The sequence below is a fragment of the Bacillus sp. FSL W7-1085 genome (genome assembly GCF_038595035.1).
Taxonomy (GTDB): Bacteria; Bacillota; Bacilli; order Bacillales; family Bacillaceae; genus Bacillus; species Bacillus altitudinis.
Genome location: NZ_CP152000.1, coordinates 1,110,687 through 1,166,618, shown reverse-complemented (window position 1 = coordinate 1,166,618; position 55,932 = coordinate 1,110,687). Strand labels below are relative to the sequence as shown.

General features: G+C 40.6%; 65 protein-coding genes, 1 riboswitch and 1 other annotated feature (2 of these 67 running past the window's edge). Of the genes, 17 read left to right on the top strand and 48 right to left on the bottom strand.

The window, feature by feature from the left end; genetic code table 11:
• Positions 1-363 carry the final stretch of an ATP-dependent helicase gene (locus MKY11_RS05860; protein ID WP_342501933.1) on the top strand. 1,947 nt of this gene lie to the left of the window's left edge, so only the last 363 of its 2,310 coding nucleotides appear in the window; the start codon falls outside the window, past its left edge; the stop codon is at positions 361-363.
• A gap of 16 nt (positions 364-379) precedes the next feature.
• On the opposite strand, the gene MKY11_RS05855 is transcribed toward MKY11_RS05860, so the two are convergent.
• The 5 genes from MKY11_RS05855 to MKY11_RS05835 form a co-directional block, all read right to left on the bottom strand.
• Positions 380-637: a stage VI sporulation protein F gene (locus MKY11_RS05855; protein ID WP_008348417.1), complete on the bottom strand. Its 258-nt coding sequence runs from the start codon at positions 635-637 to the stop codon at positions 380-382.
• Between the two features lie 136 nt (positions 638-773).
• Complete coding sequence (locus MKY11_RS05850; protein ID WP_008348419.1) at positions 774-911, bottom strand: YjcZ family sporulation protein; 138 nt, start codon at positions 909-911, stop codon at positions 774-776.
• A gap of 84 nt (positions 912-995) precedes the next feature.
• Positions 996-1,217: a hypothetical protein gene (locus MKY11_RS05845; RefSeq protein WP_008348420.1), complete on the bottom strand. Its 222-nt coding sequence runs from the start codon at positions 1,215-1,217 to the stop codon at positions 996-998.
• Between the two features lie 84 nt (positions 1,218-1,301).
• Positions 1,302-1,430: a hypothetical protein gene (locus tag MKY11_RS05840; protein ID WP_008348422.1), complete on the bottom strand. Its 129-nt coding sequence runs from the start codon at positions 1,428-1,430 to the stop codon at positions 1,302-1,304.
• A gap of 71 nt (positions 1,431-1,501) precedes the next feature.
• Positions 1,502-1,852, bottom strand: a complete 351-nt coding sequence (locus tag MKY11_RS05835) for a DUF1360 domain-containing protein (protein ID WP_025207166.1) — start codon at positions 1,850-1,852, stop codon at positions 1,502-1,504.
• A 177-nt stretch (positions 1,853-2,029) separates the two neighbouring features.
• On the opposite strand from MKY11_RS05835, the gene MKY11_RS05830 reads away from it, so the two are divergent.
• The 5 genes from MKY11_RS05830 to MKY11_RS05810 all read left to right on the top strand — a co-directional run bounded on the left by MKY11_RS05830 (position 2,030) and on the right by MKY11_RS05810 (position 4,665).
• The gene (locus MKY11_RS05830; protein ID WP_041092031.1) at positions 2,030-2,416 is read left to right on the top strand and encodes a spore coat protein; all 387 of its coding nucleotides are present in this window, start codon (positions 2,030-2,032) and stop codon (positions 2,414-2,416) included.
• A gap of 44 nt (positions 2,417-2,460) precedes the next feature.
• Positions 2,461-2,796 carry a hypothetical protein gene (locus tag MKY11_RS05825; protein ID WP_035392394.1) on the top strand — a complete coding sequence of 112 codons (336 nt, stop codon included), beginning with the start codon at positions 2,461-2,463 and terminating at the stop codon, positions 2,794-2,796.
• A gap of 88 nt (positions 2,797-2,884) precedes the next feature.
• Complete coding sequence (locus MKY11_RS05820; protein ID WP_008348431.1) at positions 2,885-3,370, top strand: spore coat protein; 486 nt, start codon at positions 2,885-2,887, stop codon at positions 3,368-3,370.
• Between the two features lie 147 nt (positions 3,371-3,517).
• On the top strand, positions 3,518-4,009 hold the full coding sequence (locus tag MKY11_RS05815; protein ID WP_144666782.1) for a CotY/CotZ family spore coat protein: 492 nt from the start codon (positions 3,518-3,520) through the stop codon (positions 4,007-4,009).
• 212 nt (positions 4,010-4,221) lie between these two features.
• Positions 4,222-4,665 carry a CotY/CotZ family spore coat protein gene (locus MKY11_RS05810; RefSeq protein WP_008348434.1) on the top strand — a complete coding sequence of 148 codons (444 nt, stop codon included), beginning with the start codon at positions 4,222-4,224 and terminating at the stop codon, positions 4,663-4,665.
• A gap of 37 nt (positions 4,666-4,702) precedes the next feature.
• Here the strand turns inward: MKY11_RS05810 and MKY11_RS05805 are convergent, their stop codons facing one another.
• The 10 genes from MKY11_RS05805 to MKY11_RS05760 all read right to left on the bottom strand — a co-directional run bounded on the left by MKY11_RS05805 (position 4,703) and on the right by MKY11_RS05760 (position 13,611).
• Positions 4,703-5,278, bottom strand: a complete 576-nt coding sequence (locus MKY11_RS05805; RefSeq protein ID WP_024720134.1) for a CotO family spore coat protein — start codon at positions 5,276-5,278, stop codon at positions 4,703-4,705.
• Positions 5,279-5,391: 113 nt separating this feature from the next.
• On the bottom strand, positions 5,392-6,168 hold the full coding sequence (gene fabI / locus MKY11_RS05800; RefSeq protein ID WP_003211867.1) for an enoyl-ACP reductase FabI: 777 nt from the start codon (positions 6,166-6,168) through the stop codon (positions 5,392-5,394).
• Between the two features lie 149 nt (positions 6,169-6,317).
• Entirely contained in the window at positions 6,318-7,124 is an 807-nt protein-coding gene (gene thiD, locus MKY11_RS05795) for a bifunctional hydroxymethylpyrimidine kinase/phosphomethylpyrimidine kinase (RefSeq protein ID WP_326112583.1), read from the bottom strand.
• Positions 7,125-7,141: 17 nt separating this feature from the next.
• Positions 7,142-8,155 (bottom strand): thiazole biosynthesis adenylyltransferase ThiF, encoded by a 1,014-nt coding sequence (locus tag MKY11_RS05790; RefSeq protein ID WP_024720132.1) that lies wholly within the window; start codon positions 8,153-8,155, stop codon positions 7,142-7,144.
• The gene (locus MKY11_RS05785) at positions 8,152-8,919 is read right to left on the bottom strand and encodes a thiazole synthase (protein WP_007498979.1); all 768 of its coding nucleotides are present in this window, start codon (positions 8,917-8,919) and stop codon (positions 8,152-8,154) included. Before MKY11_RS05785 ends, MKY11_RS05790 begins: the two co-directional genes overlap by 4 nt.
• 4 nt (positions 8,920-8,923) lie before the next feature.
• Entirely contained in the window at positions 8,924-9,127 is a 204-nt protein-coding gene (gene thiS, locus MKY11_RS05780; RefSeq protein ID WP_017367025.1) for a sulfur carrier protein ThiS, read from the bottom strand.
• Positions 9,124-10,236 carry a glycine oxidase ThiO gene (thiO, locus tag MKY11_RS05775; protein ID WP_050827160.1) on the bottom strand — a complete coding sequence of 371 codons (1,113 nt, stop codon included), beginning with the start codon at positions 10,234-10,236 and terminating at the stop codon, positions 9,124-9,126. Before thiO ends, thiS begins: the two co-directional genes overlap by 4 nt.
• Positions 10,220-10,837, bottom strand: coding sequence for a thiazole tautomerase TenI (gene tenI / locus MKY11_RS05770; RefSeq protein WP_342501932.1), 618 nt, complete (start codon positions 10,835-10,837; stop codon positions 10,220-10,222). The genes thiO and tenI overlap by 17 nt, the downstream gene beginning before the upstream one ends.
• Positions 10,812-11,522, bottom strand: coding sequence for a thiaminase II (gene tenA, locus MKY11_RS05765; protein ID WP_017367022.1), 711 nt, complete (start codon positions 11,520-11,522; stop codon positions 10,812-10,814). The genes tenI and tenA overlap by 26 nt, the downstream gene beginning before the upstream one ends.
• 78 nt (positions 11,523-11,600) lie before the next feature.
• A riboswitch (TPP riboswitch) is annotated at positions 11,601-11,710 on the bottom strand.
• Positions 11,711-11,763: 53 nt separating this feature from the next.
• Complete coding sequence (locus MKY11_RS05760) at positions 11,764-13,611, bottom strand: monovalent cation:proton antiporter family protein (RefSeq protein WP_274660968.1); 1,848 nt, start codon at positions 13,609-13,611, stop codon at positions 11,764-11,766.
• A gap of 160 nt (positions 13,612-13,771) precedes the next feature.
• Here MKY11_RS05760 and prpE point away from each other — a divergent pair, with 160 nt between their 5' ends.
• Positions 13,772-14,515, top strand: a complete 744-nt coding sequence (prpE, locus tag MKY11_RS05755) for a bis(5'-nucleosyl)-tetraphosphatase PrpE (protein ID WP_274660969.1) — start codon at positions 13,772-13,774, stop codon at positions 14,513-14,515.
• Positions 14,516-14,555: 40 nt separating this feature from the next.
• Here the strand turns inward: prpE and MKY11_RS05750 are convergent, their stop codons facing one another.
• From MKY11_RS05750 to MKY11_RS05735, 4 genes are all read right to left on the bottom strand, one after another.
• Positions 14,556-15,449: an RluA family pseudouridine synthase gene (locus MKY11_RS05750; protein WP_274660995.1), complete on the bottom strand. Its 894-nt coding sequence runs from the start codon at positions 15,447-15,449 to the stop codon at positions 14,556-14,558.
• A gap of 17 nt (positions 15,450-15,466) precedes the next feature.
• Entirely contained in the window at positions 15,467-16,267 is an 801-nt protein-coding gene (locus MKY11_RS05745) for an NAD kinase (protein ID WP_008355343.1), read from the bottom strand.
• 65 nt (positions 16,268-16,332) lie between these two features.
• The gene (locus MKY11_RS05740) at positions 16,333-16,962 is read right to left on the bottom strand and encodes a GTP pyrophosphokinase family protein (RefSeq protein WP_008348457.1); all 630 of its coding nucleotides are present in this window, start codon (positions 16,960-16,962) and stop codon (positions 16,333-16,335) included.
• A 33-nt stretch (positions 16,963-16,995) separates the two neighbouring features.
• A complete protein-coding gene (locus tag MKY11_RS05735; RefSeq protein ID WP_008348459.1) occupies positions 16,996-17,361 on the bottom strand; it encodes a hypothetical protein in 366 nt (121 codons plus the stop codon).
• Between the two features lie 217 nt (positions 17,362-17,578).
• Here MKY11_RS05735 and MKY11_RS05730 point away from each other — a divergent pair, with 217 nt between their 5' ends.
• From MKY11_RS05730 to MKY11_RS05710, 5 genes are all read left to right on the top strand, one after another.
• A complete protein-coding gene (locus MKY11_RS05730) occupies positions 17,579-18,154 on the top strand; it encodes a CYTH domain-containing protein (RefSeq protein WP_007498999.1) in 576 nt (191 codons plus the stop codon).
• Between the two features lie 25 nt (positions 18,155-18,179).
• Positions 18,180-18,944, top strand: coding sequence for a lytic transglycosylase domain-containing protein (locus MKY11_RS05725; RefSeq protein WP_008348461.1), 765 nt, complete (start codon positions 18,180-18,182; stop codon positions 18,942-18,944).
• A gap of 277 nt (positions 18,945-19,221) precedes the next feature.
• Positions 19,222-19,620 carry a thiol management oxidoreductase gene (locus MKY11_RS05720; RefSeq protein ID WP_342501931.1) on the top strand — a complete coding sequence of 133 codons (399 nt, stop codon included), beginning with the start codon at positions 19,222-19,224 and terminating at the stop codon, positions 19,618-19,620.
• Entirely contained in the window at positions 19,617-20,528 is a 912-nt protein-coding gene (locus MKY11_RS05715; RefSeq protein WP_007499002.1) for a ClpXP adapter SpxH family protein, read from the top strand. Before MKY11_RS05720 ends, MKY11_RS05715 begins: the two co-directional genes overlap by 4 nt.
• Positions 20,529-20,824: 296 nt before the next feature.
• Positions 20,825-20,998, top strand: a complete 174-nt coding sequence (locus MKY11_RS05710; RefSeq protein ID WP_008348466.1) for a hypothetical protein — start codon at positions 20,825-20,827, stop codon at positions 20,996-20,998.
• A 287-nt stretch (positions 20,999-21,285) separates the two neighbouring features.
• Here MKY11_RS05710 and pepF read toward each other — a convergent pair whose 3' ends face one another.
• The 4 genes from pepF to mecA all read right to left on the bottom strand — a co-directional run bounded on the left by pepF (position 21,286) and on the right by mecA (position 26,920).
• Entirely contained in the window at positions 21,286-23,112 is a 1,827-nt protein-coding gene (gene pepF / locus MKY11_RS05705; RefSeq protein WP_337678309.1) for an oligoendopeptidase F, read from the bottom strand.
• A gap of 214 nt (positions 23,113-23,326) precedes the next feature.
• Positions 23,327-24,487 carry a competence protein CoiA family protein gene (locus MKY11_RS05700; protein ID WP_024720123.1) on the bottom strand — a complete coding sequence of 387 codons (1,161 nt, stop codon included), beginning with the start codon at positions 24,485-24,487 and terminating at the stop codon, positions 23,327-23,329.
• A gap of 161 nt (positions 24,488-24,648) precedes the next feature.
• Positions 24,649-26,169, bottom strand: coding sequence for a cardiolipin synthase (cls, locus tag MKY11_RS05695; RefSeq protein WP_342501930.1), 1,521 nt, complete (start codon positions 26,167-26,169; stop codon positions 24,649-24,651).
• A gap of 85 nt (positions 26,170-26,254) precedes the next feature.
• Entirely contained in the window at positions 26,255-26,920 is a 666-nt protein-coding gene (mecA, locus tag MKY11_RS05690) for an adaptor protein MecA (RefSeq protein WP_008348474.1), read from the bottom strand.
• 264 nt (positions 26,921-27,184) lie between these two features.
• Between mecA and MKY11_RS05685 the strand changes: the two genes are divergently transcribed.
• Entirely contained in the window at positions 27,185-27,850 is a 666-nt protein-coding gene (locus MKY11_RS05685) for a TerC family protein (protein ID WP_007499010.1), read from the top strand.
• 40 nt (positions 27,851-27,890) lie between these two features.
• On the opposite strand, the gene spxA is transcribed toward MKY11_RS05685, so the two are convergent.
• From spxA to MKY11_RS05645, 8 genes are all read right to left on the bottom strand, one after another.
• A complete protein-coding gene (spxA, locus tag MKY11_RS05680; protein WP_003211421.1) occupies positions 27,891-28,286 on the bottom strand; it encodes a transcriptional regulator SpxA in 396 nt (131 codons plus the stop codon).
• Positions 28,287-28,479: 193 nt separating this feature from the next.
• The gene (locus tag MKY11_RS05675; protein WP_024720065.1) at positions 28,480-29,058 is read right to left on the bottom strand and encodes a GNAT family N-acetyltransferase; all 579 of its coding nucleotides are present in this window, start codon (positions 29,056-29,058) and stop codon (positions 28,480-28,482) included.
• 187 nt (positions 29,059-29,245) lie between these two features.
• Positions 29,246-29,482, bottom strand: a complete 237-nt coding sequence (locus MKY11_RS05670) for a hypothetical protein (RefSeq protein ID WP_235123228.1) — start codon at positions 29,480-29,482, stop codon at positions 29,246-29,248.
• 104 nt (positions 29,483-29,586) lie between these two features.
• A complete protein-coding gene (locus MKY11_RS05665) occupies positions 29,587-30,513 on the bottom strand; it encodes an ATP-binding cassette domain-containing protein (RefSeq protein WP_035392432.1) in 927 nt (308 codons plus the stop codon).
• Entirely contained in the window at positions 30,506-31,567 is a 1,062-nt protein-coding gene (locus tag MKY11_RS05660; protein WP_035392433.1) for an ABC transporter ATP-binding protein, read from the bottom strand. The genes MKY11_RS05665 and MKY11_RS05660 overlap by 8 nt, the downstream gene beginning before the upstream one ends.
• Positions 31,568-31,585: 18 nt before the next feature.
• A complete protein-coding gene (gene opp3C, locus MKY11_RS05655) occupies positions 31,586-32,614 on the bottom strand; it encodes an oligopeptide ABC transporter permease (RefSeq protein ID WP_035392435.1) in 1,029 nt (342 codons plus the stop codon).
• On the bottom strand, positions 32,614-33,543 hold the full coding sequence (opp3b, locus tag MKY11_RS05650) for an oligopeptide ABC transporter permease (RefSeq protein ID WP_035392438.1): 930 nt from the start codon (positions 33,541-33,543) through the stop codon (positions 32,614-32,616). Before opp3b ends, opp3C begins: the two co-directional genes overlap by 1 nt.
• A 109-nt stretch (positions 33,544-33,652) precedes the next feature.
• Positions 33,653-35,311, bottom strand: coding sequence for a peptide ABC transporter substrate-binding protein (locus tag MKY11_RS05645; protein WP_050827153.1), 1,659 nt, complete (start codon positions 35,309-35,311; stop codon positions 33,653-33,655).
• Between the two features lie 449 nt (positions 35,312-35,760).
• On the opposite strand from MKY11_RS05645, the gene MKY11_RS05640 reads away from it, so the two are divergent.
• Both MKY11_RS05640 and trpS read left to right on the top strand, forming a co-directional pair.
• Positions 35,761-36,024 (top strand): DUF3899 domain-containing protein, encoded by a 264-nt coding sequence (locus tag MKY11_RS05640; protein WP_342501929.1) that lies wholly within the window; start codon positions 35,761-35,763, stop codon positions 36,022-36,024.
• Between the two features lie 44 nt (positions 36,025-36,068).
• Positions 36,069-36,287: a binding site (T-box leader), on the top strand.
• Positions 36,288-36,340: 53 nt separating this feature from the next.
• A complete protein-coding gene (gene trpS, locus MKY11_RS05635) occupies positions 36,341-37,336 on the top strand; it encodes a tryptophan--tRNA ligase (RefSeq protein WP_008348488.1) in 996 nt (331 codons plus the stop codon).
• Between the two features lie 35 nt (positions 37,337-37,371).
• On the opposite strand, the gene MKY11_RS05630 is transcribed toward trpS, so the two are convergent.
• From MKY11_RS05630 to MKY11_RS05590, 9 genes are all read right to left on the bottom strand, one after another.
• A complete protein-coding gene (locus MKY11_RS05630) occupies positions 37,372-38,124 on the bottom strand; it encodes a YjbA family protein (protein ID WP_025207150.1) in 753 nt (250 codons plus the stop codon).
• Between the two features lie 165 nt (positions 38,125-38,289).
• Positions 38,290-39,189: an oligopeptide ABC transporter permease gene (opp4C, locus tag MKY11_RS05625; protein WP_274660996.1), complete on the bottom strand. Its 900-nt coding sequence runs from the start codon at positions 39,187-39,189 to the stop codon at positions 38,290-38,292.
• Between the two features lie 33 nt (positions 39,190-39,222).
• Complete coding sequence (locus tag MKY11_RS05620) at positions 39,223-40,173, bottom strand: ABC transporter permease (protein ID WP_008348492.1); 951 nt, start codon at positions 40,171-40,173, stop codon at positions 39,223-39,225.
• A gap of 77 nt (positions 40,174-40,250) precedes the next feature.
• A complete protein-coding gene (locus tag MKY11_RS05615) occupies positions 40,251-41,885 on the bottom strand; it encodes a peptide-binding protein (RefSeq protein WP_039167353.1) in 1,635 nt (544 codons plus the stop codon).
• Between the two features lie 86 nt (positions 41,886-41,971).
• Entirely contained in the window at positions 41,972-42,967 is a 996-nt protein-coding gene (locus MKY11_RS05610; protein ID WP_029575386.1) for a dipeptide ABC transporter ATP-binding protein, read from the bottom strand.
• Positions 42,968-42,990: 23 nt separating this feature from the next.
• Positions 42,991-43,971 (bottom strand): ABC transporter ATP-binding protein, encoded by a 981-nt coding sequence (locus MKY11_RS05605; RefSeq protein WP_160757907.1) that lies wholly within the window; start codon positions 43,969-43,971, stop codon positions 42,991-42,993.
• Positions 43,972-44,141: 170 nt separating this feature from the next.
• Complete coding sequence (locus MKY11_RS05600; protein ID WP_056407963.1) at positions 44,142-44,936, bottom strand: DUF2268 domain-containing protein; 795 nt, start codon at positions 44,934-44,936, stop codon at positions 44,142-44,144.
• 77 nt (positions 44,937-45,013) lie between these two features.
• Positions 45,014-46,255 (bottom strand): beta-ketoacyl-ACP synthase II, encoded by a 1,242-nt coding sequence (fabF, locus tag MKY11_RS05595; RefSeq protein WP_008348501.1) that lies wholly within the window; start codon positions 46,253-46,255, stop codon positions 45,014-45,016.
• A gap of 21 nt (positions 46,256-46,276) precedes the next feature.
• A complete protein-coding gene (locus tag MKY11_RS05590) occupies positions 46,277-47,215 on the bottom strand; it encodes a beta-ketoacyl-ACP synthase III (RefSeq protein ID WP_024720058.1) in 939 nt (312 codons plus the stop codon).
• A 169-nt stretch (positions 47,216-47,384) separates the two neighbouring features.
• Between MKY11_RS05590 and MKY11_RS05585 the strand changes: the two genes are divergently transcribed.
• A complete protein-coding gene (locus tag MKY11_RS05585; RefSeq protein WP_008348506.1) occupies positions 47,385-47,618 on the top strand; it encodes a hypothetical protein in 234 nt (77 codons plus the stop codon).
• 11 nt (positions 47,619-47,629) lie between these two features.
• On the opposite strand, the gene MKY11_RS05580 is transcribed toward MKY11_RS05585, so the two are convergent.
• The 4 genes from MKY11_RS05580 to MKY11_RS05565 form a co-directional block, all read right to left on the bottom strand.
• A complete protein-coding gene (locus MKY11_RS05580) occupies positions 47,630-47,827 on the bottom strand; it encodes a ComZ family protein (RefSeq protein WP_024720057.1) in 198 nt (65 codons plus the stop codon).
• Positions 47,828-47,838: 11 nt separating this feature from the next.
• Positions 47,839-48,804: a BMP family ABC transporter substrate-binding protein gene (locus tag MKY11_RS05575; protein ID WP_017360174.1), complete on the bottom strand. Its 966-nt coding sequence runs from the start codon at positions 48,802-48,804 to the stop codon at positions 47,839-47,841.
• Positions 48,805-48,894: 90 nt separating this feature from the next.
• Positions 48,895-49,470 carry a nad binding enzyme gene (locus MKY11_RS05570; protein WP_342501928.1) on the bottom strand — a complete coding sequence of 192 codons (576 nt, stop codon included), beginning with the start codon at positions 49,468-49,470 and terminating at the stop codon, positions 48,895-48,897.
• Between the two features lie 75 nt (positions 49,471-49,545).
• Entirely contained in the window at positions 49,546-50,286 is a 741-nt protein-coding gene (locus MKY11_RS05565) for a hypothetical protein (RefSeq protein ID WP_007499048.1), read from the bottom strand.
• Positions 50,287-50,498: 212 nt separating this feature from the next.
• Between MKY11_RS05565 and MKY11_RS05560 the strand changes: the two genes are divergently transcribed.
• The gene (locus MKY11_RS05560) at positions 50,499-50,693 is read left to right on the top strand and encodes a YjzD family protein (RefSeq protein WP_024720055.1); all 195 of its coding nucleotides are present in this window, start codon (positions 50,499-50,501) and stop codon (positions 50,691-50,693) included.
• Positions 50,694-50,812: 119 nt separating this feature from the next.
• Here MKY11_RS05560 and MKY11_RS05555 read toward each other — a convergent pair whose 3' ends face one another.
• From MKY11_RS05555 to MKY11_RS05540, 4 genes are all read right to left on the bottom strand, one after another.
• Entirely contained in the window at positions 50,813-52,078 is a 1,266-nt protein-coding gene (locus MKY11_RS05555; protein WP_007499050.1) for an MFS transporter, read from the bottom strand.
• A 169-nt stretch (positions 52,079-52,247) separates the two neighbouring features.
• Positions 52,248-52,427, bottom strand: coding sequence for a YjzC family protein (locus tag MKY11_RS05550; protein WP_008348517.1), 180 nt, complete (start codon positions 52,425-52,427; stop codon positions 52,248-52,250).
• A 103-nt stretch (positions 52,428-52,530) separates the two neighbouring features.
• Entirely contained in the window at positions 52,531-53,481 is a 951-nt protein-coding gene (argF, locus tag MKY11_RS05545) for an ornithine carbamoyltransferase (protein ID WP_024720054.1), read from the bottom strand.
• A protein-coding gene (locus MKY11_RS05540; protein ID WP_096881231.1) for a carbamoyl phosphate synthase large subunit crosses the window boundary here: on the bottom strand, positions 53,478-55,932 show its 3' portion. The gene runs 626 nt beyond the window's last position; only the last 2,455 of its 3,081 coding nucleotides appear in the window; the start codon falls outside the window, past its right edge — the gene reads right to left on this strand; its stop codon occupies positions 53,478-53,480. Before MKY11_RS05540 ends, argF begins: the two co-directional genes overlap by 4 nt.

The window sequence follows — 55,932 nt, the reverse complement described above, 5'->3', positions numbered from 1 at the left end:
TTCCTCGCTCATGCCGAACATATGAAATCTGCTGAAAAGGAAAAATCAGATGAACCAGGCGTTCAGCTCATGACGATCCACCGTGCGAAGGGACTAGAATTCCAAACAGTGTACATCACGAGTGTGGTTGATGGGGCGCTCCCTCATGACTTTGCACTTGATGAGCTGAGAAACGGTGATGAAGAAGCCATTGAAGAGGAGCGACGCTTATTATACGTTGCCATGACGAGAGCTGAACAATCCCTTTATCTATCAGTTCCTTCATATAGAAGAGGAAAAACTGCTCATCGTTCCCGCTTTTTGTACCCTCTTTTAAAGAAACATCGTGAAGGTTTTACCCAAAAACAACAGGCCCCCCTTTAAATGGAGAGCCTGTTGTTTATTTTTTGTTGTTCATCATTTTAGCGATTGTATTAAAATCAAGCTTTTCTTTTCCACTTGTAATCGATTGAACGATTTTGTCTTCCATTTCTTTAGGTACACGTTTGTTTGCAAGCTGCGCTACTTTTTTAATGACACCTCGAACGGTATTCTCATCTTTAAAGTTCGCGTTTTGCAAAGAACCTGCAAGCTTAAAGACATCATTCATATTTACACCTGTTTTATTTTCCACACTTTTAAAGAACTTATTATCCATTCCTTTGCCTCCTCTTTGTGGAGTAATCACCTTACTATATGAAAATAGGCGAGATATGTGCCTATCCTGCTGCCTTGTTAGCAAAGAGAAAGGAAAGCAAAAGGCTTCCCTATTGCTTCCCTCACCTTCTTACTGTTTAGTTAAAGAAAGAAGCACCAACGATGATTAGAAGGATGAAAAGCACGACGACAAGAACAAAAGTTGAACCATAACCGCCGCCGTAGCCGCCACCATAACCTCCGCAATAACCGCCACCGTAACCGTAACAACTCATATTTAAGCACCTCCTCTTCTCCCTTACAAAATATGAAAAATACATGAAATGGTTTGGACGATCACATAAAAAAGTGCGGAATTTTTATTTCTGCTGTTTAAAGACGTAATCTGCCTCTCCATGACGGATCATGAATGCTTCTGTTTCTTTCGCAAAAGTATCCATTTTCTCGCCAAATGCTTTTAAGTGCTCTTCAAGATCCTTCGCTTTATTCGCTAAATCCATTTCAGCTTTTTCGTGCGCTTGCTCTTTCCCATCATGGGGTTTAGTGAACAAGGAACCGATTAATTGTTCGAATGCATCCATTCTGGTCACCCCTTCTCTCTTACATATGCATCACCCAAAAAAAGGGCAACAAAAAAACCGGATAAATCCGGCTTTTGTTTTTCCCTATTGAGGTTTCTTTTTCTTCCCGCAGCCGCAGCCAGTCTTCTTGATTTTCTTCGTATATACAGATTGTTGATTTGACTGCGCTGGATACCCTTGAAGCATATGTGACGGTGTTTCAGTTGGTTTCATCGCAACCCTTCCTTTCCTATTCCATGTTAGTATATGCATTTTCTTTAAGCGTGTCTGATCAGAATGCCTGTTTATTTCACAAGCTTCGACACGACTGCTTCAATCAAGCCTGCTGCGGCGGCAATCGCTAATAGTAAATTAAGCCACATGCTGATGACAGGAAAAAATATGTATATCAGTAGTAAAGCAGCAGTGCACCACATACCCGTACACCAATAACAGCTTAACAGCTCTCCTATCCAAGATCGCAGTCCCTTCCCCTTAATGACGATATAGGTCTCGACTTCACCTTGTTCGTTTATCTCTTCTTGCTCTTCATGAAATAGACGGCGAAAGGGGGCTGTAATCGTATCAAACACGATCAATCTCGTCAGCCTAAAGGATGCGAGGGCAAATATAGCAAATGACAAAGCGCCGCTCATGGAACCTCCACCTCCTTCATTCTTCTTTTTCCGTCCTTTCTTTATATATGCAAAAAGAAAGACCACCATGATGAATCGGGTGCAAATAAAATTGGGTTGTACTTTTTCATGCTTTCCGATTCCACCTTGAGCCTCTGCTGCATTAAATAATGTATAGATAAGAAAGGAGTGAAAGTATTGTCTATTGAAGAAAGTGCTGATTTATTATACACACAACTGTTGAACGAATTAATCAGCAATTATGATGATTTCATCGAGATCAAGGATTCCGAAAATGTCACGATTCATAAAACAGATGTAACAGCCGCACTCTCCCTTCAAGCGACCGTAACGACAATCATTACTCTTTTAATTCAAATTCTTGTACCAGATGATGAAGTGGCTGCAAACATCACAGAACAGCTTTTAGCTGCACAACAAGTGACAGTTCAAAAGAAAACAGTGATTCAAATCATCAATTGTTATAACGTCACGATTACATTATCTGATGCATCCATTATGAACTCCGTACAAATTCTCACTCAAACACTGAATGTACTTTTAGTTGAAGCCGGCATTCTTTGACCCTTTCTTTTTCTAACATCACGTATGAAAGAGGTGAAATAATCGTGGCTGAAGAGAACGAAAAAAAGGAGTTTCAAATCAACACTGATGTTGATCCATTAACAAGCCTTCTTGTGAGTGATATTTTAAACAAAAATAATGTCACAGATGATCAGAAAGCAAACCTTTCAGAAGATCAAAGAAGGATGATTTTGAAGCTGGTTCAGGATTTACAAAAGAAAGCAGATGATTTCGTACAGCAGCAGCAGGAGAAAAAGCGTCAGGCAGAGGCAGCAAAACATGCAGAAGAGGTCGAGCCTGAACCACAAGTGCGCCCTAAACGAAATTCACTTCGAGAACGTATCCAGCAGCGTCGTCAAGCGCAGCAAAATAACGATTAAATAAAAATGGGTTGCCTGCTAGGATAAATGCCCGAGACAAAACCAATCATTCCAGCATTTAATAAAGTAAACGGAAGGAGGAAAAGAAATGGATTCTAAACCATACTCTTGGGTCGCTCTAGATCGCAACTGTACACACCACGGCGATTACCATCATAACTACGAAAGAAAAGCAGTTTGTGACGGCCACTATTATGATGATGAAGATGTTTTACAAGACTTTGATCAAGTGAGTGTGACAAAGCAGACATCTGAGGAAGTCATTATCGTTAGAGATTCTTGTGACATTAACGTCTCTTCTGTTGATGCACAGGTTGCAGCATCTATCCAAGCAGCTGTTCAAACAGCGATCATCACCATTACAAACATCTCAATCGCTGATGGTGACCTAGCTGACCGCGTCACGCAAGATCTATTGCAAGCAGCTAGCCACAAACAAACAAATCGCCAGAAACTTGTCATCGAAAACTCTAGAAACGTTACAGTCTCTACAATCGATGCAGACATCTCTATTGCCATCCAAACGCTTACACAGACACTTGTTGCGACGATCGTTGCAATTGGTATCCTCTAATGTACAAAAGCAGAGCGAAAAGCTCTGCTTTTCCTTTTTCTAAAAATACAACAAAGATAAATAGTCATTTACCCACACCAACTAGAGGGCGCATACATATGTTGTTAAGGACTAAAGTCAAATACCTTGTTAAAGGAGCTGAAATCCATGAGCTGCGGAAAACACCATGGCCGACATGATGAAAACTGTGTATGCGATGCGGTTGATAAGATTTTAGCAGAGCAGGAAGCTGTAGAAGATAAATGTCCTACGAGCTGCTACAGTAATTTATTAAGCCCGACAGTTTCTGGAAAAGATACGATTCCGTTTTTACTTTTTGATAAAAAGGGCGGATTGTTCTCTACTTTCGGAAACATTGGAGGATTTGTTGACGATTGCCAATGCTTCGAATCCATTTTCTTCCGGGTTGAAAAATTGCATGACTGCTGTGCCACATTATCTGTATTAAGACCTGTTGATGTACACGGACATACGCTAAGCGTTTGTCACCCTTGCGATCCTGACTTCTTTGGTTTAGAAAAAGCGGACTTTTGTATCGAAGTTGATTTGAACTGTTTCTGCGCGATCCAATGTTTAAATCCAGAACTTGTCGACAGAGTCCTGCCAACAAAAGATAAAAAGCATCATCACCACGGCTAAACCAATCGCCCGCTCATCTAACTTGTCATAAGTCAAATCATCCCCTTCCTCACGAATGACAACCAATCATGCGGAGCAGTCAGCAAAAGGCGGCCGCTTCCGCATTGATTGACATTAGATGCATCAACCGGCGAGACACATAATAAAGCTTATAGATGATGATGACAGTGCTCAAACACTCAAACAAATTTCCTTGTATAGGAGGGTTGAATATGAGCCGCAAACATTCATGGAACTGTGTAGCAGAGGCTGTTGAAAACATAAACGACTTACAAAATGCCGTCGAAGAGGATTGCCCGACCAGCTGTTACAGCAATCTCCTTTCTCCATCACATTCATTAGGTGACACTGTCCCGTTTGTTCTATTTACCTCAAAATCAAAACCATTCGTCGCATTCGGAAACGTCGGAGAAGTAGATGCTGGCCCTTGCTTCAGCACTGCATTTTTCAGAGTCGAACACATCTCTGATCACTGCGCAACACTCAGCTTGCTTATTGCATTTGACAAAGATCGTCATATTTTAGATTTTACAGATAAAGATTCCGTATGTGATGTGTTCCGTTTAGAAAAATCAAAATATTGCATTGAAGTAGACCTTGACTGCTTCTGCGCAATCGAGTGCTTAAATCCAAGACTCATCAACCGTAGCTGCTAACAAAAAAAGTCCCGTTATGGGACTTTTTTTATGTTCATTAAAAACCAAGTGGATGAATAGAAGAAATATCACCAATCGCTAATTCCACTGGATTACCGCCGCCTGCTGTGCGGATGACCACCATATTGTCTTTTCTCTCCATGATGATTCCTCTGTATGTTTTTCCATCGGCTTCAATGAGGCAAAGCGCTCTCGGCATATTATGCGGCAGACTTGTAAGAAAATCGACTTTCTCCTCGATATTCATTTGGCTTAACGGCTTCTTCACTCGTTTTCTTCTTGGTTCTTCTTTTGTTTCATGAAATACGCCTTCTGGCTGTTTTTCTTGTTCTTGTACTGGCTCTCGATTTTGTGAATTATCTTTTTCTTGATTGATCTCCCGCTCTTGCTGTAGCGCAGGCGGCTCTTCTTTTTTCTGCTTTACTTCCTGTGATACAGGTTCTTGCACGCTCTCTTCGATTGCATGCTCTTTGTCGCTTTTTTTGGTTTCTGAAGGTTTTTCTGACTTCTTGCGCTTTCTCACAATATTTTGCATGGCCGGCGCTGATTCATCATAGCTCGGCTGAACAATATACATAAGCGGCTTTTGATTCTCATCACCTTTATTTGACATACTAATCCCTCCCGAATGATTCATTCCTTATATATATGAGAGGACACCCCAAATCAGAAGAAAAATAAAAAACAGCATACCAGTGATTGGTATGCTGCAAATCATTTATTCGTTTAGCGGGCAATGATATGGAAGCCAGAATCAACATGAAGATTCTCACCTGTCATGCCGCGCGATAAATCACTGAATAAGAATAGTGCTGTATCGCCAACTTCTTCAGGAGTCGTTGTACGGCGAAGCGGTGCACGCTCTTCAATATCCTTCAGGATCGTATTAAAGCCGCTGATTCCTTTTGCAGATAACGTACGAATTGGACCAGCAGAAATGCTGTTCACACGGATGCCTTCCGCTCCAAGATCAGCTGCTAAGTATTTCACACTTGCTTCAAGGGCTGCTTTTGCTACACCCATGACATTGTAGTTAGAGACAACGCGCTCTCCGCCTAGGTAAGTAAGTGTGACAATGCTTCCACCTTCTGTCATGAGCGGTCGGGCTGCTTTTGCTACAGCTGTTAGTGAATAGGCACTAATGTTGTGCGCTAAAAGGAAACCTTCACGGTTCGTGTTCAAATATTCACCGACAAGCTCTTCTTTGTTCGCAAATGCAATCGCATGTGCAACACCATGGATGACTTGTACTTTTTCTTTAATCGTTGCAAAACATTTTTCGATTTCTTCATCACTTGTCACATCACAAGGAAGAATAATGGAATCATCACGCTCTAGCGTGCTTGCTAGCTCTTTCACTGATTCTGCCAGACGATCTCCAACATAAGTAAAAATCAAACGAGCTCCTGCTTCGTGAAGTGAACGAGCAATTCCCCAAGCGATGCTTCGTTTATTGGCAACACCCATCACCACAATATTACGGCCTTCTAAAGAAAAGTTCATATGTATTAAAGCCTCCTATTTTTTCAAGACATAGTATTAGTACCTGATCATAATCTTATCACAAATCATGAGATATTGACAATTTCCTCTGAAAGAAAGTTTTTATTTCAGAAAAAAGACCGCCCTCACAATTGAAGACAGTCTTCTTTTTATGCTTTGACTCTGTTTTGCTGATAAGCAAAGTGGTTAGTCGGTCCGTGCCCAGCGCCAATATTCAGAGGAAATTTGATCGCCTCATGGACAAAGGTTTCTGCCGTTTCAAAGGCTTCCTTCATGGAACGACCTTTTGCTATTTCTGCCGTTAATGCCGCTGCAAATGTACAGCCTGTTCCGTGTGTATGTGGTGTATCAATATGTTCATTACTGAGTTCAAAAAAGCTTTTTCCATCGTACAAAAGATCTGTAATGAGGCCGTCTGAAGGGCTATGACCTCCTTTGATCACAACATAGGACGTGCCAAGCTCATAAAGTCGTTCTGCTGCTCTATGGCGATCGTCTTTTGTCTGAATGCGCATGCCTGTCAGCACTTCTGCCTCAGGGAGATTCGGTGTGACTGCATAACTGACAGGTAGTAACTGTGTTTTCATAGCAGAGACCGCATCTTCATTTAATAAAGAAGCGCCTCCTTTGGCAATCATGACTGGATCGACAATTAGTTTCAAATCATATTGCTTCGTCTTTTCAGCAACGACACTGATCATGTCGGCACTCCACAGCATCCCTGTTTTAGCGGCATCTGGCAACAAGTCTTCTGCTACTGCATCAATTTGATTTTCGAGCGCCTCGATAGACAGTGGATAAATACCGTGAACACCAAGTGTGTTTTGTGCTGTAATGGCGGTAATTGCGGACATTCCGTACACACCAAGCTCCTGAAAGGTTTTCAAATCTGCTTGAATACCTGCTCCACCACCAGAATCAGTACCTGCGATGGTTAATGCTTTTTTAATCGTCATGTCATCTCACCCTCTCATTAGCCAATCCATTGATGATAAATCGTTCTCGCTTTCGCAATATCATTTGTCCCATGTACAAGCGCTCTGCCATCTTTGAATAAAACGAGCTTGTACTCATCCTTCTGACACGAAAGCAAATAAGGATTTTCCAGCACATCCATTCCTGCTTTCTTTAGCTGACGTGCTACTTCATGCAGCGCCGGGGGTGCCCCTAGTGCACTGCGAATTTGTACGGTATTTCGTCCACATAATACATCTGCTTTTGCTCTTTGATCATATGAGAGAAATGGATATGTCTTAAGACCGCAGCTTGGACATTGTTTCTTTTTTAAAGACGTAACGGATCGAATATCAGATCGCTCGTTTGTCCATAAATCAAACGATCTTAATACCGGCGTGATGTGGTGTCCTGTTAAAAGCTTCAGTGCATCCGCCACTTGATAGGCCGCAACCTGTTGCACAACTGGACTAATAATTCCTGCTGTATCACATGTCATACCTTGTGCAGGTAAATGCTCAAGCAGGCAGTGTAAACACGGTGTTTCACCAGGAATCACTGTGAATTGAATACCGTAGCTTGCTACACAGGCTCCGTAAAGGAACGGAATTTGATGTTTGACGGCTGCATCGTTCGCAATCATTCTCACCTCAAAATTATCCGCTGCATCCACGATGATGGATGCCCCGCTGACGTACTCATCAATATTTTGAGCGGTCACGTCAATGACGATTCCTCTCACATGAACGTCACTGTTCACCTGCTTGAGCCTTTTCTCAGCAGCCACAGCCTTTGGCAGCCGATCAAGAACATCTTGTTCTGTGTATAGCTGCTGACGCTGCAGGTTGCTCCATTCAATATAATCTCTATCCAAAATGGTGACAGAACCTACGCCGGCACGGACGAGCATTTCAGCACTCGCTGTTCCAAGTGCCCCAGCCCCAATAATGACGGCCTTTGAGGCATGTAGCCGTTTTTGCCCTTCCTCTCCAATAGGCCTAAAAAGCTCTTGGCGTGAATAACGTGTGCTCAAAATGCTGGCATTCCTTCCTGCGGACTGCTGGCTGTTCCATAGTTTTTGAGTGGAATACGGCCTGCCTCGAACCCGAGTCTTCCAGATTCAATCGCCAGCTTCATCGCTTTAGCCATTTTCACAGGGTCCTTTGCGCCAGACACGGCTGTATTCAGTAATACAGCATCAGCGCCCAATTCCATCGCATAAGCAGCATCCTTCGGAGAACCTACACCCGCATCAATAATAACTGGCACCTTTGCCTGTTCGATAATAAACGATAGATTCAGAGGGTTTAAAAGCCCTTGACCTGAACCGATTGGAGAAGCACCTGGCATAATGGCATGGACACCAAGTTCTTCTAATTTCCTTGCCAGCACCACATCATCTGACGTATATGGCAGCACGATAAAACCTTCTTCTAATAACATTTCAGATGCTTTTAACGTTTCGACTGGATCTGGCAGAAGAGACCTTGAACAGCCAATGACTTCTACTTTGATCATGTCACACAGTCCAGAAGCTTTCGCTAAACGGGCAATCCGCACCGCTTCTTCCGCTGTACTTGCCCCGGCAGTATTTGGCAGCAATGTATAGGCTGATAAATCGAGCTGCTCTAAAAAATTGGGCTGTGATGGTTCAAATATGTTCATTCTTCGCACAGCAAAGGTCAAAATTTCAGCTTCTGATACGTTGACCGCCTCTTTTTGAACTTCAAATGATGGATACTTTCCTGTCCCTAGTAATAGTCTTGATGTAAATGTTTTTCCGCCAATGCGCAGCATGGTGTCATCCTCCTCCTACAAAGTGAACGATTTCAATCGTGTCATTTGGTTGAATTTTTACCTGTTGAAAGGCTTCTTTATCTATAATTTCTTGGTTCTTTTCAACGATCACCACTCGGTTTTCAAGTTGATAGGCTGATAGCAGATCAAAAATCGTGCCATTTTCCTTATCGAAATCAACCATTCTTCCATTCAATTGAATTTTCATACGAACAATGCCTCCTTTCGCCCAATACGAAACGCATGAAGCCATTCCTTGTGAACTGACTCGCCTACTATTAAGCCGCGAATGATTTCCCCCGTAATTGGCGCAAGTAAAATGCCATTTCGGTAATGTCCCGTTGCAAAAAGAATACGCTCGTCTTCTGGATGTTTTCCGATATAGGGGTGCCGGTCGCTTGTCGCTGGCCGAAGACCTGCCCAGCATTGATCAATCGGCATCTCTCGAATAGAAGGCATGAGCTGAGATGCTTTGTGAATAACTGCTTCAATACCGCCAAGTGTCGGAACGGCCTGCCAGTCATTCGGTTTCATCGTTGCACCAATCACTAGCTTACCGCTATCCCTTTGAACGATATAACAATGATCATGATAGATGGTGTGTGCAAGCGCTGGACCGTTATTCCAAACAGACACGCATTCTCCTTTTACAGGATAGAGAGAGTGTGATAACCCCAGTTCTTCTAAAAAACGGCCTGACCATACACCACTTGCTACAGTCAGATGATCACATGTGAAGATGCCTTTAGCTGTACTGACTGTCAATGTTTCTTTTCCCCTCTTCACATCGATAACGGGGGTAAACTCCTTCACATCCGCTCCGTGCCGAACAGCCGCCTGCCAAAAAGCCCTGCATACCGCATATGGCTCGACATGTACATCATCTGCTATCAAGCCTGCTCCTACGATGTCATCTGCTATTTGAGGCATACGTTCTTTTACGCTGCTTGCTTCAAGCCATTCAAATGTGGGCAAATGCTGCATCCGGCAAAGCGCTCGCTTTTCTTGTTCTGTAAAAGCCACCTTCATAATCCCGCCCACTGATGTCCGAATATCAATGCCCGATTCACGCTGAAGGTCGACCGTTAATTTTTCATATAAAACCTGACTTTGTCTGCCTACTTGAAAGAAAATATCCTCATCACCTTCTCCTTCAGCGTGAGCACCCAGCATGCCAGCAGCCGCACTCGTCGTTTGCTTCCCGATCTCATTTGCCTCAAATAAGACAATCTGCTTTCCTGCTTTTGCAAGGTGATAAGCGATCGACATCCCTATGATTCCACCACCAATGATTGCAACATCATAATGCTTGTTCATAAGGATTCTCCTTTCGCTTTTTAGAAAATATTTGCGCCATTTTGCGCGGCTGAGGATGAGCAAAAATCCCCGACATGACGGCTATTCCCTTTAAATCAACATGCATCAATTCTGGTAGTCGTTCTGGTGTGATTCCACCAATGACAACGACTGGAATGGACAGCTCAGAAGTCATTCCCTCCACAACCTTTATGCCTCTCGCCTGAAGTCCGGGTTTGCATGCGGTATCATACACATGCCCAAACATGACATACTCTGCCCCGTTCTTCTCTGCTGCTTTGGCTTCTTCTATCGAATGAACCGATACCCCCGCATGGAGGTGAGGAAATTTTTGTCTTAATTCCTTTGGCGAAAAGCTGTGTCCTGGAAGATGAACCTGGTGAATATTGGTCAGCAGCGCAACGTCAACTCGGTCATTTATAATCAGCTTTTCTTTCGGAACACCTTCTGCTAGGAGTTGTTTCACGAGGTGAACCAGCTCACCTGCTGCCTTCGATCGTTCACGAATATGAATAAAGTCTACTTCAGACGCAATGTCTTTTATTTGCTTGATGAGCTCCCTGACAGGAAGCGTATCATTTGTCACTGCATGGAGTTCCATTTGCACCAACCCCATCTAAGCATGCTGTTTGCCACATTTCTTTTTCATACGCCATCTCCCAGAAATGGTATTCGTAATAGCTCGAAATCACGAAATTTTCTTTCATATTAGCCCGCACATGTTCTGGCGCTTTTTCTGCAAGTTCATCAAAACGGTTCACCTGTTCAAAAACAAGCTCTTTAAACCAATCCCCGCCATATGTCAAAATCCATTCTTGATAAATCGGATGGTCAGGTGTTGTTTGTTTCAGTTTTTCTCCTACCTCATAATAAAGCCAGTAGCACGGCAATAATGCGGCTAAAATTTCTTCAAAACGACCGCTTTTCACAGATCGGTACATATGCGAGGTATATGCATAAGCAGTTGGAGAAGGTTTAAAGTTTGCCAGCGCTTCATCAGAGATCTGGAGCAGTTCTGTGAACTTTCTATGCAGTGATAGCTCTGCTTCATACGTACCCTGCGCATGATATGCCATTCTGCCTGTCGTATGTAAGTCCTCACTAATAGCGGCTCCATACGATTGTACTTTTGCAAAATGAGTTAAATAGTACGAATCCTGCATCACATAATAAGTGAAACGATCGAGTGAAAGTGTGCCATCACCAATCCCTTTCACAAAAGGGTGTGTAAAGCTCCCATTCCACCATCTAGCTGCTGCTTCTTTACATTCGTTCGAAAATGTCATGTTCCTCTCCTCCTGTTTTTCCATATAAAAAAACCACTTTCCGCGTGGAAAGTGGTTTGGAATTTGTAAAAAGCATAGTCAAACACCGCACCACTTCCCTACGCAGGTATGAACCTGTTCAGGTAATGAGGGTCTAAAAGTCTACACTTTTATCTCAGCCCTTTTAAAGGACTCCCCTAGTGGATCAAACATATATTGTTGTACCTCTATCTTAATCAGGATTTGTTCATCGGTCAAGGGTTCATTGCAACTCTAATTGGGCTCTAAGTCCTGCCACATACTCCCGGGAGCCAGACACAAGCACGCGGTCACCGCTTCTAAGCGTCGTATCCCCATGCGGTACTAAGCTGTCAATTCCTCTAAAAATACGGACAAACACCAAATCGCCGGTAAAAGGAAATTCCCTCAGCATGACATTATGATACCGATGATTGTTCATTTGAATTTGATACAAAGAAGAATCCTCATTTGTTAACAAGCGAATCGCATCAGGTGCTTCAATCAATGCCCTCAGCACCGTTTTAGATGATAAGAAGTTAGAAAAGGTATCGATCCCTGCTTCCTTTAAAGTCAGCTCGGTTTCCGCTTTGTTAACACTTGCAATGACTTGTTTAGACCCTTCTTCTTTTGCAAATAAAGCAATTTCCTTATTTTTCGTTTCACTGCCTGTAGCCACAACGAGCACATCCTCTTGCCCGATGCCAGCCTGCCTGAGCGTATCATCGTCATATTGTTCAATCGCTTCAACTTCAAAGATGGAGTCAGCAAGCAAGGCTTCTTTATTTTCCTGAAAGACGTGTAAAATACGGATGTCATATTCATCCTGATGCAAATCAAGCGTCACAGGTAACGTCAGCTGATTCGCTCCAATAAACGTCACACGCTTTTTATGATTGGTTTCACGTTCTTGTTTAAATAAGGCCTTAAACCAAACAGGTGTTAAAACACTCGTGAGCACAGCGACTAGAATAAGGGCTCCTGACATTTTATGATCAATGACACCAAGCCGCTCACCAATCGTTGCAGCAGCAATAACTAGGGATAACGTCGAGGTTAATAAAAAACCAGAACCAATGACTTTTTTCATGTCATACCATTTTTTTAAATAAAGAATCGGAACGAGTTTACTAAGCAATAATGCGATAAACAGCAGCGGAATCATGATCATGATGGTTGGATCTTTAAAGAGTGACCATATATTCAGGTCCACACCGACCATCACAAAAAAGATCGGAATTAAAAATCCATAGCCAAACGAGTCCAGCTGCTGTACGAGCTCTTTATTAGGCGAAAGAAGAGACACAAGCACACCTGCTAAAAAAGCCCCAAGAATATTTTCAGCACCGAGTGATTCAGATAAGGCAACTAAGACTATAATGAGAGTAAAGATGGCTCTTGTCCCAATTTGCACCGTTCCTTTTGACATGGACTGAAAAATGGACTTTGTCTTAAATACCCGGCCAAATAAATAAAGAAGAATACCTGCCGCAAATAATAATAAGAGCAACCACATGTTCCCTGTTCCATCGCCATAAATGGAGGAAAACACAGCAAGTAAAATCATTGTCACCAAATCAGCAATGACGGCTACAAGCAAAATGATTTGACCAATATTCGTCTGCATCAACTTTTCCTCTTTTAAGGTAGGAACCACGACACCCAATGAGATGGTGGAAATAATAAGCGTCATTAAAAAGGCATTTTGAATAAATCCTGCAAGGACAAACGCATAAGACAGGATAAAGGACATACAAAATACGCCAACAAAAATAATGGTCGCTGTTTTAAATGTATTCGGTTCTTTTAAACCATTTGGTAGTTCTCGCGCTTTCTTCTTTGATTCAAAAGAAGAAAAATCTATTTCAAGTCCACTTAAAAACATAAGAAAAATAAAACCTAGCATGGATAACGTATCTAGCCATGCGTCGTGTTCAACAACTAGTTGAAGACCGCTTTTTCCAATGATGAGCCCCATGATGATTTCAGCGACAACGACCGGGATGGTCAGCTTAAATCGGTGCAATAAAATGGGGGTGAAAAAGGCTACAATAATAACGACAACGAGTGATGAAACAGATGTATGCTCCATTGGCTAAAGCCTCCTAACATTCATGTTTAATTTTTAAGTTTTACGTTAAAGCATTGATTCTAACAATTGCGCAAATGAAATGAAAGCCATTCGTTATATTTTCTAAAATTCAAACTTCTTTATATCCGATCATTGGATGAAAAAATCAGGAGGAACCTTTATGAAATTCGATATCATCGGCGATATCCACGGCTGCTACGAAGAGCTGCTTACCCTCATACACAAACTAGGATACGAACTCAAACATGGACTACCTGTCCACCCTGATAAGAGAACACTGGCCCTTGTTGGTGATTTAACAGACCGCGGCCCTCGATCAGTTGCCGTCATGCAATTTGTCATACACGCCTATTCTAAGGGCGCAATCCGCTATGTGCCTGGCAACCATTGTTTTAAGCTGTATCGCTATTTGAAAGGAAATCCCGTAAAATTACTGCATGGCATTGAAACAACGGTGAACGAAATCAAAAACCTGTCGCATGATGAACAAACCATTTTATCACGTGAATTTAAACATTTATTTGAAAAGGCACCGCTTTATGATGTACTGATTCCGAATGAACTGATCATTGCACACGCAGCGATGAAGGAAAAGGATATTGGCAAAAAACCGAACAAACAGATGAGGTCTTATCTATTATTTGGAGCAGTCACCGGAGAAACATGGCCAGACGGTCGACCTGTCAGGAAGGACTGGGCAAAGGAATATCACGGAAAACCATGGATTGTGTACGGGCATACACCCGTAAAAGAACCAAGATTTATCGGTAGAACGGTTAACATTGATACAGGCTGCGTCTTTGGCCACAAGCTCTCTGCCCTTAGATATCCAGAGCTTGAGACCGTATCTGTTCCTTCATCTATGCCATATGATGATTCAAGATTTCAGCATTTCACGCAATAAAAAACCCGGTCCACCATGACAGGTGACCGGGTTTACTTGTTTACTGAAGCAATAATGTCATATCATCCGGCAAAGGAGCCGAAAAGGTCATGGACTCCCCTGTTATCGGATGCGGAAAAACAAGGGTTTCACTATGAAGCGCCTGCCTGCCTATTCTCTCGCTTGTTCCACCATATAGCGTATCTCCAACAAGCGGGTGACCAAGGAATTGCATGTGAACACGAATTTGATGAGTTCTTCCCGTTTCAAGGGTAAGGGACACATCAGACATATCTAAATGAGTATGTACCGCCCGCACCGTATAATGTGTTACGGCTTCCTGACCAGATTCATCCACCATTCGTTCAATAATGCTGTCCCCTTTTCGAGCAATTTTTGCTCTAATTGTTCCTTCCTTTTGCGTGATCATGCCATGTGTAATGGCTCTATACGTTCGCTTGACTTCCCCTTTTTTCTGCGCCTTTGATAAAAGGCTGTGTGCAAAGCGATGTTTAGCGACTAACATGACACCAGAAGTATCACGATCAAGACGGTTCACCAAGTGGACAGTCAGTCGAACAGGCTGTTCAGCATAATGGTGAAGCAGTCCATTTGCAATACTATGCTCAGGGTGCTCTCGAGAAGGAATCGATGGGATATACGGCTTTTTATTCAGCACAAGCACGTGCTCGTCCTCAAATAAAATATCAAGCGGAATGGCCGCAGGTTTTAGCCCTTCACTCACTTTCTCCTCGGGAAATAAAATGGTGAGCCTGTCTCCCTCGCGCAGCTCATATCTCACGGTCACATGCTCTCCATTAATCAGAAGGTCACCGCCATCAAATTTAATATCTGTCAGCATTCGTTTTGAAATGCCAAGATCGATTAAATAGTCCTTCAGCAGCCTGCCTTCTTCTTTGGCTGATATGGTTTTGTTTATCTTAAAGTATTCCAGCGAGAACAACCTCTTTCTTATTCTCCTTTGCCGATAAAGGAATCTTGCACCCTTTTCCAAAACGGAAATGGTCTAAATCGGGCAAACCGGACATTCTCGTCTGCCACTCGGCATTGAATGGATTTCACATCTTTATGCAGCAGCGACAAATGATCTATCGTCACCTGAAAATCCACATCATTAATCGGTTTGATCACACACGTATGGTGGTCCGGCAAAATGAGCGGCGAACCGACCGTTCTAAACACTCTGTTGTTAATTGAAGCCATTTCTGCCAGCTGGATCGCCCTAATGGATGGGTGAATAATAGCCCCGCCAAGTGCCTTATTATAGGCTGTACTGCCAGATGGTGTAGACAAACAAAGACCATCTCCTCTGAATGTTTCAAAAAGCTGACCCCTAATCTCAACATCTGCCACAAGTGTACCTTCCATACTTTTAATCGTACATTCATTCATTGCTAAATATTTTTCTTCCCTGCCCCCATCGTTGTACCTGACGATGACTTCAAGAATCGGATATTCCACAATATGATAAGGCGTTTTGGCAATGGCTAACACAAGCTTTTCTATTTCACTCGGGACCCAGTCCGCATAAAAACCAAGATGGCCTGTATGTACGCCGACAAAAGCGGTTTCGTTCAGACGGTTGCTATACCGGTGAAAAGCGTATAAAAGGGTTCCGTCTCCGCCAACTGTAATGACGAGATCGGGTTCCTCTTCATTTAATTCCATTCCAAAATCCAATAAGTAGGTCTGTATTTTATTTTTAAGTGTGTCAGATACAGAATTCCCTTTCGAAGAAACTGCAAATTTCATGAATTCTTCTCCTTTTCCACCTTGCTGCGACGAGAAAGCAGCATCATATTTGATCAATCTTAGGCTCAGCTATCGTTTTTCTTTTTCCGGGAAAATGCCACTTGCGCTTCTTGAATTTCCCCTCTTATTTCAGACATCTCATCATCAAGAAGAGATGCTGCCTCAGAAGCTCTTTGAAGGCGCTGCTTGACCTTCTCCGGGATATTCCCGCTATATTTATAATTCAGAGAATGCTCGATGGTCGCCCAAAAATTCATGGCTAATGTACGGATTTGGATTTCGACGAGGAGCTGCTTCTCTCCATTGATCGTTTGCAGCGGATATAACACAACAAGGTGGTACGAGCGGTATCCGCTTTCTTTATGTTCTGCAATATAGTCGCGTTTATCTACAACCACGAAATCTTTTCGTGACTGGAGCATTTTCTTGACGACTTGTATATCTTCTACAAATTGGCACATAATGCGAAGCCCTGCAATATCCTGCATCGTTTCTATCTCATGCATCGGGATGTTTTTACGCTTTGCCTTTTCCAATATGCTGGCAACGGGTTTCACTCGGCCAGTGACAAATTCTACTGGTGAATGGTCATCCTCAAATTCATACAGTTTTCGAATGCCTTTTAGTTTCACTTTTAATTCTTCGACTGCTTGCTTATATGGTGCGAGGAATTGATCCCATTGTTTTTTGTCCATGAAACTTCCCCCAATTCCAAATACCTAATTATTTCAGAGGAATGTGCTCTTCACTTTCTCTTCCATATCTCCGTAATTGGCATTGTCTTTAATATTGTCGATTAAATAGTTTAATTCCTGATGAAGTTGAATGAGTTCTAGCGTTTGCTCTTCCGCCGCCAAATAGACAGGGATTTCACGATTCATTGCTTCTTTTAATGGAGCCCATGTATGTTCTCCTAAAATAAGATACGTAAAAGACTCCTCAGTCTCAAGTATGTAAACGAACGCAAAGTGATCAGAATCAACAAGCATTTGTCCTGATGCTTTTGCTTTTTGAATTTGCTCATCTGACTGGACCGTCAAGATCAGCCTGTCTTCTTTTAAAGTTGCTTCTGTGATTTCAATTCTGTTTTGCATCATGATCTCCTTTACAACAAAGTACAGCTTTATTTTATCATATCAAGTTCAATATTGATAAACCGAACTTTTTGAGAAAATTTGATTTCTCCATTTCGTTGTTCATTTTGCCTCATTTAGCATCTATATACGTCTCTTTTTAAGGAATAAATAAGAAAAAAAGAAGCTTTTCATGTACAATAATCATATTTCCTCTAAATGAAAGGTTGATGTCAAAATGGCACAGGAAATTGAAATAGAACTAAAACAATTATTAATGAAAGAAGAATTTGAACAGCTAAAAGAATATTTTCAATTAAAGGACGAGGACTTCCACACTCAAACCAACTATTATTTTGATACACCTCAATTTGATATAAAATCCAAATTCGCTGCATTACGAATGAGAGAAAAAGGCGGGCAGTGGGTCCTCACATTAAAGGAACCGCATGAGATCGGCCTTTTGGAAACTCACCAAACGATCGATCCTCCCGCAAGTCTTGAACATTTCCACCTGCCAGAAGGTGAAGTGGCAGACAGATTAGTACACCTTCACATTCAAAAGGATCAAATCGTGTATTTTGGTTCACTGGAAACGTCAAGAGCAGAAAAAATGATTAAAGAAGGCTTAATTGTTTTGGATCACAGCCGATATTTAACAGTAGAGGACTATGAACTTGAATTTGAAGTGAGCGATTTAGACATTGGACAAGCCGCTTTTACAGCATTGCTTCAGCAATTTCAGATCCCACCAAGACACACGAAAAACAAAGTCGTACGTTTTTATGAAGAAAAAATGAAAACAAAAGAATAGATGAATTCCTTGAAGGAGGAACATGATGAACGTCAATCAACTTCAATCCTTTATGCAGCTTCAAGCACTCAAAACGTTACAATCTGATAATGGACAAACACAACTCACAGCTGGACAAGAATCAAGCGCTGAGACTTCATTCCAGTCGCTGTTGCAAGATTTTTTAGGCGGATCAGAATTATCTCGTCTCCCGCTTTCCATTTCTGCTTTCATGGGATCGGACCCATCAACGTCTCCGAACACGCAATATGCACGCATGAATCCATATTTATCTGCGATAGCGGGCAGTGAACAGCTTCAATCTCAGTCTCTTTATGCAAATGACAGCCAATTGAATACCGCAAATGGTATTGGAAACGTCTTAAATAACAGCTACACACCGCCGCTTCAAAAAGCTGTTTCAGGCTCTTCATCAAAAGAGATTAATCAGATCGTCTCACAAATGGCTCAAAAGCACGGAGTTCCAGAAAAGCTGATCCACGCAGTGATCAAGCAAGAATCCGGTTATCGCACGAATGCAGTCAGCCATGCTGGTGCACTTGGACTGATGCAGCTTATGCCGTCTACTGCTAAATCACTTGGCGTGAACAATGCCTTTGATGCAGCCCAAAACATTGAAGGCGGAACGAAGTATTTAAAACAAATGCTGCAAAAATATAATGGAAATGTCTCACTTGCCTTAGCCGCTTATAACGCAGGCTCAGGGAATGTAGATAAGTACGGAGGCATTCCTCCATTTAAAGAAACACAAAATTATGTAAAGAAAATCACAGCTCAATATTTCGCCTAAACCGAAGAGAATAACCTCTTCGGTTTTTTGTATGTCGCTTTTCACCCTTTTTTGACTGAATGTGTTATGATATGGTCAATTGAACACGGACCCTGTCTCCCTCACTATTCCCAAAGGACCAAAGCGGTTTGTTTGTGGAATTGAGTAGAGGTTGTTAAAATAAGTATACAAGAATAGAAACAACAAAATAGAACAAACTGAATATCACTTTTGAAATACATGAAATTCGCAATAGGGTGAGCCATCCTATTAGCTACGAGTTAAAGGAGTAGTCAACATGGTACAATCGTTTAACGCACCTTACGAAGCGGTTGGAGAGGAACTTCTATCGCAACTTGTTGATACTTTTTATGAAAATGTAAAGTGTCATCCTTTGCTTCATCCTATTTTCCCGGATGACTTAAAAGAAACAGCAAGAAAACAAAAACAGCTCTTAACTCAATATTTAGGCGGACCGCCGCTTTATACTGAGGAGCATGGTCACCCAATGCTACGGGCGAGACATCTCCCTTTTCCGATTACTGAGGAGCGAGCGGACGCATGGCTTGAATGCATGGAGGATGCAATGGATCAAGTAGGACTAACCGGCGATATTCGTGACTTTTTATTTGAGCGACTGTCTTTGACGGCTCGTCACATGGTCAACCAAATACCTGAAAAGGACGGACGATCTTGAGCTGCAATCCGCATGAGCAATATTTCTCACATTGTCACGGACATCCTCAAAAGCCGATTGAAATCTATGTATTCATTGATCCTCTCAGCCCGGACTGCTGGTTATTAGAGCCATCAATTAAAAAGTTGAAAATGAAATATGGCCGTTTCTTCACTTTACGAACGGTTACAAGTTCTAGTATTAATGCTTTGAACCGGAAACGAAAAAAACATTTACTAACAGAAGCGTGGGGGAAATTTGCCACGAAAACTCAGACCAAAAAAGAACAAATGCTGTCTGAACAAATTGTGACATCACCTTATCTCGCCTCTCTTGCATTAAAAGCAGCTGAACTTCAGGGCAGAAAATGCGGAATGAAATTTTTACGACTCATTCAAGAATCGCTTTTTTGCCATCAGCAGGACGTCACCAGTGAACAAGTCTTGCTAGAAAATGCAAAAACGGCTGGACTGGACATTGAAGAGTTCCAGCGAGATATCCATTCTCAAAGTGCTGTCAAAGCGCTCCAATGTGATATGAAAATCGCAGCTGAAATGGATGTGTCTGAGCTTCCCACTTTCGCCTTTTTTAATACGATAAATGGTGAAGAAGGATTAAAGATTTCAGGTGCATATTCTTATGATATTTACGAGGAAATTCTCTTTGAAATGATTGGCGAAAAACCAACACCTTCAGAACGACCGCCAATTGAATGGTTTATCGCTTACTTTCAATTTGCATCAGCAAAAGAAATTGCCGTTGTATATGACCTGACCCTTGAAGAAGTTGAACGCGAGATGAAAAAGCTCGCATTTGCTAAAAAGGTAGAACGTGTACAAGTACATCAAGAAATGTTTTGGCGTTATACAGAAGGAGACAATCATTCAGATCTTGATGTCTACCGCTGTGAGAATGAACATGGGTGCTGACCCATGTTTTTTTCTTCACTCCAAAAGGAACACTTGTTCTATTTATAAGTACGAAGAAACCGCGCCGGGATAAGCGCGGTTTCACTATGTCTTAACGACAACAAAGGGGATGGGAGAAATTTTTCACGGTCAAACAAAGGGGTAATGTTTGTATGTGATTAATTTCACATCTGTAGTATATCAAATTTTGTCGACTTATGACAACCGATATACTATATGTTCATATTTTTGTCACAAAACATAAGAGGACTGTCACTTTCATATAGTGAAAGTAACAAAAAAATGGGGGGATCTGCATGCGCAGCACAACCATTGGACTTGTTGCCATTGGCTTATGTTTCTGTTTAAATATATTAGGCTTAATGAAGATGCTGCCTCTTTACCTGACGTCTCCACTCCTATTCGCTTCCATTCTCTTTACACTCTATCGAATGAATCACCGGAAAACCTTCAAAGGTTTTAAAGCGTAATCATTGAATGTACAAACCTCGTTCATATAGACGAGGTCTAGCGTGTAGGCAAAACCTCGCATTCGGTGTCAGTCCTGCGTGCTGGTGCTCACGAATGTCAAATTCGCTCCGCTCCAGTACTCGGCCTTCCTAGCCTGCAAAGGTTTTCTATCACGCTAAAAAGAAGTCAAAGGGCTAAAATCAAGTTCATTTTAGCCCTTTGTCAACAATCTGGCCTTTTTTATTTCAAGAAAAAACTCCTGCCAAAAGGTGAGTTTGCACTCACACATCTGACAGAAGTCTTCTCGTTACTCACCAGTCTTTGAGATGAGCTCTTCCATTTCCTTTAATTTTTCTTCAAACAATTGACATGCTGCCTCAATTGGCTCTTTCGATGCCATATCTACACCAGCTTTTTTCAGCACGTTGATTGGATAGTCAGAGCTTCCTGCTTTAAGGAAGTCTGTATAGCGCTCCACCGCAGGTTTCCCTTCTTCTAAAATTTGTTTACTTAATGCCTGAGCCGCACTATAGCCTGTCGCATATTGATACACATAATAGTTGTAATAGAAATGCGGAATTCGCGTCCATTCTAATCCGATTTCCTTATCCACAACCATACCGTCGCCAAAATACTTCTTATTCAGGTCGTAATACAGGTTCGTCATAAACTCTGGCGTTAATGCCTCCCCTTCTTGCGCTTTCACATGAATCAGGTGCTCGAACTCTGCAAACATCGTTTGTCTGAATACCGTCCCTCTAAATCCTTCTAACAAATGATTGAGCACATACAAGCGCTGCTTTTTGTCCTCTAAATGATTCAGTAAGTATTCACCTAGTAATGCTTCATTTGTTGTAGAAGCTACTTCCGCTACAAAAATGCTGTAGTTTCCGTACGGATATGGCTGATGCTTTCTTGTATAGTAGCTATGAACAGAGTGACCAAATTCATGAGCCAGTGTAAATAAATTATCAATATTATTTTGCCAGTTCATTAAGATATAAGGATTCGTACCATAGCTTCCAGAAGAATACGCACCGCTTCGTTTCCCTTTATTCTCATAAACGTCTACCCAGCGATTTTCGAGTCCCTCTTTTAATACCGAAACATATTCTTCTCCTAATGGCGCTAACCCTTTCAGCATATAATCCTTTGCTTCATCATAGGTCAGCTTCATGCCAGCATCTTTTACTAATGGTGTATACAAGTCATAATTGTGCACTTCATCAAGCTTTAATACCTTTTTACGCAATTCAATGTAGCGGTGTAATAACGGTAAATATTGATGAACTGTATCAATTAGATTGTCATACACTTCTTCAGGAATACTGTTGCGTGATAACGCTGCTTCTCTTGCAGATTTGTAATGACGTACTTTCGCATAAAAATTATCCTTTTTAATCGAGCCACTGAGTGTAGACGCCAAAGTATTCTGATATTGATCATACGTTTTATAAACGGCTTTAAAAGCATTCTTTCTCACTTCACGATCATCACTGTTTAAAAAGGTAATGAAGTTGCCATGAGTAATTTTCTTTTCTTCTCCATTTTCATCCTTAACAGAAGGGAACGAAATATCTGCATTATTAAACATACTAAACGTAGTGGATGATGTTGATAAAGGTTCAGAGGCTTCAGCTAATAAAGCTTCTTGCTCCTCACTTAAAATATGCGGACGCTCTTTGTTAATTTCTTCGAGAGCGTGAGAATAAAGTTTTAATTCTTCTTTTTCCAAAATAAATTGCTGCAACTTATCTTCTTGAATAGATAAAATTTCCGGAACAATATAGGCAGATGTACTAGACAGCTGTGTAAATAAATTGGATGCTTTATCATTTAAAGCCTGAAATGATGAATTTGTTGTATCTTCATCGTATTTCATGTGCGCATATGTATAAAGCTTGCCAAGTTTTTCAGAAAGTTGATCCTGAAATGTTAGGGCTTCATACAAGACATCAGCAGAATGGGCCAGCTTGCCTTTAAATTGGGCGAGCTTCGGAATTTCTTTTTTTACAGCTTCGAATTCCTTATTCCAAGAATCGACACTTTCAAAAATATCTTCAAGGCGCCATTTGTTTTCTTCTTTTACTTCGCTTCTGTCTGGTAAATGATTGTTGTTATTTTGTGAAGTCATATGAATCCCCCTTGCATGAGTTGTGTTGAACCAACCTTTCGGAAAGTGAAAGAAATTGGTGTTGTATTTATCTTCTTTGTTTTGAACTATATTTGTCAAATCATATGCAGAAATAAATACCAAACAAACTAAAAAAATGAGAAAAAAGCGTTTCTTTCTATTCAATAGCAGCACCACCTTTTTCTTATCATGATCAAAGTGGGCATGAAACATGCTAATGAAATAAGAAAGCATCTCGTTTTATCGCTTCATCTGCTGTTTGTATAGGCTTTTGATTCGACGTTACTTGATAATTACCCTCTTTCGTCATGTATAAAAACCCTAGATTCACAAGCGCCCGTACATATGAAATGATCACCCCTTTGATTTCTTCTATTGTGACATTGGCATATCGGAGCTTCACTTCTTTATTCTGGACACATCGCTTAATTTCTTTTAAAAGTAGATGAATGGTCACTTGTTCTTTTCCCTTTCTAACCATCCAATCATAAAGACATCCTTGCCACACATAAACAGGGCTTGAAAAGATATATGCTTCTGTCAGGGGGATAAATAATTCTGTCGGTAGAAATGGCCATGCTGTTTGATGATGCTCATAAAAAATGGTTCTTAAACGCTTGCTTTCATTTGCTAAAATGCGGGGTGGCCGCTCCCTAAATTGCCGAATACACTTGAGCCACTCTTTATACAATTGATGATTGCTCGAGGAAACAGATAAGAGTGCTGGTAGTTGGCGATAAGCTGAAGGCGGTCTAACGGTCATTGAGGCACATATTTTCGTTGGCTGAAACACGAGAAGTTGATCCAGGTGGATGAATCTATTTTGGATCGGACAATAAAAAATGAGTCTCCTATTCTTTGACTGCCTTAAAATTCCCCAATGAATGGAGGAGAATGAAAAGAGTTGGCCAGCCATTCGTTTTAAACGATTCGCCCCTATGATCCATATAGGATAGAGCCCCGCAGCATGGAGACCTTCCGTTCGTTTATATAGCTCTTTCCACGAAATATTTGCACATTGAAATTCGATGGCATAGCTTTTATTTTCTATAGCAACGGTCACATCAGGGCGCTGCTGAATGTTTGAAACATATTTCTCTAGTAACGGCTCATATCCAAGCTGCGTGAGCCAATCCTTAAGAGCCATTTTCCCTGCCTGATGATAAGCTGTTTCACCGGTGGACGCTAATGGACATGCCGAGAGCTGTTTATGTGCAAAATGATGGACACGATGCTCACCTAGCTTTAATAGAACCTCCTGCCTACATTCAGGACAGTAAAATTTGCACGTAGCTCTTACATGCTCTAGCCGCCTTTTAGTCAGATGTTGTGTGATGCGAACCAGCTTGCCATTCTCCATGATCGCTGCATTCATATATTTCGCCCCTTGCTCTTTGATGACCGTATTATAGCTTTTTCTCTCACAAGAAAGCGAATATCGAAAATGAACTTTTACCGTGTCAAAACACGATTTCAACCTGCTTTCCCTTAGTAAAATCAAAAATCCCCCTTTTAGAAAAGGGGGAAATACAATTTTTATAAAAGTGGTGATAATAATCTTGCTGTTGATTCAAACAGCCTCACCCTCAAAGGTCTCTTCGCAAATTCTTCTGGAACAATTTCATGTGACTGCTCTAAATCACCTAAGAAATCGTTGACCAGCTTCTGTGTGCTTTTTGTTTTATAGAGGAAAGCATTCACTTCAAAGTTCAGATGAAAACTTCTCATATCCATATTTGCTGTACCAATTGAAGCTAGCTCACTATCCACAATGATAAACTTACTATGCATAAAGCCTTGATCATATTCGTATACCTTCGCACCTGCTTCTAAAAGTTCGGGGAAGTATGAACGGGACGCATGAAATACGATGCGTTTATCTGGATTTTTCGGCGCAATGATTCGCACATCGACTCCGCTCAATGCAGCAATTTTCAGTGCGGACAAAATATCATCATCAGGTACAAAATATGGTGAAGCAATCCAAATTGATTTTTTGGCGGAGATAATCATGGAGAAAAAGAGATTTTTAATGACTTCCCACTGTTTATCAGGACCACCCGCAATCATTTGTACGCCTTCTGCTCGACTCTCCATATGGCTGAAATCTTTAAAATAATCCACACCCGAGCATCTTTCATTGGTCATGTAATACCAATCCTGCATAAAAATCTGCTGCAAATCACGAACGGCCTCACCTTTAATCATCAGGTGTGTATCACGCCAAAATCCATATTGTCTGCTTCTACCCATATATTCGTCCCCAATGTTAAGTCCTCCGACAAATCCTACTTCTCCATCAATCACCACGATTTTCCGGTGATTTCGGAAATTGATTTTATTATTTAATAAGGGCAGTCTCACTGGTAAAAACGGAACGATCTGCACGCCAGCCTTTTCTAAGTCAGCAATATATTGACGGGAGAGTTTTAGGCTGCCTACATCATCATATAAAAAGCGGACAATCACACCATTTTTTGCTTTCTCGATTAAAATGTCCTTTAATTCTTGTCCCAGATCATCATGACGGAGAATATAATATTCTAGGTGAATGTGATGTGTTGCTTTTTTGATCTCTTCAAAAATATGAGAGAACGTTTCTTCTCCATTGGTCAGAACTTTAGAGGATGTGCGATACGTAATAGGGGTATGTCCAAGTCTGTGGGCCAGCTTAAATAAGAGCTGCTGATGGTCACCCATATGAGTCATTTTTTCAATTGCTTCTCTGTGGATACGTTCATCTTCCTGGACAAGTTGTTCATCCAGTACCGCTTTCTTTTCAAAAAGTCTGCGCTTTTTAATATTGCGTCCAAAGAAAATATAAAACAAAAACCCGAAAAGCGGAAAGCTCCCAAGCAGAACAAGCCACGTAATCGTTTGAGAGGGATTTCTGTTTTCTAAGAAAATGACAAACCCGATGAAGATAATCGATAAAGTGAATAGAACACTGACGGAACTTAATACACTTACCGCTAGATCACCGGCAAAAATTTGGATAATCAAATAAGCACCTATCGTAATGATAAGAAAAAATAGAACTTTGACTACATTTCTCATTTCATTTTCTCCTTGCCGATCACTTTATTTACTTTTTCATTCAGATAAAAAAGTCGATTCCTCTATAGAAATCGACTTTTGGTTGTTACGAGAAGTGCTGTTGAATCGTTTCAAGCGCATTCTCTTTGACAATCAGCTGACCGTATTCTTGCAGTCTGTAGATGCTGACCACTGATTCATGAGCATATTCAAGCAGAATACTAAGCTTATTCTCCACCTGCTCATCTGACAAATCCTCGTGGAAGTCAACATATAGATAATAACGGTTTTCAAACGAATATAAACTTGTCGTAAAATCCTGCATATTTAATTGAGAAAGTGCAATCAAATCTTCAAAGTCATCCATTTTCAATACGAACTGAAGTTGAAGTTTTTTGTCCTTCTCATTATGATCTTCTTGATCTTGCTCTTCTTTATGAAAATCATCAAGCAGAGCATCTAAACTTTCTTCATCTGTTTGATCTTTTTTATCTTCTGGAATCGGCAATTCGAGCTTTTGTCCATCTTTAGAAAGTTGGGCTTTTGTCACGACAATTTCAAGACCTTTATCAAGTGCCTGTACTTGAATCCAAAGTGGTCCCTCTACTGCAAATTCTTCTTCTTCGTGCACTTCGTCCATCACTTCCCAGAACAGCTCTTCACTGCGCTCACGATTATACCAAATCTCTTCACGGTCAAAACCGCGATCTTCAATATCACCGTAGGAAATATAAAATTTGACTGTATGTTCATTTATTCTTTCGATTTCCATTTTGCCAACCTTCCCTTCTATATAAGATGTTGAAGGGACATACAAGCTCCCAATTAATAGTACTTTACTACACTTTACCCGTTCCGTCTACATGTTAACCATTTAAAGAAATGAGGTATTGCTGTGTACTGTCTATTTTATGATAAAACATGAATAAAAGAAATAAAAACGCATTTTTTGCAGAGAAAACTTGCAGAAACATATATTTGAATTGTCCTCATATATTGGTTGTACGAGCTATTTTAGTGAAATGAGGTGAACTGGATGGAAACAGAGTGGATCGTATCCTTACTGATGATTATTGGCATAGACCTCATATTAGGCGGAGATAATGCATTAATCATTGCGATGGCCAGTCGAAGCTTATCAAATGAAAAACGAAACAAAGCCATATGGATCGGCACACTTTTGGCAGTGCTGATGAGAATCACCATGACTGGTGCTGCCGTTTATTTATTGACCATCCCCTATTTGCAATTTATCGGCGGTCTCTTTCTCCTTTATATAGGATACAATTTGTTAATTGAACAAAAGAAAGAATCCATTCGGATTAAAAGCAGCGGCTCCCTTTGGCGTGCTGTTCAGACCATCGTGATTGCAGATCTTTTTATGTCACTTGATAATGTGATCGCTGTTGCAGGGGCAGCTAAGGGGAACATGGTGCTCACTGCCTTTGGCTTAATGATTTCAGTTCCGATTATTATTTGGGGGAGTAAGCTGATTCATGCAGCACTAACCAAGTTTCCGATTCTTTTATACGGAGGGAGTGCCCTTTTAGCTTTTACAGGCGGAGAAATGATTGTCCGTGATGTAAAACTGAATGAATTTATGGCGCAGCATACAACACTTGAATTGTTGCTTCCTTTTTTAACCGTCGCAACCGTTATTTTAGCCAGTCTCTTTTACGAACAAACGGCTGAAAATAAATAAAAAAAGCTGCCAAATGATCGGCAGCTTTTCGTCTTCTCTATTAGTTAGCAAGTCGCTGAGCTTCTCGAAGTTGGAATGTACGAACCGTTCTAGGAAGGAAACGTCTAATTTCATCTTCGTTGTACCCAACTTGCAGTCTTTTTTCATCCAAAATAATTGGACGTCTTAGAAGACCAGGGTGCTCATTGATTAGTTTATACAATTGTTGAAGCGGCATTGTCTCAACATTTACATTTAGTTTTTGGAATACTTTAGAACGTGTTGAGATAATTTCATCTGTACCATCTTCCGTCATACGAAGAATCTCTTTGATTTCATCGATTGAAAGAGGCTCAGAAAAGATATTTCTCTCTTGGTATGGAATATTGTGCTCTTCTAACCACGCTCTTGCTTTTCTACATGATGTACAGCTTGGTGATGTGTATAATGTTACCATAAATCTTCACTCCTCAATTTGTAGAATGAATATTGATCTGTATTCTTAAATTAAAATTGTTCTAAATAAGTAATCTTTATAGTGATTATACTATAAAAAAGTAAGTGTGAACAGATTTTCTTGCAATTTTTGTGACAAAAACTAGACAATTTCATTCTTTTTGTGCAGATGTTTGAAGTCTGAACATTCTCATTTAGTCGAGATGATCGAAAATATTTTTTTGTTTTCTATTTTCAACGAGCTTCAGCACATCATCAACATCCTCATACGATTGTCCATACCATTCTTCGTCTTTATACGTATGGATTCTTTCGTACGTCTTTCTCATGGCCTCCATCATTTCTTCCTCATTATCTGTACGAGGCGACCAATAAAGAATTTCCATGCGGTTCACTTCATTCGTTGCAAGTGACCTGCGTTTATAACCAATTGATTCAGCATGCTTGAAGTGCTCTCTCTGATAAAACTTTAGGCGTTTTGCAGTATCTGCATCATCTTCATCTACAGGCTCGACCTCAAGCAAGATCGGTTTTCTTTTTTCCTTCAGCTTATGAATGAGCTTTGAGCCGAGGCCTTCACCTCTTGCATCCTTGGAAACAAATAAATAATCAATAAAGATGAAAGAATCAAATTCAGCGTACATCATCACATGATGAGGCCCTTCTTCTTTATGATAAATATCACTTCTTTCCTTTAATAAAGCTTCCATATGCTCTTTTGACTTCATTTCTTCTATCGGGAAGTATTCACTGAGCTTTTCATACCAATTCATGGATCCGCTCCTTATGATGTAGTTAAGAACCACTTCCTTATCTATTCCCGATTTCCTGCTATTTAAACGCCTGTACTAGTAAGACGCAGCAATGCCATTGGTGGTTTCACTTTTTTTCAAGAGAAAGCAAAAAAGTTTTATATCGAACGATTCATGAGCATTTGAAAGCAAGTAAACAAAAGAAGTGTCATGGCGATCTGAAACATGATGAAATAAAGGTACTCATACGCCGGACTTCTTCCTTCTGTTTATTCGTGCGCCGATACACAGCAAATTCAACCGAAAACGAAATGATGCAAATGAGCACTAAAAATGCGATCATCCACTTTCCTCCGTTTGGTTTCGATAAAAAAGATATTGAAAAAAGCATCGTGACGATAAAAAAGTGAAGACATGAATAGCGAAACGTCTTCCATAACAACATTTCATTTCCTCCTGGTTTACTCATTTTACATAAAAATTACCATCAACTTGTTTTTTTGTAAAATAAAAAAGAAGCACTGATATCGCAGTGCTTCTTCTCTATTCTTATTGTTTTGCTTTGATCTCTTTGAATTCTTCCTCAGTACAGCTGACAAAGTGACCTGGCTTCACTTCACGAAATTCCGTATTTGTTCCTTTATGAACAGATGGATCGTATTTAATCCGTTTGCGGTTACGCTCATAATCAGGATCTGGAAGCGGAATCGCAGATAGTAATGATTTTGTATATGGATGAAGCGGGTTTTCATATAATTCATTCGCTGGTGCCAGCTCAACCAATTTCCCAAAATACATCACACCGATACGATCGCTGATATATTTCACCATGGAAAGGTCATGGGCAATGAATAAATACGTTAAGCCCTTTTCTTCTTGCAATTCTTTCATTAAGTTGACGACCTGCGCTTGGATCGACACATCTAGTGCAGAGATTGGCTCATCGGCAATGATGAAATCCGGCTCAACAGCTAACGCACGAGCAATCCCAATACGCTGCCTTTGACCGCCTGAGAATTCATGCGGGTATCTATTCGCATGCTCTTTATTCAAACCAACTGTTTCAAGCAATTGATATACACGGTCTTTACGTGCTTGTGCTGATTTTGCAAGACCATGAATATCGATACCCTCTGCAATAATATCCACAACTTTCATTCTTGGATTGAGGGAGGCATATGGGTCCTGAAAGATCATTTGCATTTTTCGGTTAAATTGTTTAAGATCTGTTGTTGATTTTTTATCATGCACATTCTGCCCGTTAAAAATAACTTCGCCACCTGTTGCATTATATAGACGAATGATGGTTCTCCCAGTAGTGGATTTCCCGCAACCAGATTCACCTACAAGACCCAATGTTTCACCTCTATAAATGTCAAAGCTGACATCATCAACAGCTTTTACTTCATTAGGTTTACCCACATTAAAATATTGCTTAAGATTTTTCACTTGTAAAATAACATCTTTTTCACTCAATGTGATCCCCCCCTTTTTGCGCATTAAATTGTCGCATTCTTTGCTTAATTGATTCAGGAGGTTCTACTTTTGGTGCGTTAGGATGTAAAAGCCATGTAGCTGCAAAATGAGTTTCTGATACTTGATATAAAGGCGGCTGCTGTTCAAAATCAATTTTCATTGCAAATTGATTTCTAGCCGCAAACGGGTCTCCTTTTGGAGGATTCAGCAAATCAGGCGGCGTGCCTGGAATGGCAAACAATTTCTCCTCTTTTGCATCAAGACTTGGCATAGAGCTCAGTAATCCCCAAGTATATGGATGTTTTGGGTTATAGAAGATCTCATCTACGGTGCCAATTTCAACAATTTGACCACCATACATAACCGCTACACGATCTGCTACATTCGCAACGACCCCTAAATCATGTGTGATAAAGATGATAGATGTTTCAATCTTCTTTTGAAGATCTTTCATCAGTTCTAAAATTTGGGCTTGAATGGTTACATCTAAAGCAGTAGTTGGCTCATCTGCAATTAAAATTTTCGGATTACAAGCAAGAGCTATTGCAACGACAACCCTTTGTCGCATCCCACCAGAAAATTGATGAGGGTATTGCTTGAACCTCTGTTCCGGTTTCGGAATACCTACAAGACTCAAAAGCTCAAGTGCTCTTTTTTTAGCTTCTTCTTTACTTGCATTTTGATGTTTTAAGATGGGTTCTATAATTTGCTTGCCAATTGTCATTGTCGGATTCAAAGATGTCATTGGATCTTGAAAGACCATGGCAATATCTTTCCCTCTTATTTTCTGCATCTGTTTGTCAGAAAGTTTTGTTAGGTTTTTACCTTGAAACAAAATCTCTCCTTTTTTCACTTCGGAGTTAGATTTAGGAAGCAGACCCATGATTGATTTAGAAGTTACCGATTTACCAGAGCCTGATTCTCCAACAATGGCAAGCGTCTCACCTTTTTTCAATTCAAAATTCACACCTCGAATTGCCTTAACTTCGCCAGCAAATGTGTGGAATGAAATATTTAAGTCATTTACTTTTAAAATCGTTTCTTGTTTATTCATCAACATCACCGCCCCGTACTAATCTTTCATTTTTGGATCAAGTGCATCTCTCACACCGTCGGCAACAAGGTTAAAGACGATCATGATAACACTAATGATAATTGCTGGATAAACCATCTGATATGGGAAAGCGATCATTGATTTAAACCCATCTTCAATTAATGTCCCTAGTGAAGCTTGCGGCTCTTGCAGACCTAATCCAATAAAGCTTAAGAAAGCTTCAAAGAAGATCGCACTAGGAATAGTGAACATTGTATTAATAATCATCACACCTGTTAAGTTTGGCAACATGTGCTTAAAGATAATTTTAAAGTTACTTAATCCCAAAGTTCTAGCGGCTAGTACATATTCCTGTTCTTTCAGCTTCATGACTTGAGCACGCACGACCCTAGCCATACTGATCCACCCGGTAATACTTAGTGCAATAATAATTGGAATAATCCCTGGTTTTAAGACGAGAATCATTAATATGACAACGATTAAGTTTGGAATCCCCATTAGAACTTCCAAAATCCGCTGCATCGCATTATCAATTTTCCCACCGAAATAACCAGAAATAGCGCCGTAGGCAACACCAATAATTAAATCGATCACAGCTGCAACAACAGCAATAAGCAGTGAGATTTGAGTTCCTTTCCACACACGTGTAAATAGATCTCTCCCAAGATTATCGGTACCGAACCAGTAGTAATGTTCAATCCCTTTTTGTTCATATGGATTGACCACATCACCATTTTTTAGTGTTCTTTCACCAGTAAAAGGTAAGAAACTAACATGCTCTAACCCTTGGATTCGCGGCGGTAAGTTCGCTTCAGACGTTGTTTGAGTACTAAAGTCTTTGCCACTAATTAATGGTCCGACGAGCGCCATGAATACAATTAAAAATAAAATCACCATACTAACAACAGCGGCTTTATTCTTTTTAATTCTAAGCCATGCGTCTTGCCAATAATTTAGACTTGGTTTTTCAATTTTTTCAGCAGATAATGTATCAACACCAGCGGGTTCAAACAGACTTTTATCAATATTTTCTTCTTGCTGTTTCATTATTTGTTACCTCCCGCTACACGAATTCTAGGATCGATAATTCCATATAGAATATCGACAATAAATACAACCACTACAAAAAGAACGGCAAATAAGATAGTTGTACCCATGATAACTGGGTAGTCGTTTACTGTAATGGCTTTAACAAACTGCTCACCAATTCCAGGAATTGAGAAGATTTTTTCTATTACTAGTGATCCCGTCATTAAACTAACAGTCAATGGACCAAGTACTGTGACAACAGGTATTAAAGCATTTCTCATTGCATGTTTAAATGCGATCTCAAAATAGCCTGCTCCTTTTGCTTTTGCAAGTAAAATGTAATCTGTCTCAAGTACTTCAACCATTTCTGTTCTCATAAAACGAGCACAAATGGAGATAGGGAACATTGCTAACGCTATAGTAGGTAAAATTGTATATTCAAACCCATTCCAAAATTGAGTTGGTAATAACCCCAATTTCACCGCAATATAGTACTGAAGTAATCCAGCGAATACAAAACTCGGAATTGATTTACCGATAACTGCCAAGAAAGTAGCAGAGTAATCCACCCATGTGTTCTGTCTTAAAGCTCCAACTACTCCCAAAAAGATACCAACAATCGTTCCTAAAATAATCGCTTGAAGGCCTAGGACAGCAGATGGTCCTACTCGATATGAAAGAAGTTCTGTTACGGAGGTATTGTTGAATTGGAATGAAACACCTAAATCCCCAGTGAATGTATTAATCATGTAATGAAAATATTGAACAGGAATTGGCTGATCTAGTCCATATTTTGCATTAAGTACAGCTTGTTGAGCTTCTGATAACTTTTGCGCATTAACAAAAGGAGAACCCGGAATAAGTTTCATTAAGAAAAAAGTGATTGAAACAATGATGAAGAGGGTAACAACCATGTAGGCAACCCGTCTGATTAAGTATTTCAGCATACTTGCACCTCCTGATAAAACTGACTTTTCTGTATATTTCGACATATTTCTCTCAGTGAAAAAGAGAGTATATTCAGAGAATACACTCTCTTTTCTATAAGATTGTTAATTATCCTTCAATTTTCATCCATTTGTAGCTGAATTCAGGTCCAACTTTGTGAATGACAAATCCTTTTACTTTGTTATTAATCAGATAGTTAGTTGCTCTCTGATAAATTGGTGAAAGTGCTGCGTCATCTTGTAATAATACTTTTTCAGCTTCTTGTAAAGCTTTCCAGCGTTCTTCAGGTTTAGCAGCTAATTTGCCAGATGCATCTTTTAACAACTGATCATATTTTTTATCTGAGTAACCCATGTGGTTGTTTCCGCCACCTGTGATGAACAAGTCAGAGAACGTGATCGGATCAAGGTAATCTGGACCCCATCCAGCCATCTGAAGATCGTAATCCTCTTTCTTATCACGATCAATACGAGTAGCGAAAGGAACACTTTGAATATTGATATCTAAGCCAGGTAAAGTTTTCTCGAGCTGATCTTTAATGAAAGCACCGATTGTTTTAGCTGTCTCAGAATCATCACCTAAGTAATTAAGCGTTACTTTAGACGTTCCTAATTCTTTCAACCCTTTTTCAAAAAGCTTTTTCGCTTCATCTTTATTAGTTTCTAAGTATTTAGGCATTCCATCACGGAAGTCTTTTCCGCTTTCATCATGTACGAAATCTTTTGGAATTTGATAGTATGCAGCAACTGAACCATTCTGCAATACATCATTTACAAACGCTTCTTTATCAATTGCCGTTGCAATTGCACGACGAACGTTTTCATTCTTTAAAGATTTATTTCCTTGGTTCATTTTCAACCAGAACACAGTAGGTTCTAGTAATCTTTTCATCCGCTTATCACCTTCGTATTGAGAGATGATGGCAGGTGTTGATAATTTAGGTGTAATATCAGCTTCTCCCGCTTCAAATGCGTTAACAGCTGCTTGTGGATCTTTAGATACTTTAAAAGTAAGTTTTGTCATAGAGACGTTCTTTTTGTCCCAATATTCTTCATTCTTTTTGTATTCCCAAGTAGTTGCTTGTGGTCCATCCCAAGAAGAAAGTTCATATGGTCCGTTGTATACAAGGTTCTTTGCAGTCTTCGCATATTTGTCACCTTGTTCTTTAACGAATTTTTCATTCACTGGATAGAATGTTGGGAATGAAAGCAGAGATTGGAAGTAAGGAATTGGTTTTTCAAGTGTAATTTGCAGTTCTTTATCGCTTACAGCTTTAATTCCTAGTTCCTCAGGCTTTGCTTTTTTGTTGTAAACTTTATCAGCATTCTTAATTTTACCAACCATCATATATGGGCCATACTCAGACTTTTGTTCTGGATCTAAAGCACGTTGCCATGCATATACGAAGTCTTGAGCTTTAACTGGGTCACCATTAGACCATTTTGCATCTTTAATTTTGATGTTGTAAACTGTTTTATCTTTGTTAGCAACTGGTTCCCCATCAGCCATACCAGGCACTAATTCTTCTTTATCGTTGAAACGATACAAACCTTCAAACACGTTATTCATAGTCGTAAAACTGATTGTATCACTCGCTTGGATTGTATCCATTGCAGGCATTTCCTGTGATTCTAAAATTGTAGCCTCTTGTTTTGAATCTTTGGATGCAGTGCCCTTGTCGCTACTTTGTTTACCTGAACATGCAGATACAAAAATAGTCAGCACCAATAAAAAAACTAAAAGCAGTGAAAATTTAGACTTTTTCATCTAGTTGTTGACCTCCCCTTCATAAATGAACTACAGGAACTATTATACTAGCAAATAAGTAATTGTGCATTCATTTTTTTAAGAAAATTTTCATATTTCCACTGTTTTTTAATATTTTTATTAAAAAATTGAAATAATTTGGTTATTTTTCTGAGATTTCGTGATCTTAAATACCTAATCAGAAGTAATCCTGTCTATACAATTGGCAATCTTCATGATTCATTGTAAACTGATATCAAGAAATTGATTAAAACAACAGCTTCTTTCCTTGTTTCGTTTTTCTTATATAGTGAAAGTCTTGAATTAAACGTTTTTATTGCTATTTTAGTACAGTAAAGTTTTAATGCGCAGGAGTGATTGTTATTAGATTTTTTATTCTTTTACTTAGTTCTAATGGCCTTGTTTTCATTTTAAGCTTCCTCTTTTATGGGCACATATCTTTCTTAAGCATGATTAACATCACATTTTATTTATCTTCTGGCACTTTGCTAGTGTGGTTATCGTTCATCACTTTAAAAAATGGATTTTTTGATCAAATATCTTACAGCTTCCGAAAGGTGTTTGATTCTTTAAATAAGCAAAAGGACCATGTTGATGACAGTTTAAACAAACATTTATCATCATCTTTTCAAAGTAACTTTTCAACCTTAAGAACATTAGGTTTGAGTTTACTCATTGAAATGTTAATATTGCTCTTGATTTATTATATGTAAGTTTTGACTTTTGATTTTTGCTTATTTATAATGAATGAAATTACATTTTTGCGATGAAAAAGAAGAGTACATATATTCACCATTTACAGAGAGTCTGCGGTTGGTGCAAGCAGATAATGGCATGTATGGAATGGGCTTTGGAGCAGCTAACCGAACACTTGACAGAGTCAGTAGGCTTAGACGGAGCAGTCTCCGATATCAACGTCTTGAGTGATTTCGTATTGAAATAACAAGGGTGGTACCACGGTTCATTCGTCCCTTTTCTGTTGAAAAGTGATGGGTGGGCCTTTTTATATTGAAGAAAAGAGGTTTTAGTATGACAAAAAAGACGATTTTCTCAGGCATACAGCCTAGCGGTTCTGTGACATTGGGGAACTACATTGGAGCGATGAAACAATTTGTCGATCTTCAGCATGATTACAACGGCTACTTTTGTGTGGTCGATCAGCATGCCATTACGGTGAGTCAGGATCGTTTAGCCCTTCGACAAAATATTAGAAGCTTAGCCGCTCTTTATTTGGCAGTGGGACTTGATCCTGAGAAGGCAACATTGTTTATCCAATCAGAGGTACCTGCCCACGCCCAGGCAGGATGGATGCTGCAATGTGTCGCTTATATTGGGGAATTAGAAAGAATGACTCAATTTAAGGACAAATCTGCTGGTAAGGAAGCAGTCGTTTCAGGACTATTAACGTATCCGCCATTAATGGCTGGCGATATTTTGTTATACGGTACGGACTTAGTTCCTGTAGGAGAAGATCAAAAGCAGCATCTTGAATTAACGAGAACGCTTGCTGAACGCTTTAACCGAAAGTATAACGACATCTTTACTGTACCTGAAGTCAAAATTCCAAAAGAAGGCGCTCGGATTATGTCTTTAACAGACCCAACGAAAAAGATGAGCAAATCTGATCCGAACCAAAAATCTTTCATTACCTTATTAGATGAGCCAAAACAGCTTGAAAAGAAAATCAAAAGTGCTGTGACTGATTCAGAAGGCATCGTCAAATATGACAAAGAAAACAAACCTGGAATTGCCAACTTGCTGACGATTTATTCTGTATTAGGGAACGTATCGATTGCAGAGCTTGAACAAAAATACGAAGGCAAAGGTTATGGTGAATTTAAGGGAGATCTTGCGAACGTTGTCGTGGATGCGTTAAAACCGATTCAAGATCGCTATTATGAACTCATTGAGTCAGATGAGCTTGACCGCATTTTAGATGAGGGTGCTGAAAAGGCAAACCGTGCGGCAAACAAAATGCTGAAAAAAATGGAGAATGCAATGGGTCTTGGCCGGAAACGCAAATAAAACAAGCTTGCAGCATATTCAGCTGCAAGCTTGTTCTAATTCACTTTTGATTCGTTTTCCATTTCCCAAAGTTTTTCAAAAAATGGCTGTCCTTTAATCATTTTTTCACAAAAGGCTAAATGGTTTTCTGACCATCCATCAATGGTTTCGTTATAAAGCATGTTCCAAATTTCCTCGAAAGACATTCGTTTGATCTGGTTGTACATGCGCGGATTCCATTCTGTATACCAATAGGCAATTTCTGCTCGGTTTTGAAGCCCCTTTAGTTGATCTAGCGCCATAAACATCAGCTGCTTCAGCTGTCTTTCTTTTCTCGTTAATCCGCTGATATGCTGCGGTGGTAATGATAGGATGTGATATTCTTTCGTCGATTCAAGGCTGTCCGGCGTGAATTCATACTCCTCTGCCTTCACATCTTTCACCATTTCATAGACCAATTGCTCCTGTCTTGGAATCAATCGGCTCTTTCTCACAGGGATGGAATAACCAATCGTATCCACAGCGATGATTCTTATCCCGTCCGTAACCACAAAGCAATACTCTAATTTACGGCGTTCATGATTTTTTCGAATATATGATTTCTCAAATACAGTCTCTAGCAGCGTCTTTGGCAGCTCTGATAGATCATTCTCTATGTAATCAAACAAAGGACTCTGCACCTTGAGTAAAGGTACTTGATCTAACAGCTCCACGCTGTCCTCCTTGCGCCACTCATGAAAATGACACACATTATAGCCATTCTCTTCCCCTTCAAACCAATTCACCCATACGTCATGAAGAAATAACATAACCAATCCCTCACTTTTTAAAAACTGTTGTCCACAGTATGGGCAAGGGATAGAGAAATTATTCCAACTTTATTAAAACTTCGCCCTGACGGAAGGACGGCTTTATTTCCTGGGAAAAGGAGAACGTCTCGCAGAGTCCTTTCACGATCTTCTATAAGCAGAACCTTATTTTAGCTTTTTAGGATCAAGAGCATCTCTCAGTCCATCACCTAAGAAGTTAAAGCATAAAACGGTAAGTAGAATCAGTAAACCTGGGAACAGTGGATACCACCATGCTTGCACCATTATGGAGAAATTTTGTGCATCTTGAAGCATGTTTCCCCAGCTCGCCGTTGGAGGCTGGATGCCGAACCCTAGATAGCTAAGTGTCGACTCAGCTAGAATAACAGAACCGACTTTCAATGTAGCAGACACAATGATAGGGCCGATACAGTTCGGTAAAATATGCGAAAAGATGATGACATGGTTTTTCGTTCCGATCGTTCTTGCTGCGAGTACGAATTCTCTTGTGCGAAGTGACAAGAATTCACTGCGGATCAGCCTGGCGGTTGTTGTCCAGCCAGTCAGTGCAAAGATTAAAATCAATTTATCAATACCCGGTTTAAAAATTGTCACTAGCGTGATCAAGAGAAAAATATCTGGAATAGACAATACGACATCCACCATTCTCATGAGCACAGAATCAACAAAGCCTTTAAAGTATCCCGCTACCGCCCCAATGACGGTACCAATGGTGATGGCTCCGATTACTGAGACAAAGCCAACTAATAGAGACACCCTCGCTCCGTATAGCACCCTTGAAAAAATATCTCGACCAAACTTGTCGGTTCCCATAAAATGCTCTGCACTTGGAGGCTGTAGCCGTTTCAACAAGTCTTGCTGTTCCGGTGCGTAAGGTGCGATCACCGGGGCGAAAATAGCGGAAAAGATAATGACCAATAAAATAGCGGAGCCGGCAACCGCCAATTTATTTTTGAAAAATTTCTCGCAAAATAAACGAAGCATCGTCTCTGGTTTTGGCGGAAGGCCTTCTTTTAATTTGAGATCAACTGGAGGTGTTCCCATATTAGGTTGTGCCAATTGTGCTTCAGCTCCCTTCTAATATTCAATACGCGGATCAACGATCGCATAGAGAATATCCGCTATTAAGTTTCCAACGACCACGAGCACAGCAGAGATAACAGTCATCGCCATAATGACGGGATAATCTCTTGAAAAAGCAGAATCGATAAACAGTTTCCCAAGCCCTGGCCATGTGAAGATTTGTTCCACCACGACTGCGCCGCCAATAAAGGATGGAATCATGAGTCCAAAGATCGTAATAACAGGCATCAGACCGTTTCTCAATCCATGTTTGAAGATGACTTTGTTCTCTCTAAAACCTTTCGCTCGCGCCGTGCGAATGTAATCCTGCCGCATCACATCGAGCATACTTGACCTTGTATATCGTGTAAGGCCGGCCATATCAGCTGTTGCTAAAACAAAGGCCGGTAAAATAATATGATGAAGCCGGTCAAATAGATTAAAATCTGCATTTAAGGTAGAGACACCCCCGGTCGGAAACCATCCTAAATTCACTGATAACACCATAATCAGGATCAAACCAAACCAGAAATTCGGAATAGCCAGTCCGATAAATGATGTAACCGTAATACCATAGTCAAGTTTTGTATACGGACGTTTTGCTGAAAGAACACCAAATGGGATGGCAATGATCAGGGCAACTAATGTAGAAAAGATCATGAGGATGAGGGTATTTGGCAGCCGGGCAAAAATCAAATCCGACACGGGCGTTCCTTTTTTTACAATGGATGTGCCAAAGTCACCTTGAAGCATATTGCCGAGCCATTTCATATATTGCACATATTCAGGATCGTTCAAGCCGTACTTATCAATAAAGGCTTCCCGGTCTGCGGCACTAATGGTCGGGTCCATCATGAGTGACATCGGATCGCCTGGTGCTGCTTTCATAATCGCAAAGGACAAAATCGTAATACCAAACAAAATTGGGATGGAAAGAAGTGTCCTTCTAATGATATATGTAACCATATGCACAACTCCTTTTTCATCGGATGGCCATACTATGATGAAAAAAGGGGAGACCCCTCCCCTTCTTCACTAGCAGACTACTGTTCAATCCACCATTTTTCGATTTTGTAATATTCATCTTTCGGGTGGTAAGAGTAGCCTTGTAGATTAGATGGCATCGCGCGATGTGAGTTGGCATAATAAAGGAACGTATACGGCTGGTCTTCTGCAATCAGCTCATAAATTTTTTCATACGCCTTTGAATACTCTTTACGATCACTCAAGTTTTTGGCATCAACTAGCAGTTTATCGACTTCTTCATTTTTATACCAAATGTTATTTAAGCCTTTTTCAGACTGACTCGAATGGAAAATGCTGTATTGGTCAGGGAATGTCGCTAAGCTCCAGCCGAGTAATAACGCATCATAATCCCATTTTGGCGGGGTTGTTTGTTCGATTAATGCACTAAATTCTACAATTTGCGGTTTTGCTTCAATGCCAATTTCTTTGAGCTGCTGCTGGACAACGACAGCAATATCTTCACGGACTTTGTTTCCTTGGTTCGTCTTCAAGACGAAGGAGAACTTCTTACCGTCCTTATCAAGATAACCATCTCCATCTGTATCCTCCCAGCCTTCTTCTTTCAGCATCTTTTTCGCTTTTTCTTGATCAAATTCAAATACTGGGACTTTTTCATCTTTTGGGTAGTTCCATGACAGCGGGCTTTCTGGGATGTTGGCTACTTTCCCGTCTCCATCTAACACTTGATCGACAATCGTTTGACGATCAATGGCATGGGTAAGAGCTTGACGGACTTTTTTACTTTTGAACAGTTCGTTTTTCTGATTCCAGCCAATATATGAATAATTTAGCCCTAGATCAGATTCAATTTTGATGTTACTAACTTTTTCAGCTGTTTGCAGTTCTGCTCCAGGCACTGCAAAGAAATCAATATCACCTGCGGATAACTGAGCCATGGCTGCATTTTGATCAGGAATCGTTTTAATGGTGACTGTATCAAGGTATGGCCGTCCATCCCAATAGTCATCAAATGCTTCGAGTTTGACATAGTCTCCTTCTTTCCACTCGGCAAATTTAAATGGACCGGAGCCGATTGGATTTTTTCGGTTAAATTCATTTTCGCCAAGATCCTTTATAGGGACATCACCTAAAATATGCTTTGGTAAAATCCCATAGCTTCCTAGCGTGACATTATAAAAATATGGATCTTTTTTATTCAGCTTAAATTCGACCGAATAGTCCCCTGTTTTTTTGACAGACTCTAATACTTCAAAGCCTGATCCACGCTCACCATTGTAATCCTTATTAATCGGAATGCTGTATGTAAACACAACATCATCAGCAGTCAGTTCTTCTCCATCATGAAACTTCACGCCTTTTCTAATGGTCACATCAAACTGTTTGCCGTCATCGGATTCTTTAATATCTTCTGCCAACGCCAGCTGTGGGTTTAGCTTTCCATCTGTTTGTAGTAAAAAGCTATAGATTCTTTCTTCAATATCAGAACTTGCCACGTCTGTTGAGTAAAGTGAGTTAAATAATGTAGGCTCTGCAATCGAACCAATGACAAGATCGCCGCCTTGTACAGGTTTACCTGTGGATTTCTTTTCACTGTCTCCAGACGTTTTATTTCCACCAGAACAAGCAGCAAGGATCAATGTAAAGATCAGCAGCAAACTGACCAAAATGGACTTTCTCTTTTTATCTTTCATAGACAATTCCCCCTATCTTTTTTTAAAAAATGATGACAGAAGCCCGTTTTATCCCCCCTCTCAAAGATGAGATCATACAAGCGTGATCAAGCGTCGTAGAGGTGGCAGGCCACAAAGTGGTTCGTTTTTAATTCTTGAAATTGTGGTACTTTTTCTTTACAGACTTCTTTCGCATGCGGGCATCTTGTATGAAACACACAGCCTTTTGGCGGATTTGCAGGGCTTGGTAAATCCCCTTGCAGCATAATCCGTTCCCTTTTCACCTGACCTTTTTTACGGGTGACTGGAACGGAAGATAAAAGCGCCTGTGTATACGGATGAAGCGGATCATCGTACAGGCTATGCTTATCTGCAAGTTCCATCATTTTGCCAAGATACATGACGCCCACTCGATCACTAATGTGGCGGACCACACTGAGATCGTGAGAGATAAAGAGATAGGTGAGGTCAAACTCTTCTTGAAGCTCTTCCATCAAATTGATGACCTGCGCCTGAATGGAGACGTCAAGCGCTGAAACAGGCTCATCTGCTATGATCATTTCAGGATTCATGGCAAGTGCACGAGCGATACCGATCCGCTGCCTTTGTCCGCCGGAGAATTCGTGCGGGTATCGATTCGCAAAACTTGGGTGAAGGCCGACTTTGGATAAAAGCTGTTCTACTTTTTCATTTCTTTCTTTTAAGGAATATAAGTGATGTGTTTTGTAGGGTTCTTTGATGATACTTCGAAGTGTTTTTCTAGGGTTGAGTGATGCAAAGGGATCTTGAAAAACCATTTGGATGTTTTTCCTTGTTGATTGTCTTAGTTTTGATTCAGAAACATGAGAGATATCTTGCCCTTTAAATAGAATTTGTCCTTCTGTTGGTTCATATAAACGAATCATCGTCCGTCCTAATGTGGATTTACCGCATCCAGACTCTCCAACGATGCCTAACGTTTCGCCTTTATAAATGTTTAAGTCGATGCCGTCAACCGCTTTGACTGCTCCTACTTTCTTTTGCAGCACCCCAGCTTTAATCGGAAAGTGTTTTCGTATATTTTTTAATTCCAGGATGGTTTCTTTCTCAGATCGATCTGTCATGTATGGTTGATTTTCAGCAAGTGTCATGTTTGGCTTGCCTCCTCATATAAGAAACACCTGACGCTTCTACCATTTTCAAAGGTTGTCAGTTTGGGCAATTCACTTATGCAGCGTTCCATTACTTTCGGGCATCTAGGCGCAAAACGGCATCCTGCCGGAAGCTGATCTGGCGCAGGGACATTTCCTTTTATCGCCGTTAATGGCTGAATGTCTCCGTCAATGACTGGGATGGATTCAAGCAGTCCTTCTGTGTATGGGTGAAGCGGCTCATCAAACAACTCTTCAACGGTTCCATTTTCAACAACCTGTCCGCAGTACATGACAATGACGCGGTCTGCTACTTCCGACACAACACCTAAATCATGCGTAATGAGAAGTATAGATGTACCAAAGGTCGAACATAAATCTTTCATTAAGGTCAGCACCTGGGCTTGTATGGTCACATCGAGAGCAGTAGTCGGCTCATCCGCAATGAGGAGCTTCGGATCACAGCTTAGCGCAATGGCGATCATGACTCGTTGACGCATACCGCCGGATAAACGGTGCGGGTAATCTTTGATGATTTGTTCTGGCCTGGAAAAGCCTACAAGCTTTAGCAAATCAATCGCTTTTTTGGTCGCTTCTTTTTTTGAAAGTTTTTTGTGGTAAATGAGGATTTCTGTTATTTGTTCCCCGATGGTTAAGACGGGATTAAGTGAGGTCATGGGTTCCTGAAAGATCATGGATACATCATTACCGCGAATATTGCACAATTCCTTTTCACTATATGTAACAAGGTCTTTTCCATCAAGCTTAATGGAACCATCCATAATCTTCCCACCAGTCCCATTAATCAGACCCATGATGGATAAAGACGTAATACTTTTACCAGACCCAGACTCACCGACTAATGCGACTGTTTCCCCTTTTTTGATACTAAAATCCACGCCATCAACAGCAGGTATTGGTTCCTTTTTTCGAAAAAAATAGGTTTTTAAGTTTTGCACTTCAAGCAGTGTGCTCATGCATTCGCCCCTTTCTCCATAGATTAAATGAACCGAATCGAAAAATTCTGCCTTTTTAGAATAAAAAGAATTATCAAAATTTATATTTGTATATTATTACATCAGCATGACGAAATCAAGAATTATTTAGTAAAATTGTAATATGTCACTTTTTTTGTGAATGATTGTCTTTATGATTCTATCGCCTTTAAAAACGTTTCCGCTGGCTCCGCAATCATAGACTCCTCGCTGATTCGGTGCTCATCGAAATACTTTTTCACGATATAAAATCCAGTGGCATAGCCAAGCATTTTGGGGTAGTTCCCTTTTCCATAAAGGAGATTCTGTATCAGCCTTTCGTCGTCCTGCACTTTCTGATAAAGGTGACTGGATACCCATTTCTTGTACATGCGCTGCAGCTGCGATTCGTCATATAAAGTCGTCCACTTTGCTGTATAGCTTTCTCCATATCTATGATACACAGCATATTCAGCGAGCCCCTCCATCATGATTGTATCAAGGAATGTAAAATCTTTTTCTTCTTTCGTGAGAAAATGCAACCTGCATACATGATGATATTCATGCGTCAGCAACGTACCGATTCGTTCCTTCGGTGTATGCGGGGATAAAAAAAGAAAGATTTTGTCATCAAATGCCATTCCGGATTGAAAGTAAAATTGTTCTCTGATCTCTTTGCTGCTCTCATTAACAGGCAAAATAAAGACGGGGACATCAGGACCTCCCCACTTTTTTTGCAGCGCTTTGTATTCTTTCATCACAAGCTTGAAATACCCTTTTTCTTTGAGCTTGTCGATCATTTCCTGGCAGGCGTTCCATGATCGCACCATTCCGTGATGTTGTAAATGGGCAAGAATAGATGATCCTTCTTTTTTCTCCGCTCCTTTAAAATAAGGGACAAAACGTGCCGCCAGCTCCTGAAATGATGATGATTGTTGGATGAGATATTGTGTATTGATCAGACCCATACCGCTGAACACCTCCATTTTCATCATATGCAAAAAGGCGACGATCTGTTTATAGATCGCCGCCTTCTTAAGACATATTACGCTTCGTATTTTTTGAAGATAATTGTCGCATTGTGCCCGCCAAAACCAAGTGAGTTGCTCAACGCAACTTGTACTTCTTTTGAACGTGCTTCATTTGCTACATAATCAAGATCACATTCTTCATCTGGTGTTTCAAGGTTAATCGTTGGCGGAATGACACTGTCTTTAATCGCCAGAACAGAGAAAATCGCTTCTACTCCGCCTGCTGCACCAAGTAAATGACCTGTCATTGATTTTGTCGAACTGATCGCAAGCTGATTCGCATGCTCTCCAAACACTTCTTTAATCGCCATTGTTTCAAACTTATCATTATACGGTGTGCTTGTTCCGTGGGCATTGATATAATCAATTTCTTCCACTGTTAAACCTGCATCACGAATTGCTTCTTTCATTGCACGTACGCCGCCTTCTCCGTTTGGAGCAGGTGCTGTGATATGGTATGCATCTCCAGTTGAACCGTAGCCAACGATTTCTGCATAAATGGTCGCACCACGTTTTAACGCATGCTCTAATTCTTCAAGAACAACAATTCCCGCTCCCTCACCCATCACAAATCCGTCACGGTTTTTATCAAATGGACGACTTGCTGTATCTGGATCAGGATTTGTCGAAAGGGCTTTGTTTGCACAGAAACCAGCAAACGACATTTTCGTTAATGGTGCTTCTGTTCCACCTGTAATCATCGCATCTGCATCTCCGCGCTGAATCACTTTAAAGGCATCACCAATGGAGTTTGTTCCTGTCGCACATGCTGTCACTGTACAAGAGTTAACCCCTTTTGCGCCAAGTGCAATCGAAATTTGACCTGTCGCCATATCTGGAATCATCATTGGAACGAAGAACGGGCTTACGCGTCTTGCTCCTTTATTTGAATACACTTCGAATTGCTCTTCGAATGTTTCAAGTCCGCCAATACCAGATCCAACCCATACCCCAACACGAGGTGCGTTTTCATCTGTAATTTCAAGGCGTGAATCTTCTAAAGCCTTTTGAGCAGCAACGACTGCATATTGTGTGAAGCGTGCCATCTTTCTCGCTTCTTTTTTCTCCATGTAATCTTCGATGTTAAAATCTTTTAGTTCTGCTGCTACTTTTGCTGTATATTCACTTGAATCGACACGTGTGATCGGGCCAACACCTGATACACCTGCTACAGCATTTTTCCATGTTGTCTCTACATCGTTGCCAAGAGGTGTCAAAGCACCTAATCCTGTAACAACTACTCGTTTCTTATCCATTAATTTGTGCACCCCACTCTTTTATCGGCCCCATCGCATAGCGATTGCGCCCCACGTTAATCCTCCACCAAAACCAACCATTACAATCACATCGCCGTCATGAATTTTTCCGGCTTCAATTTCTTCACATAGTGAAATTGGAATGGATGCTGCTGATGTGTTTCCATATTTATGGACTGTTTTCGACATTTTTTCAACTGGCAGCTCTAAGCGTTCGCGTGCCGCTTCCATAATGCGAATGTTTGCTTGATGCGGAATCAAGAAGTCTACGTCTTCTTTTGATAGTCCAGCTTTTTCAATCACGTTTACACTTGACTCGCCCATTTGTCTCACAGCAAATTTAAATACTTCTCTTCCATTCATGATTGTATGATCTTTTTCATCTAAGTACAAGTGCTTCCCGCCTCTTCCATCGGCTCCAAGCTCAAATGATAGAATTCCCTTGCCTTCGCTGACTGTTCCTAGTACAGCAGCACCTGCTCCATCTCCAAACAAAACAGCTGTGTTGCGGTCATCCCAGTCGGTAATGCGAGAAAGCTTTTCTACACCAACGACAAGCACATGTTTGTAAGTGCCAGATTCGATAAATTGTTTTCCAGTAACAAGCCCATACATAAAGCCAGCGCAGGCAGCGCTAATATCCATTGCACATGCTTTATGTGCACCGAGCTGCTCTTGAATCATACAAGCGACTGTCGGAAATGCTTGATCTGGCGTAACTGTCGCTACAAGAATCATATCAATATCTTCTGCAGCCACATCTGCGTCAGCTAATGCTTTTTTTGCAGCAGCAAGCGCCATATGAGATGTATTGACATCATCAGATGCAATTCTTCTTTCTTCTATACCTGTTCTAGTACGAATCCACTCGTCAGAAGTTTCAACCATTTTTTCTAAATCACGATTTGTTAATACTTTTTCAGGTATATAGCGGCCAAGGCCAATAATTCCAGCATTCATTGAATAAGACTCCTTTTACTCATACGAGCATGTGATATTGTGATCTTATATTAGTATCTGGTACTAATTTTACCTTATTTTTTTCTCCTTGGCAATACAAACGTCTAACCTTTCCTCTCACTTTTTTCATAGATTAATGATATACCAATAGTAGAAAGGAACATGTGATATGGCGCAAAAGGATATTTTCTCAGCAATGATGTTTGGTCAGCCGCTTGAAAAGGAGAAAAGCAAGACAGAAAAAAAGGAGGAGCGTGCAGAGACTTCTTCAAGTGATGACTCCATTGACTACATGCATGTCATGAATCAAATTGGAAACATTATGAACTCCATCGATGAGCTGAAGCCTGTGTTTAAAGATGTCGGCCCTATGATTAGTGCCTTCAAGAAAAAATTATCATAAAAAAAAAGCCACTATTCTGTGGCTTTTTCTGATGCTGCATCTGCTTTTCCAAGCTCATATGCCTCTTGCATGACAGATGTAAACAAAGAGAGAAGCGGCTGAAGTGCTTCTGGATCAAGCTGAATCCCTGCTTTATCTAATTCTTCTTTTGCTTGTGGAAAATACTTCATCGCAATTTGTAAAAACTCCATCGATTTTTCGTGTTGCATGTTCAACGTCCTCACTTTTCATTTGGCAATTTGCCTGTTTTTTTGTAATTCGCAATATCCTTCTCAATGTCTTTCACAAAAGCGCGGTCTATGGTTGAGCTAAATTTCCCCATTTCGATCACTCCTTCTTTAAAGTCAAAGGAGTACTCACCTTGTTCGTTTAGCTTGCCTTCATTAAACTTCTTCGCAATGATACTGTACGCTTTATCGACATGCTGTACAGTGCTAGTTAACACCGTATGGCTTCCAAGGTTGGATTGATCAGTGACATATCCGATCGCAGATAAATTGTCGGTTTTGATTTGTTCAATGACAGGGATATTATAACCATCACCTGCTGGATACACAACATCTACACCTTGTTTTTTCAATTTTTGATAGAGGTTCACCGCTTTGTCAGCATCATCCCAGTTTTCGACAAATTCCGCTAGGACTTGCACATGTTCGTCCTGATATTTTGCACCTTTGATAAAACCGTCTACTTCACTTTGCCAATCATATGTAGCCAGAATACCAATCTTTTTTGTTTTGGACATATGTGCTGCTGTCATGCCTCCGAAAAAGCCCATTGCTTCTCCTTTAAACGTGACGTTTGTGACATTATCAGCTTGAGGCTTGCCTCCATTGACCGTGATAAATTGTGTTTTCGGATAATCTTCACTGATCAAGTTGAAAATTTCGCTGTATTCATTGCCATGGCCAATAATTAAATTGACTCCTTTTTTATGAAATTCTTCAATGGCATCAACGATTTTCTCCTTGTCGACCATCCCTTCCTTATAATAAACATCTACACCAAATGTTGATTGGATATTTAATAAGCCTTTATAACCTTTCGTTCCCCAAACTTGATCATTAATCGTATCGGGGACGAGTAAACCCACCTTCTCAATATGTCCTTTTAACGGCGCCTGCGAGCAGGCAGATAGCATAAGAAGAAGGAACGAAAAGATCATGACAAGCCGCTGGTACTTCATGCCATGTTCAACTCCCTTTGCAACACGCAGGCATGAACCTGTATGTTAAATATAGGTTTATTTTATACTGAAAAAAGATAAGATGGAAGATCATTCTTGCTTTTTGTCGAAAAATGTTGAGTTTTGTCTTTTCCATTCTGCTATGATTTCTTCTGCTTGTTTGTCACCTGTTTGTCTTTCTACCTTCAATTGATGGATCATTTCCTGCCTTTGATCAGTCCGTGCCCACTTTAAAAGCTCCTTTGCGACATCTTCTACAAAAAATGCGTGATCGTCCTTTATTCGTCTCTCTTCATGGAGTGTCCACGGACCAAACATGCGTGGAAGGATAACAGCCGAAACACTTTGTTCATGCGAATGGCTTTCGGGTTCTTCGTAAAACAAGCGGTATATGCCATGCTTCGCTTCGAGGTCTGTCTCTCTGTTCATTGAATCATCTGATTGAAAAAAGATCAGGTCATATGCCTCTTTCCTATCTTGACCCTCAATAACGCGGACAAGATCATTGCGGCCGAGCCACATCATCCGCTCTTCTAATAACACTTTTTGCTCCTCTGACTGCTCCTTAGGATATGTGATATCCACTTGTATGCCCTCTTTCATCATATATTCACAAAGTGTCAGCCCAAAAAATTCATCTGCACCTATGATCAGTCCTGTTTCCATGTTCATGTCCCCTTTTTTAGCATATCGAATAAAAAGAAGAGCCCTTTCCATGAAGGGCTGTTATCATCCTATTCATTACAATTCTCTTTCATGCGATTTATAAAACTTGTGAATGGACTGAAAGATTCTTCTTGGATGATCAAACATATGCAAGGTAAGGTCCATCTGACAATGGTCTGGATTCATCATATGTTGATCAATAAATGGCTTTGCATGTAGTTCATAGGCATACGGTGCGCCGTTTAGTCTCTGCCATATATGAATCGGTACATGAGCTGAATGAACGGGGCAAGAAGGAAGTGGATACGTTTCTGCTTCCTTTGCAGAGCACCCATAGCTCTGTGCGAGTTCTTTCATGAACTGTTTGTAGAAGAATTTGTGTTCCTTTTCTCTTTCTCTTTGTGCTTGCAGGTGTAAACATGGATTCATCATGGCTATAGACCTTAGCACTTCTGGCATTTCTTCGGCAAGACTCATGGCGACAAGTGCGCCCATTCCCTCTGCCAGCACATGAATTTCCCGGTTTAATATTTCTTGTTTTAATGTGTGATGAACAAGCTGTTTCGCACTAAAAACAGCATCTTCACATCCCCAGTGATTCCCATGAAGATGACTATTAAACAATGTATATCCTTCATCCTTTAAAGCAGTTAATAGCTGGTTTCTTCCGTAATGCTGAAGCCAGAATGATGTATTTTCCTGCACAAAGTGATTTCGGTCACCGAGGATTAGAATGCCAAAGCCATTTGGTTTTTGAGGAAGGTGAATGACGTTCCACTGGGAACCAAGCTGGAAAAAACGTTCGCTTACACCCATATGGCCAGCCTCCTTTCAGTGATTCTGCTTTCTATGATATGAACAACAACTCTTGTAGGAATAAGGAAATCCCCTAAAGACAGAAGAATTCTTTTTATTTTTATAGTAGAAGGTCTCAAAATGATCACATAAAGGCGGAAAACAGTCTTTTCTCTGAACTCGTATCTATGGTATGATAGTCAATAGATTGTTACATAAAGGACGGTGGAATAATGCATTACATTATCACCCTCATTTGGACTTTTCTGCTGACACATATGGCTGGTTACATCGTTTCATCTATGAATGGAGCTGCTTATGATTTTACGTTAACTTCCATTCTTGCCATAGTGTTTACGGTTATTTTATTCATCTTTGCTGAAGTAAGTCCAATGAAAGAAACAGAAAGTTCAACAGAACATTCTTAATATTGCTGGAAAAGAGCTAATGATTTGAGATTAGCTCTTTTTCTTTTTTTCAGAATGATGACCAGAAGTTGAGAGCGCACGCTAAAACCCCCTGCCGTCAATTACAGGGGGTTTTTGAGTTACACCTCAACCGTTTCGGACTTCTGTTTGTCTGCTGACAAATGGCTTTTCGCTAGCCCTGTGAACAGGAAGATCGCGATGCCTGATAAAATCTCAAGCACACCACCCCCCGCAATGACAGGTCCTGCTCCAAAGCGTTCTGCCAGGACGCCCGATATGACGGCTGCAAGCGGGAGAAAGACATTTGATGACGCATTGATCACGGCATATACTTGCGGCTGATCTTCTTGGTCAACAGACGTTTGAATAATGACCATCTCTGGGACATTGATCGCACTGACGGCTGCACCAAAAATAAAGGAAGCTAGAAGAACGACTGGAAGCCATGTACTCATTCCAGTGATAAAGAATGCAGCTCCTTCAATCATGCCTGCGACAATAAAGAACAAGCCGAATCTTTTGATTTTCACCTTCGCCAGTGCAAAGCCCATCATAAACGCACCGACTGCAGCGACACCTCTTAAAATGGAATACACCATTGAATCACTTTGCAGCGCTTCTGCTACATATACAGCGGATAATGCCTGCCACGGAGCTGCGGCGACATTCATTAAAATACAATAAAGGGTCAGTGCAAATAAAATATGATGATTTTTAACGACTAGAAAGCCTCTTTTTAAGTTATACAGATATGTATTCTTTGCTTGTTTAATGTCTGCTGCTTTTTCTGCATCTGACTTTTGGAGTTTAACGCCAATAATGAACAAGCCCGATATGATAAATAAAGCAGTGGTGATTAGGAGCGTATCTGCAGGGCCAATTAATTTGACCAAAAGACCAGCGACCATCACCGCAGCAAGTGCGACAATTTCAAAAGATGATTGCAGGATCGCATTTGCTTTTTGAATGAGATGCTTTGGAACAATCTGCGGCAGGATGGCCACAGAAGCCGGGTTATATGCTGCACCTGTTGCCGATTGAATAACCATTAATGAGATCAATAACCATAGAGGCAATATGTGCGAAAAATGCAGTAGTGGAATAATGAGTACAATGGTTGCTCGAATGACATCTGAAGCAAACATCCATTTAGATAAATGATGTCTTTTCATAAGAGGTCCTAGTATTGGGGCCAACAATGATGAAGGAAGAACTGTCACTGCTAGAAGAAGTCCGGTACCGAGCGCTCCATCCCCTCTTAAAATCAATAACCAAAGAACGGATGTAAAAGCAAAACTTTCTCCTGTATTTTTTATGAGTCTTGATATGAACAATGAGGTGAAGCGTTTATTCCAAACACTTTCACTGAGATTCATCTTTTCCATCACACAAATCCTTTCAACCTTATACTATTTTTACATATTTTACCTTAATCTTTCTTTTTTTCATACTATTTATTTGAAAATTGGAACTTAATTGTTTTTTATTATAAAGAAAAAAGAGGCATGACACATGCCTCTAAAGACTTATTCATATGGACTCTTAGTCAATTGCTTACGGCTTTCTTTGGTACGTCCAAACACGGTTATGGTTCGAGTTATCCGGAAAGACGTCTCCTGCTTTAAGCTTTATCTTTAAAGGATCTTTCACCATACTACCGGTCTCACCGATTTCGATATAAACACCATTATTAGGTGCCTTATTACCAGATTTAAACTGATGCTGTTGACCCATTTCCATCCTCCTTTCTCGATTGATGTTATTATGTCCCGTCCATTGCCTCTCCAATCCAATATGTAAAAAGTCCCTGCTCAGTCGAGACAGGGACACTTGTAATTTATTTAGGTTGTTGATACATGAGCTCTTTGATTAACGCTTTTTGCACATGCAGACGATTTTCTGCTTGCTGGAATACTTTAGAATGTGGTCCATCAATGATATCAGCCGTCACTTCTTCTCCGCGATGTGCCGGCAGACAATGAAGGAAGATATAATCTGCTGCTGCATGTTGCATGAGTTCCTCATTGACTTGATATTCTTTAAATTCTGCTAGACGTTTCTCTGTTTCAGCTTCCTGTCCCATGCTTGTAAATACGTCTGAATAAATGACATCTGCATCCTGAACAGCAGCTACTGGATCTGTTGTGACGATGACTTCTGCGCCTGATTGTTTTGCAAACGCCCGGGCAGTGTCTGTCACCTCTTGAAGAGGTTCATAACCTTTTGGTGATGCAACGGCAATGTCACAGCCTAACTGCGCGCAGCCGACCATTAAGGAATGAGCCACATTATTCCCATCACCGATGTACGCCACTTTCACACCTTTTAGTGTGCCTTTTGCTTCTTTAATCGTCAGTAAATCAGCCAGTGCCTGACATGGATGAGAGTAGTCCGTTAGTCCGTTGATCACTGGAATAGAGGCGTATTTTGCAAGTTCTTCTACCTTCTCATGTTCAAAGGTTCGAATCATAATGCCATCTACATACCCAGACAGCACCTGCGCTGTATCACCAATCGTTTCTCCTCTGCCAATTTGCAGATCATTTGAGCTGAGGAAGAGCGCATGTCCGCCTAGCTGCGTCATGCCCGCTTCAAACGAGACACGGGTTCTAGTTGAAGATTTTTCAAAGATCATCGCTAATGTTTTTCCTTTGAATAAATCTTGATATGGATGTTGTTTCATTTCTTCTGCTTTTTCAATTAAGTACGCAATGTCATTGATCGAAAAGTCTTTTAACGATAAAAAGTCTTTTCCGTATAATGCCGGTTGCACGTCGACTTGGCTCATGCCGTCACTTCCTTTTTATATAATTCGTGGAGAGATACTGGTGATACATCTCCATCTTTTCCTTGCAGGAACGCTTGCGCCGTTTCATATTCGGTTAGAACTTGAACACCATGTGTGAGTGCTTTTACACGCTGTTCTTTTGCCTCTTCATCATCACCTAAATGAATGTGAAGCGATTTATCGTCTTGTTGCAGCCACGATTCAAAGCTGCCAGTCCAGACGTCAAAGCCTGCTCGTTTTGCTTCATCTACGAATAATTCACTGCCTTGTATAAAGAGGCTTCCTTTCTGTTTCCAGATCGGTGCAAACACTTTTTTCAAGGCGCTTTCGACGTTCTTTCCTACACACATTCCTTCACCCGTCGCCTTCATTTCAGGTGTGAGCTTTAAATCGATATCTTGAATGGCATGTGAGGAGAAGACCGGGAATTTAACAGCTGTGCCCCCCTTATTCTTCGTTGCCGGTTTCAATTCTTCAAGCGTTGCACCAGCTAACAGCTGAGTCGCCATTGGAATCATGTCAACACCCATGACTTTACTTACAACTGGGACAGTCCGGCTTGCCCGAGGATTCACCTCTAATACGAGCGCCTGGTTCCCTTTTATCACAAATTGAATATTCATAATGCCTTTAAAAGCTAATTTCTTTGCGATTTGTTCAGAAGCGTTATACACCTGTTGTTTGATGTCTTCACTAATAGAGACACTTGGTAAGATGGCAAAGCTGTCACCTGAGTGTACGCCCGCTTTTTCAATATGCTCAACAATGGTTGGAATGAATGTCGTTTGTCCGTCTGAAATGAGATCCACTTCCACTTCTTTTCCAGTGACATACTCATCAATTAAGATCGGATAAGGTAAATGATCTGGCTGATCAAGTAGTTCTGCCAATTGAGCTTCTGTATGAACAACGATCATGCCCATTCCACCAATGACATATGATGGACGAATAAGAACAGGGTACCCGATGCTTGCAGCATGCCCCAGTGCTTCTTCTTTTGAATGAGCTGTATCTCCTTTTGCATGAGGAAGATTCAGTTCATCAAGAAGCTGATAGAATAAATCGCGATCTTCTAATGCATCTAGTGTGTCAAAGGACGTGCCTAACAAGGTAACGCCGGCTTTTTCTAAACCTTCCGCCACATTGATTGCTGTCTGCCCGCCAAATTGAACGATGACAAAATCAATTTGCTCCGCTTCAACTACGTTTAAAATATGTTCTAACGTGATCGGCTCAAAGTATAAACGATCTGCAATCTCATAATCGGTACTAACCGTTTCTGGATTATTGTTCATCATGATGGTTTCAAATCCAAGCTTTTGTAAAGTAAGAACGCCGTGAACGGCACTATAATCAAACTCGACCCCTTGCCCAATTCGAATCGGACCAGAGCCAATGATGAGTGCACGCTCCTTTGTTTTCTCTTGATGCTCTCCATCACTTTTGCCAAAGTACGTAGAATAGAAGTAATTCGTTTTTGCATCGAATTCAGCCGCACATGTATCGACAATTTTAAATGAAGCGGCAATGCCATACTCTTGGCGAAGCTGTCTGATATCTTGTTCACTGCGATCCGTCAGAGAAGCGATTGTTTCATCAAGGAAACCTTTTTCTTTCACCTTTCTTAAGGTGTCTTTGGATAGCGTCCCCTGATGATTCTTCAATTCTTGTTCGAGTGTGATCATATTCTTGAAGACATGTAAGAAAAACAGATCAATCTTCGTCGTTTCATGAATCGTTTCAACGGTTTCTTGTCTGGAAAGCAGCTCCATGACAGCGAAGAAACGGCGATCGTCCGGTGTTTTGATTAATTCAAATAATTGTTCAGTCGAATGTTCTTTCAGTTCAGGCAAGTGGAAGCCCTTTGTTTTGATTTCAAGTGATGCGACTGCTTTTTGAATGGCAGATTCTAAATTACGGTCAATCGCCATGACTTCACCAGTTGCCTTCATTTTTGTGCCTAATTTCCGGTCTGCCTGTTTAAATTTATCGAACGGCCAACGCGGGAATTTCACCACGACATAATCGAGTGCCGGCTCAAAGCTAGCATACGTTGTTCCTGTAAGCGGATTTTTCAATTCATCTAGTGTATAACCGACCGCAAGTTTTGCCGCCATTTTGGCAATCGGATAGCCTGTTGCTTTCGATGCAAGAGCAGAAGACCGGCTGACCCGAGGGTTGACCTCAATGACAAAATATTCTTTGCTAAGTGGATCAAGAGCGAACTGGATATTACAGCCGCCAACGACATCAAGCGCTGAAATGATTTTTAAGCTCGCTGAACGGAGCATTTGATAATCCTGATCCGTTAATGTCTGTGACGGTGCAACGACAATCGAGTCGCCTGTATGCACACCAACTGGATCGATATTTTCCATGTTACATACAGTGATACACGTATTTTGACGATCTCTCATGACCTCATACTCGACTTCTTTAAAGCCAGCAATG

What these genes read in the sequence shown, in the direction of transcription:
- MKY11_RS05855 (WP_008348417.1), bottom strand. Translation starts at nt 637, where the DNA reads ATGGATAATAAGTTCTTTAAAAGTGTGGAAAATAAAACAGGTGTAAAT.
- MKY11_RS05850 (WP_008348419.1), bottom strand. Translation starts at nt 911, where the DNA reads ATGAGTTGTTACGGTTACGGTGGCGGTTATTGCGGAGGTTATGGTGGC.
- MKY11_RS05845 (WP_008348420.1), bottom strand. Translation starts at nt 1,217, where the DNA reads ATGGATGCATTCGAACAATTAATCGGTTCCTTGTTCACTAAACCCCAT.
- MKY11_RS05840 (WP_008348422.1), bottom strand. Translation starts at nt 1,430, where the DNA reads ATGAAACCAACTGAAACACCGTCACATATGCTTCAAGGGTATCCAGCG.
- MKY11_RS05835 (WP_025207166.1), bottom strand. Translation starts at nt 1,852, where the DNA reads ATGAGCGGCGCTTTGTCATTTGCTATATTTGCCCTCGCATCCTTTAGG.
- MKY11_RS05820 (WP_008348431.1), top strand. Translation starts at nt 2,885, where the DNA reads ATGGATTCTAAACCATACTCTTGGGTCGCTCTAGATCGCAACTGTACA.
- MKY11_RS05815 (WP_144666782.1), top strand. Translation starts at nt 3,518, where the DNA reads ATGAGCTGCGGAAAACACCATGGCCGACATGATGAAAACTGTGTATGC.
- MKY11_RS05810 (WP_008348434.1), top strand. Translation starts at nt 4,222, where the DNA reads ATGAGCCGCAAACATTCATGGAACTGTGTAGCAGAGGCTGTTGAAAAC.
- MKY11_RS05805 (WP_024720134.1), bottom strand. Translation starts at nt 5,278, where the DNA reads ATGTCAAATAAAGGTGATGAGAATCAAAAGCCGCTTATGTATATTGTT.
- fabI (WP_003211867.1), bottom strand. Translation starts at nt 6,168, where the DNA reads ATGAACTTTTCTTTAGAAGGCCGTAATATTGTGGTGATGGGTGTTGCC.
- thiD (WP_326112583.1), bottom strand. Translation starts at nt 7,124, where the DNA reads ATGACGATTAAAAAAGCATTAACCATCGCAGGTACTGATTCTGGTGGT.
- MKY11_RS05785 (WP_007498979.1), bottom strand. Translation starts at nt 8,919, where the DNA reads ATGCTGCGCATTGGCGGAAAAACATTTACATCAAGACTATTACTAGGG.
- thiS (WP_017367025.1), bottom strand. Translation starts at nt 9,127, where the DNA reads ATGAAAATTCAATTGAATGGAAGAATGGTTGATTTCGATAAGGAAAAT.
- thiO (WP_050827160.1), bottom strand. Translation starts at nt 10,236, where the DNA reads ATGAACAAGCATTATGATGTTGCAATCATTGGTGGTGGAATCATAGGG.
- tenI (WP_342501932.1), bottom strand. Translation starts at nt 10,837, where the DNA reads ATGGAACTCCATGCAGTGACAAATGATACGCTTCCTGTCAGGGAGCTC.
- tenA (WP_017367022.1), bottom strand. Translation starts at nt 11,522, where the DNA reads ATGACATTTTCGAACGAATGTAAAGAAGCAGCAGCTAGATGGTGGAAT.
- MKY11_RS05760 (WP_274660968.1), bottom strand. Translation starts at nt 13,611, where the DNA reads ATGGAGCATACATCTGTTTCATCACTCGTTGTCGTTATTATTGTAGCC.
- prpE (WP_274660969.1), top strand. Translation starts at nt 13,772, where the DNA reads ATGAAATTCGATATCATCGGCGATATCCACGGCTGCTACGAAGAGCTG.
- MKY11_RS05745 (WP_008355343.1), bottom strand. Translation starts at nt 16,267, where the DNA reads ATGAAATTTGCAGTTTCTTCGAAAGGGAATTCTGTATCTGACACACTT.
- MKY11_RS05740 (WP_008348457.1), bottom strand. Translation starts at nt 16,962, where the DNA reads ATGGACAAAAAACAATGGGATCAATTCCTCGCACCATATAAGCAAGCA.
- MKY11_RS05735 (WP_008348459.1), bottom strand. Translation starts at nt 17,361, where the DNA reads ATGCAAAACAGAATTGAAATCACAGAAGCAACTTTAAAAGAAGACAGG.
- MKY11_RS05730 (WP_007498999.1), top strand. Translation starts at nt 17,579, where the DNA reads ATGGCACAGGAAATTGAAATAGAACTAAAACAATTATTAATGAAAGAA.
- MKY11_RS05725 (WP_008348461.1), top strand. Translation starts at nt 18,180, where the DNA reads ATGAACGTCAATCAACTTCAATCCTTTATGCAGCTTCAAGCACTCAAA.
- MKY11_RS05720 (WP_342501931.1), top strand. Translation starts at nt 19,222, where the DNA reads ATGGTACAATCGTTTAACGCACCTTACGAAGCGGTTGGAGAGGAACTT.
- MKY11_RS05710 (WP_008348466.1), top strand. Translation starts at nt 20,825, where the DNA reads ATGCGCAGCACAACCATTGGACTTGTTGCCATTGGCTTATGTTTCTGT.
- pepF (WP_337678309.1), bottom strand. Translation starts at nt 23,112, where the DNA reads ATGACTTCACAAAATAACAACAATCATTTACCAGACAGAAGCGAAGTA.
- MKY11_RS05700 (WP_024720123.1), bottom strand. Translation starts at nt 24,487, where the DNA reads ATGAATGCAGCGATCATGGAGAATGGCAAGCTGGTTCGCATCACACAA.
- cls (WP_342501930.1), bottom strand. Translation starts at nt 26,169, where the DNA reads ATGAGAAATGTAGTCAAAGTTCTATTTTTTCTTATCATTACGATAGGT.
- mecA (WP_008348474.1), bottom strand. Translation starts at nt 26,920, where the DNA reads ATGGAAATCGAAAGAATAAATGAACATACAGTCAAATTTTATATTTCC.
- MKY11_RS05685 (WP_007499010.1), top strand. Translation starts at nt 27,185, where the DNA reads ATGGAAACAGAGTGGATCGTATCCTTACTGATGATTATTGGCATAGAC.
- spxA (WP_003211421.1), bottom strand. Translation starts at nt 28,286, where the DNA reads ATGGTAACATTATACACATCACCAAGCTGTACATCATGTAGAAAAGCA.
- MKY11_RS05675 (WP_024720065.1), bottom strand. Translation starts at nt 29,058, where the DNA reads ATGAATTGGTATGAAAAGCTCAGTGAATACTTCCCGATAGAAGAAATG.
- MKY11_RS05670 (WP_235123228.1), bottom strand. Translation starts at nt 29,482, where the DNA reads ATGTTGTTATGGAAGACGTTTCGCTATTCATGTCTTCACTTTTTTATC.
- MKY11_RS05660 (WP_035392433.1), bottom strand. Translation starts at nt 31,567, where the DNA reads ATGAATAAACAAGAAACGATTTTAAAAGTAAATGACTTAAATATTTCA.
- opp3C (WP_035392435.1), bottom strand. Translation starts at nt 32,614, where the DNA reads ATGAAACAGCAAGAAGAAAATATTGATAAAAGTCTGTTTGAACCCGCT.
- opp3b (WP_035392438.1), bottom strand. Translation starts at nt 33,543, where the DNA reads ATGCTGAAATACTTAATCAGACGGGTTGCCTACATGGTTGTTACCCTC.
- MKY11_RS05645 (WP_050827153.1), bottom strand. Translation starts at nt 35,311, where the DNA reads ATGAAAAAGTCTAAATTTTCACTGCTTTTAGTTTTTTTATTGGTGCTG.
- MKY11_RS05640 (WP_342501929.1), top strand. Translation starts at nt 35,761, where the DNA reads ATGATTAACATCACATTTTATTTATCTTCTGGCACTTTGCTAGTGTGG.
- trpS (WP_008348488.1), top strand. Translation starts at nt 36,341, where the DNA reads ATGACAAAAAAGACGATTTTCTCAGGCATACAGCCTAGCGGTTCTGTG.
- MKY11_RS05630 (WP_025207150.1), bottom strand. Translation starts at nt 38,124, where the DNA reads ATGTTATTTCTTCATGACGTATGGGTGAATTGGTTTGAAGGGGAAGAG.
- opp4C (WP_274660996.1), bottom strand. Translation starts at nt 39,189, where the DNA reads ATGGGAACACCTCCAGTTGATCTCAAATTAAAAGAAGGCCTTCCGCCA.
- MKY11_RS05620 (WP_008348492.1), bottom strand. Translation starts at nt 40,173, where the DNA reads ATGGTTACATATATCATTAGAAGGACACTTCTTTCCATCCCAATTTTG.
- MKY11_RS05615 (WP_039167353.1), bottom strand. Translation starts at nt 41,885, where the DNA reads ATGAAAGATAAAAAGAGAAAGTCCATTTTGGTCAGTTTGCTGCTGATC.
- MKY11_RS05610 (WP_029575386.1), bottom strand. Translation starts at nt 42,967, where the DNA reads ATGACAGATCGATCTGAGAAAGAAACCATCCTGGAATTAAAAAATATA.
- MKY11_RS05605 (WP_160757907.1), bottom strand. Translation starts at nt 43,971, where the DNA reads ATGAGCACACTGCTTGAAGTGCAAAACTTAAAAACCTATTTTTTTCGA.
- MKY11_RS05600 (WP_056407963.1), bottom strand. Translation starts at nt 44,936, where the DNA reads ATGGGTCTGATCAATACACAATATCTCATCCAACAATCATCATCATTT.
- fabF (WP_008348501.1), bottom strand. Translation starts at nt 46,255, where the DNA reads ATGGATAAGAAACGAGTAGTTGTTACAGGATTAGGTGCTTTGACACCT.
- MKY11_RS05590 (WP_024720058.1), bottom strand. Translation starts at nt 47,215, where the DNA reads ATGAATGCTGGAATTATTGGCCTTGGCCGCTATATACCTGAAAAAGTA.
- MKY11_RS05585 (WP_008348506.1), top strand. Translation starts at nt 47,385, where the DNA reads ATGGCGCAAAAGGATATTTTCTCAGCAATGATGTTTGGTCAGCCGCTT.
- MKY11_RS05580 (WP_024720057.1), bottom strand. Translation starts at nt 47,827, where the DNA reads ATGCAACACGAAAAATCGATGGAGTTTTTACAAATTGCGATGAAGTAT.
- MKY11_RS05575 (WP_017360174.1), bottom strand. Translation starts at nt 48,804, where the DNA reads ATGAAGTACCAGCGGCTTGTCATGATCTTTTCGTTCCTTCTTCTTATG.
- MKY11_RS05570 (WP_342501928.1), bottom strand. Translation starts at nt 49,470, where the DNA reads ATGGAAACAGGACTGATCATAGGTGCAGATGAATTTTTTGGGCTGACA.
- MKY11_RS05565 (WP_007499048.1), bottom strand. Translation starts at nt 50,286, where the DNA reads ATGGGTGTAAGCGAACGTTTTTTCCAGCTTGGTTCCCAGTGGAACGTC.
- MKY11_RS05560 (WP_024720055.1), top strand. Translation starts at nt 50,499, where the DNA reads ATGCATTACATTATCACCCTCATTTGGACTTTTCTGCTGACACATATG.
- MKY11_RS05555 (WP_007499050.1), bottom strand. Translation starts at nt 52,078, where the DNA reads ATGGAAAAGATGAATCTCAGTGAAAGTGTTTGGAATAAACGCTTCACC.
- MKY11_RS05550 (WP_008348517.1), bottom strand. Translation starts at nt 52,427, where the DNA reads ATGGGTCAACAGCATCAGTTTAAATCTGGTAATAAGGCACCTAATAAT.
- argF (WP_024720054.1), bottom strand. Translation starts at nt 53,481, where the DNA reads ATGAGCCAAGTCGACGTGCAACCGGCATTATACGGAAAAGACTTTTTA.